37 protein-coding genes and 5 tRNA genes are annotated in these 42,948 nt (G+C 41.5%); 35 read left to right on the top strand and 7 right to left on the bottom strand.

Going from position 1 to position 42,948, the window contains the following annotated elements:
- Both JR005_RS06220 and phoU read left to right on the top strand, forming a co-directional pair.
- Nucleotides 1–1,154, top strand: a 1,154-nt coding sequence (locus JR005_RS06220; protein ID WP_228731764.1) for a TolC family outer membrane protein, incomplete at its 5' end; no start/stop codon positions are given.
- Between the two features lie 99 nt (nucleotides 1,155–1,253).
- Complete coding sequence (gene phoU / locus JR005_RS06225; RefSeq protein WP_005001828.1) at nucleotides 1,254–1,976, top strand: phosphate signaling complex protein PhoU; 723 nt, start codon at nucleotides 1,254–1,256, stop codon at nucleotides 1,974–1,976.
- Between the two features lie 689 nt (nucleotides 1,977–2,665).
- Here phoU and JR005_RS06230 read toward each other — a convergent pair.
- Together JR005_RS06230 and argH are read right to left on the bottom strand one after the other, a co-directional pair.
- Nucleotides 2,666–2,941 carry an oxidative damage protection protein gene (locus tag JR005_RS06230; protein WP_005001831.1) on the bottom strand — a complete coding sequence of 92 codons (276 nt, stop codon included), beginning with the start codon at nucleotides 2,939–2,941 and terminating at the stop codon, nucleotides 2,666–2,668.
- A 9-nt stretch (nucleotides 2,942–2,950) separates the two neighbouring features.
- A complete protein-coding gene (gene argH, locus JR005_RS06235) occupies nucleotides 2,951–4,384 on the bottom strand; it encodes an argininosuccinate lyase (RefSeq protein WP_010588797.1) in 1,434 nt (477 codons plus the stop codon).
- On the opposite strand from argH, the gene JR005_RS06240 reads away from it, so the two are divergent.
- The 29 genes from JR005_RS06240 to JR005_RS06380 all read left to right on the top strand — a co-directional run bounded on the left by JR005_RS06240 (nucleotide 4,375) and on the right by JR005_RS06380 (nucleotide 33,462).
- Complete coding sequence (locus tag JR005_RS06240; protein WP_218665731.1) at nucleotides 4,375–5,559, top strand: sensor histidine kinase; 1,185 nt, start codon at nucleotides 4,375–4,377, stop codon at nucleotides 5,557–5,559. The genes argH and JR005_RS06240 overlap by 10 nt on opposite strands.
- Nucleotides 5,560–5,596: 37 nt before the next feature.
- On the top strand, nucleotides 5,597–6,337 hold the full coding sequence (locus JR005_RS06245; RefSeq protein WP_004995320.1) for a LytR/AlgR family response regulator transcription factor: 741 nt from the start codon (nucleotides 5,597–5,599) through the stop codon (nucleotides 6,335–6,337).
- Nucleotides 6,338–6,444: 107 nt separating this feature from the next.
- Nucleotides 6,445–7,362 carry a hydroxymethylbilane synthase gene (hemC, locus tag JR005_RS06250; protein ID WP_218665732.1) on the top strand — a complete coding sequence of 306 codons (918 nt, stop codon included), beginning with the start codon at nucleotides 6,445–6,447 and terminating at the stop codon, nucleotides 7,360–7,362.
- A 25-nt stretch (nucleotides 7,363–7,387) separates the two neighbouring features.
- Complete coding sequence (locus tag JR005_RS06255; protein ID WP_004995318.1) at nucleotides 7,388–8,170, top strand: uroporphyrinogen-III synthase; 783 nt, start codon at nucleotides 7,388–7,390, stop codon at nucleotides 8,168–8,170.
- The gene (locus JR005_RS06260) at nucleotides 8,167–9,003 is read left to right on the top strand and encodes a hypothetical protein (RefSeq protein WP_004995307.1); all 837 of its coding nucleotides are present in this window, start codon (nucleotides 8,167–8,169) and stop codon (nucleotides 9,001–9,003) included. Before JR005_RS06255 ends, JR005_RS06260 begins: the two co-directional genes overlap by 4 nt.
- A gap of 9 nt (nucleotides 9,004–9,012) precedes the next feature.
- Nucleotides 9,013–10,200: a hypothetical protein gene (locus JR005_RS06265; protein ID WP_004995306.1), complete on the top strand. Its 1,188-nt coding sequence runs from the start codon at nucleotides 9,013–9,015 to the stop codon at nucleotides 10,198–10,200.
- A gap of 8 nt (nucleotides 10,201–10,208) precedes the next feature.
- On the top strand, nucleotides 10,209–10,643 hold the full coding sequence (locus JR005_RS06270) for an acyl-CoA thioesterase (protein ID WP_004995305.1): 435 nt from the start codon (nucleotides 10,209–10,211) through the stop codon (nucleotides 10,641–10,643).
- A gap of 571 nt (nucleotides 10,644–11,214) precedes the next feature.
- Nucleotides 11,215–11,541 carry an H-NS family nucleoid-associated regulatory protein gene (locus JR005_RS06275; RefSeq protein WP_004995304.1) on the top strand — a complete coding sequence of 109 codons (327 nt, stop codon included), beginning with the start codon at nucleotides 11,215–11,217 and terminating at the stop codon, nucleotides 11,539–11,541.
- 164 nt (nucleotides 11,542–11,705) lie between these two features.
- On the top strand, nucleotides 11,706–12,449 hold the full coding sequence (gene gspN, locus JR005_RS06280; RefSeq protein ID WP_004995302.1) for a type II secretion system protein N: 744 nt from the start codon (nucleotides 11,706–11,708) through the stop codon (nucleotides 12,447–12,449).
- Complete coding sequence (locus JR005_RS06285; RefSeq protein ID WP_004995300.1) at nucleotides 12,449–13,282, top strand: type II secretion system protein N; 834 nt, start codon at nucleotides 12,449–12,451, stop codon at nucleotides 13,280–13,282. The genes gspN and JR005_RS06285 overlap by 1 nt, the downstream gene beginning before the upstream one ends.
- A 42-nt stretch (nucleotides 13,283–13,324) precedes the next feature.
- On the top strand, nucleotides 13,325–15,601 hold the full coding sequence (gene gspD / locus JR005_RS06290; protein WP_218665733.1) for a type II secretion system secretin GspD: 2,277 nt from the start codon (nucleotides 13,325–13,327) through the stop codon (nucleotides 15,599–15,601).
- 69 nt (nucleotides 15,602–15,670) lie between these two features.
- Nucleotides 15,671–16,324: an FHA domain-containing protein gene (locus tag JR005_RS06295; protein ID WP_004995296.1), complete on the top strand. Its 654-nt coding sequence runs from the start codon at nucleotides 15,671–15,673 to the stop codon at nucleotides 16,322–16,324.
- A gap of 84 nt (nucleotides 16,325–16,408) precedes the next feature.
- Nucleotides 16,409–17,077: a phosphoglycolate phosphatase gene (locus tag JR005_RS06300; RefSeq protein ID WP_004995294.1), complete on the top strand. Its 669-nt coding sequence runs from the start codon at nucleotides 16,409–16,411 to the stop codon at nucleotides 17,075–17,077.
- A 125-nt stretch (nucleotides 17,078–17,202) separates the two neighbouring features.
- A complete protein-coding gene (gene trpE, locus JR005_RS06305) occupies nucleotides 17,203–18,696 on the top strand; it encodes an anthranilate synthase component I (protein WP_004995292.1) in 1,494 nt (497 codons plus the stop codon).
- A gap of 98 nt (nucleotides 18,697–18,794) precedes the next feature.
- Nucleotides 18,795–18,870 (top strand) — tRNA-Thr (locus JR005_RS06310).
- 58 nt (nucleotides 18,871–18,928) lie between these two features.
- Nucleotides 18,929–19,012, top strand: a tRNA-Tyr gene (locus JR005_RS06315).
- Between the two features lie 37 nt (nucleotides 19,013–19,049).
- Nucleotides 19,050–19,125, top strand: a tRNA-Gly gene (locus JR005_RS06320).
- A 13-nt stretch (nucleotides 19,126–19,138) separates the two neighbouring features.
- Nucleotides 19,139–19,213 (top strand) — tRNA-Thr (locus JR005_RS06325).
- Between the two features lie 170 nt (nucleotides 19,214–19,383).
- Nucleotides 19,384–20,574: an elongation factor Tu gene (tuf, locus tag JR005_RS06330; RefSeq protein WP_004991043.1), complete on the top strand. Its 1,191-nt coding sequence runs from the start codon at nucleotides 19,384–19,386 to the stop codon at nucleotides 20,572–20,574.
- 59 nt (nucleotides 20,575–20,633) lie between these two features.
- Nucleotides 20,634–20,709, top strand: a tRNA-Trp gene (locus tag JR005_RS06335).
- Nucleotides 20,710–20,778: 69 nt separating this feature from the next.
- Nucleotides 20,779–21,219 (top strand): preprotein translocase subunit SecE, encoded by a 441-nt coding sequence (secE, locus tag JR005_RS06340; protein WP_004995290.1) that lies wholly within the window; start codon nucleotides 20,779–20,781, stop codon nucleotides 21,217–21,219.
- A gap of 7 nt (nucleotides 21,220–21,226) precedes the next feature.
- Nucleotides 21,227–21,760, top strand: coding sequence for a transcription termination/antitermination protein NusG (nusG, locus tag JR005_RS06345; protein ID WP_004985062.1), 534 nt, complete (start codon nucleotides 21,227–21,229; stop codon nucleotides 21,758–21,760).
- Between the two features lie 116 nt (nucleotides 21,761–21,876).
- Nucleotides 21,877–22,305 (top strand): 50S ribosomal protein L11, encoded by a 429-nt coding sequence (gene rplK / locus JR005_RS06350; protein WP_004637639.1) that lies wholly within the window; start codon nucleotides 21,877–21,879, stop codon nucleotides 22,303–22,305.
- A gap of 3 nt (nucleotides 22,306–22,308) precedes the next feature.
- Nucleotides 22,309–23,004, top strand: a complete 696-nt coding sequence (gene rplA, locus JR005_RS06355; protein WP_004985063.1) for a 50S ribosomal protein L1 — start codon at nucleotides 22,309–22,311, stop codon at nucleotides 23,002–23,004.
- 274 nt (nucleotides 23,005–23,278) lie between these two features.
- Nucleotides 23,279–23,785 carry a 50S ribosomal protein L10 gene (gene rplJ, locus JR005_RS06360; protein ID WP_004985064.1) on the top strand — a complete coding sequence of 169 codons (507 nt, stop codon included), beginning with the start codon at nucleotides 23,279–23,281 and terminating at the stop codon, nucleotides 23,783–23,785.
- A 42-nt stretch (nucleotides 23,786–23,827) separates the two neighbouring features.
- Nucleotides 23,828–24,199 carry a 50S ribosomal protein L7/L12 gene (gene rplL, locus JR005_RS06365; protein ID WP_004985065.1) on the top strand — a complete coding sequence of 124 codons (372 nt, stop codon included), beginning with the start codon at nucleotides 23,828–23,830 and terminating at the stop codon, nucleotides 24,197–24,199.
- Between the two features lie 308 nt (nucleotides 24,200–24,507).
- A complete protein-coding gene (gene rpoB / locus JR005_RS06370) occupies nucleotides 24,508–28,596 on the top strand; it encodes a DNA-directed RNA polymerase subunit beta (RefSeq protein ID WP_004995287.1) in 4,089 nt (1,362 codons plus the stop codon).
- 136 nt (nucleotides 28,597–28,732) lie between these two features.
- On the top strand, nucleotides 28,733–32,926 hold the full coding sequence (rpoC, locus tag JR005_RS06375) for a DNA-directed RNA polymerase subunit beta' (RefSeq protein ID WP_004995284.1): 4,194 nt from the start codon (nucleotides 28,733–28,735) through the stop codon (nucleotides 32,924–32,926).
- A 179-nt stretch (nucleotides 32,927–33,105) separates the two neighbouring features.
- Nucleotides 33,106–33,462 (top strand): hypothetical protein, encoded by a 357-nt coding sequence (locus JR005_RS06380; protein WP_004995282.1) that lies wholly within the window; start codon nucleotides 33,106–33,108, stop codon nucleotides 33,460–33,462.
- A 114-nt stretch (nucleotides 33,463–33,576) separates the two neighbouring features.
- Here the strand turns inward: JR005_RS06380 and JR005_RS06385 are convergent, their stop codons facing one another.
- Nucleotides 33,577–34,068 (bottom strand): DUF4442 domain-containing protein, encoded by a 492-nt coding sequence (locus JR005_RS06385; protein ID WP_034698863.1) that lies wholly within the window; start codon nucleotides 34,066–34,068, stop codon nucleotides 33,577–33,579.
- Nucleotides 34,069–34,189: 121 nt separating this feature from the next.
- On the opposite strand from JR005_RS06385, the gene JR005_RS06390 reads away from it, so the two are divergent.
- Nucleotides 34,190–35,068, top strand: coding sequence for an alpha/beta fold hydrolase (locus JR005_RS06390; RefSeq protein WP_034698980.1), 879 nt, complete (start codon nucleotides 34,190–34,192; stop codon nucleotides 35,066–35,068).
- 71 nt (nucleotides 35,069–35,139) lie between these two features.
- On the opposite strand, the gene JR005_RS06395 is transcribed toward JR005_RS06390, so the two are convergent.
- Nucleotides 35,140–36,501, bottom strand: coding sequence for an amino acid permease (locus JR005_RS06395; protein WP_034698866.1), 1,362 nt, complete (start codon nucleotides 36,499–36,501; stop codon nucleotides 35,140–35,142).
- 502 nt (nucleotides 36,502–37,003) lie between these two features.
- On the opposite strand from JR005_RS06395, the gene JR005_RS06400 reads away from it, so the two are divergent.
- The 3 genes from JR005_RS06400 (at nucleotide 37,004) to htpG (ending at nucleotide 40,213) form a co-directional block, all read left to right on the top strand.
- Nucleotides 37,004–37,588 carry an OmpW/AlkL family protein gene (locus JR005_RS06400; RefSeq protein ID WP_004985082.1) on the top strand — a complete coding sequence of 195 codons (585 nt, stop codon included), beginning with the start codon at nucleotides 37,004–37,006 and terminating at the stop codon, nucleotides 37,586–37,588.
- Nucleotides 37,589–37,828: 240 nt separating this feature from the next.
- A complete protein-coding gene (locus JR005_RS06405; protein WP_004985083.1) occupies nucleotides 37,829–38,182 on the top strand; it encodes a lysozyme inhibitor LprI family protein in 354 nt (117 codons plus the stop codon).
- 105 nt (nucleotides 38,183–38,287) lie between these two features.
- Nucleotides 38,288–40,213 (top strand): molecular chaperone HtpG, encoded by a 1,926-nt coding sequence (gene htpG / locus JR005_RS06410; RefSeq protein ID WP_004985088.1) that lies wholly within the window; start codon nucleotides 38,288–38,290, stop codon nucleotides 40,211–40,213.
- Nucleotides 40,214–40,318: 105 nt separating this feature from the next.
- Here the strand turns inward: htpG and JR005_RS06415 are convergent, their stop codons facing one another.
- The 3 genes from JR005_RS06415 to JR005_RS06425 all read right to left on the bottom strand — a co-directional run.
- The gene (locus JR005_RS06415; protein WP_004985089.1) at nucleotides 40,319–41,212 is read right to left on the bottom strand and encodes a hypothetical protein; all 894 of its coding nucleotides are present in this window, start codon (nucleotides 41,210–41,212) and stop codon (nucleotides 40,319–40,321) included.
- Between the two features lie 133 nt (nucleotides 41,213–41,345).
- A complete protein-coding gene (locus tag JR005_RS06420; protein ID WP_004985091.1) occupies nucleotides 41,346–42,548 on the bottom strand; it encodes a hypothetical protein in 1,203 nt (400 codons plus the stop codon).
- Nucleotides 42,549–42,696: 148 nt separating this feature from the next.
- Nucleotides 42,697–42,948: DMT family transporter (locus JR005_RS06425; RefSeq protein WP_267460117.1), on the bottom strand; the 252-nt coding region annotated here is incomplete at its 5' end.

Here is a 42,948-nt window from a genome sequence, read left to right on the forward strand (position 1 = left end):
ATCAAACCACTAAACGCGGCGATTTTGGAGACTTAGGCGGCATAGAAGGCTCGGAAGAATTTTCTAACGCTTTAATCAGTAATACCTCAACCCAAAAACAAATTGCTTTAAATGCACGTCAACCTTTATTCCGTGTTGATGCTTGGGAAGGCTATAAACAGGTCAAGACTTCGGTTTTACTGAGTGAGGTCACTTTAAAATTACAAAAACAGGAACATGTCTTAAACGTTGCACAGGCTTATTTTGATGTTTTGCGGCAACAATCTTTAACGGCTGCATATTTGCAGGAAGAAAAAGCTTTGCTTGAACAACTCAATATGATGAGTGCCAAACTGAAAGAAGGTTTGGTGGCACGTAGTGACGTGAGTGAAGCAGATGCACAATATCAAAATGCACGAGCCAATCGGATTGGTGGGCAAGTCCAGCTAATGATGGCCCAAGAGAAACTCAGTCAGTTTATTGGCTCATATCAAAATGAAAAACTGGCAGTATTGTCCGATGATTTTCAGTTTCAAAAACCTTATCCAGAACAAATGAATGCTTGGCTAACCTTGGCCCAGACGCATAATTTATCCATTCAACAGGCAAGATTACAACAACAATATGCCGATGATGCTCGCCGTGTGGAAAAAGCTGCGATTTATCCACAGATCGATGCCGTTGCGAGTTATGGTTATACTAAACAAACACCTGAAACCCTGATTTCCAATGATGGTAAGTTTGACCAAATTGGAGTAGAAATGAACTGGAATATCTTTAATGGGGGGCGTACTCGCACCTCAATTAAAAAAGCACAAATGGAGCTAAATAAAGCACAATTTCAGCTCGATTCAGCTAAACGTAATGCGTCAGTTGACGTTAAACAAGCGTTTATGCAAGTGCAGACTGATCAAGCCAAATTACAAGCACGAAAAGCAGCGATGGATTCTGCCGAGCTAGTCTCTCGTTCATCAAAAGCCAGTTATAACGAAGGTTTGAAAACCATGGTAGATGTACTTTTGGCACAGCGTAATGCCTTTAATGCCAGACAGGATTATTTGAATGCACAATACGACTATATCCTAAATGTACTCAAATTAAAGGCATCCGTGGGGCAATTAAATGAAAATGATTTGGTCGAGTTGAATCGTTGGTTGGTCTACAAAACGCAATAAAACGGCTAAAAAATAGTTTTTGTCATAAAACTTTCATGATGGATATGTTTTAATCACAGTCTATATTGTTCGTTGACCCAATTTGTGTGGGAGGCTCCCTTGAGTCCAAGTAATCCTGTGTTAAGTCATCATATTTCTTCGCAATTCAATGAAGACTTGCAAGACGTCAACACTAAATTTATGACCATGGGTGGCTTGGTCGAACAACAGGTAGCCAATGCAATCCATGCTCTCTTGGATACCGATGTCAATATGGCACTTGATGTGCAGTTTAAAGACAATACGGTGAATCAATATGAACGTGATATCGATGAGGGTCTTACCTTGATCTTGGCACGTCGTCATCCTGCTGCGATTGACTTGCGTATGGTGATTGCCATGAGTAAAGCCAATACCGATTTGGAGCGTATTGGTGATGAAGCTGCTAAAATTGCCCGAATTGCCCAAAATCTATGTGAAGAGGGTGGATCACCGCGCGGTTATATGGAAACACGACATATTGGTAATCAGGTTCGCGTCATGATACATGATGCGCTGGATGCTTTTGCACGTTTGGATGCAGAGCAGGCATTGCAAGTATTACTCGCAGATGCCGATATCGATCGTGAATATCAGTCTGCAACACGAACCTTGATGACGTATATGATCGAAGATCCACGTCATATTTCCCGTGTGATTAATGTGATGTGGGTATTACGCTCACTAGAACGTATTGGTGATCATGCCCGTAATATTGCGGAACAAGTGATTTATATTGCGAAAGGTCTGGATGTTCGTCATACCCGAATTGAAGAAATTGAAGAAAAAGTTCATCGTGGATAAAATACTCTAAAGATTTTACCTAAAAAAGACCTTGAAATCATTCAAGGTCTTTTTTTATTGAACTGTATGCCGAGATGCTATCCGACATTCTTTCGGTGATGCTTTACATCAAATATTTTTAAGATTCATCTGCTTTATACTGATGATTGTTTTAATTCACTGGCAAGAACAAATTGCGCTAGAAATAAAATGGATAAATTACCTAAGCAAAACGCATAAAAAAATCCCAGATTTCTTGGGGGGAGAAATCTGGGAAGAAAACATCGTAAGGCTGCATTGGGGGATGCTTATTGCCTTGCTATGGGATAAGTATATTAAGAAAAATTGAAAGAATCATGCAGAGTCTTGTGAGGCTATGTAATGTTATATGTCGCTGTGTAAGAAACGTAAAAGTAGTCACGGGACTACTTTTACAAGTATGCGGACTTCATTATTCTTATCTTAAGGGAAACTAAAGCGATGCTTTAATTTTTTCCATATCCCTACGAGCATAGCTCTTCGTCTTGCGCAAGGGTTCAATTCCCATATGCTTGCCTACGCGGACTTCGTCCTTGTCTTACAGAAAATTAAAGCGATGCTTTAATATTTCTCCTTACGAGCATAGCTCTTCGTCTTGCGCAAGGGTTCAATTCCCATATGCTTGCCTACGCGGACTTCGTCCTTGTCTTRCAGAAAATTAAAGCGATGCTTTAATTTTCTTCAGGCTTCCAACCTTCGGCTTTTTCTACGCTTTCATCATTGTTGAAAAACTTTTCACGTTGCTCTTCCAGGAACTTTTTAGCTTCTGGCTCAAACACATTTAAGCGTTTTTCATTAATCAAGGTAGTTTGGTGTTGTAACCATTCTTGCCAAGCTTGCTTGGAAACATGCTCAAATAGCTCCTGACCTTTAGCTCCCGGAAAAGGTGCGAAGTCCAAACCTTCCATTTCTTTTTGATATTTAATACAAAATACTTGGCGGCTCATGAGATTTCCTTAAGCGTAAAGTTGTTCAAGACGTTTTTCGGCACGTGCAATTGCAGCAGTCACCTGTTTTGGAGAAGTTCCCCCAATATGGTCACGTGCATTCACAGAGGCTTCTAGCGTTAATGCTTTATCAAATACATCGGCACTAATTAAATCTGAGAATTGCTGAAGTTGTTCAAGGCTCAGTTCAGATAAATCTTTATCTTCCTGTACGCCTAGAGCCACAGCTTTACCCACAATTTCATGGGCATCACGGAACGCCACGCCTTTTTTCACCAGATAATCTGCAAGATCAGTGGCAGTTGAAAAACCACGTAATGCAGCTTCACGCATAATTTCGATATTGGGAACCAGTGCAGGAATCATGTCTGCAAATGCCATGAGTGAACCACGGACGGTATCAATTGCATCAAAAAGCGGTTCTTTGTCTTCCTGATTGTCTTTGTTATAGGCCAATGGTTGACCTTTCATCAGCGTTAATAGGCTGATCAAATCGCCAAATACACGACCTGATTTGCCACGAATTAACTCTGGTACATCTGGATTTTTCTTCTGCGGCATAATTGATGAACCTGTACAGAAGCGATCTGGAATATTCACAAATTTAAATTGAGCAGACGTCCATAAAATCAATTCTTCAGACATACGCGACAAATGCATCATGATTAAGGCTGCCGCAGCATTAAATTCAATGGCAAAATCACGATCAGAAACGGCATCCAGTGAATTTTCAGACACAGCTTCAAAACCTAAAAGTTCAGCAGTATAAGCACGATCAATCGGGTAGGTGGTTCCTGCCAGTGCAGCAGACCCTAATGGCATGCGATTAACCCGTTTACGGCAATCCTGTAAACGCTCTGTATCGCGAATCAACATTTCAAACCAAGCCAATAAATGATGACCAAAAGTCACAGGCTGCGCGGTTTGCAAATGAGTGAAACCGGGCATGATGGTATGAGTATTTTTTGCTGCGAGTCCAAGTAAGCCTTTTTGTAAGCGCTGTAAAATCGATAAAATATCGTCAATTTCATCGCGCAGATATAAACGAATATCTGTTGCGACCTGATCGTTACGGCTACGACCCGTATGGAGTTTTTTACCTGTAATTCCAATGCGTTGAGTCAGACGAGACTCAATGTTCATGTGCACATCTTCTAAGTCGATACGCCACTCAAATTGACCTGCTTCAATTTCAGATTGAATCGCAGTTAAACCCTGAATAATGTCGTCACGTTCAGCCTCGGTGAGTACTCCGACTTTGGCCAACATCGTGGCATGTGCAATTGAACCTGCAATATCCTGCTTATAAAAACGTTGGTCAAATTGTACAGATGCGGTAAATTCAGCAACAAACGCATCTGTCGCTTCACTAAAGCGACCGCCCCACATACCAGAGGTCTGGTTCTGGGCAGATGAATGAGGGGAATTTGAAGATGTGGTCATGTCGGCTCGATAAAAAAAAGCGAAAAATAAAAAAGAGTATAACAAATTCCTCAAGGCTTGCCGATGCCCAGAATTCAATGGATTTAGCTCGACACAATCACCTATCGGGCAGCTCCTTTTTTTTTAGCAAAATCGGTCAATGGCAACATTTATTGGAGTTAATGGTCGCCAGTAATGTACTGGCCATGGTGCTGGCGCTAGCTGAGGCGGGTTCATGGCAGGCTTTACAAGGCTTGCGATTATTACAATACGTTTTTTTTATCAATTGGGTGGTGTTGTCTTTTTCAGCGATTCTGGATCGGTTTCAAGGTTTTTTTAATCGTATTAATCAAGTGACTGCGTTACTGATTGGCTTTATTTTATTGCAAGTCATTGTGGTCTTAACCACGTGCATTGCCAATCTGCTGCAACACTGGGGGAGTTATTTTAACTTACATCAGTTTAATCGCGACTTGTTATTGGCAGGTGTGGACATGCATTTAAGTTATGGCATTTTGCTCGGTGCATTTTGCCTGCGTTATATGTATGTGCGTGATCAATGGTTAAATCAACAATACAGTGAACTGAATGCCCGCATACAAGCTATGCAAGCGCGTATTCATCCACATTTTCTGTTCAATAGTTTAAATAGTGTGGTCAGCTTAATCAGTCTGGATCCAGATAAAGCAGAAAACATGCTGATCAGTTTGTCTAAACTGTTTCGTGCCAGTTTGCAGCAACTTAAATTGGTTAGTTTGAATGATGAAATTGAACTTTGTCGACAATATTTATTTATCGAACAAATTCGATTAGGTGATCGATTTCATGTAGAGTGGAAAATTCCGTATAGTGTTCAACAACTTAAAACCATACAAATTCCATTGTTGACCTTGCAGCCTTTGCTTGAAAATAGTATTTTTCATGGAGTTGAGAAAATCGGTGGAGCATGTCAAATTGGTGTATTGGTTGAAATATTGCAAAATCAAGTCAGTATAGTCATTACCAATCCATACAGTCACGATACAATAAAAAGCAGAGAAGGACACGGTATTGCTATAGACAATGTGAAACAGCGTCTTCGGGCGTATTATGGAAATACGGTCAAGTTTCAAACCTATAGCGCACGTGGGTTATATACCACGGTGGTGAGTTACCGATATCAGACAAACAATAATAAGTCAGGGTTAACCGATTAAAAATGAATTAAACCAGTTAACGCGACAAGGAGAAAGAATGAGGATCTTAATCTGTGATGATGAACCTCTTGCTGTTGAACGATTGTCACGCTTGGTTACGCAATTGGGGCATCAAGTGGTTGCGACGGCTACTCATGGGCAAGATGCTTTAGATCTGGTCGAACAATATGAACCAGATGTGGTCTTGCTCGATATTCAAATGCCAGAAATGGATGGCTTGTTTTGTGCAGAGCAAATCAGTCATTTTGACCCTATGCCTGCAATTGTCTTTTGTACGGCTTATGATGATCATGCACTGGAGGCCTTTAAATCTCAGGCTAAAGGTTATTTGCTCAAACCCATTTCTCAGCAAGATTTGCAACAGGTTTTAGATCACTTAACCAAGTTAACTCAAGCTCAATTGAGCACAATAAAACAAAAAGAAGATATGGACGACGTGAAAATACAACGACATCAAATTACAGCCAAAACTTATCGTGGTGTAGAACTGATTCCGATTGAAAATATTTATTATTTTCTGGCAGATCAAAAATATGTCACGGTACGCCACAAAAATGGCAGTGTCCTCATCGATGAAACCTTAAAAGAACTTGAACAGGAATTTTCCGAGCGTTTTATTCGTATTCATCGTAATGCATTGGTTTCGGTTGATTATCTGGAAGGCCTTGAACTGGTCACTTCGGGTCAATATCAAGTCCGTTGTCGTGAGGTGAGCGAGCGTCTTTCTGTCAGCCGTCGCCACTTGCCCCAATTACGCGAACGTATGCAAAAACTCTAAAAAGACCGCAACTTTAAGCGCTTGTAGATTTGTTTAACTTAGATTTTACTTGCAATTTTAAAAGATCGGGTTAAGTTTAGAGTTTGTTTTTAACTGATCCAAGATTTATGCAGACCTTGAAAATTGCGACTCGACAAAGCCCGCTTGCTTTATGGCAAGCAGAACATATTCGTGCTCGATTACAGGAACTTTATCCTGACCTAGAGGTGGAGCTGGTCAAATTTGTGACGCAAGGCGATAAAATCTTGGATACTCCGTTAGCAAAGATTGGCGGTAAAGGTTTATTTGTCAAAGAATTAGAAGCGGCATTACTCGATGGCCGTGCTGATCTGGCGGTTCACTCCATGAAAGATGTACCAATGCATTTGCCTGAAGGTTTGTGCTTGCCTGTGATTTGTGAGCGTGAAGATCCTTTTGATGCTTTTGTATCCAATCACTTTGTTCATTTTGAGGATTTACCTCAAGGTGCGCGAGTTGGTACATCAAGTTTGCGTCGTAAATGTCAAATTTTAAAACAACGTCCAGACTTAACCATTATTGATTTACGTGGCAATGTCGGCACACGCTTGTCCAAACTGGATGAGGGTCAATATGATGCGATTATTCTGGCTAGTGCTGGACTGAAACGTTTAGGGTTAGAAAGTCGTATTCGCCATGCTCTTGCGGCTGAAATTAGCCTGCCAGCGGTGGGGCAAGGCGCATTGGGGCTGGAGTGCCGTACAAATGATCAGACTGTTCTGGACTTAATTCAACCTTTATTACATGAGCAAACTTGGCATTGTGTTCGGGCAGAACGTGCTTTTAATGCGTATTTAGAAGGGGGCTGCCAAGTCCCAATCGCAGGGTATGCGACTTTAGATGGGAATCAAATTTCGATTGAAGGTCGTGTAGGCAGTGTGGATGGACAAACTTTACTTTGCGCACAGCAATCGGATCATACTGAACACGCCGAGCAGTTAGGTATCCGTTTGGCGCAACAACTTTTGCAACAGGGTGCAGGAGAGTTGTTGAGTGCATTGCATTAATTGAGAGTACTTGGATTATATTGCCATGTTATTTATCAATACTCGTCCTAAAATTCGCGCTGAAAAACTCAATCAGTCTTTAACAACTGAAGGATATGAGGTCATTGATTATCCTTTGTTGGAGTTGATTGAATCTCCTTATTCGGATGAGTTATCTGGACTTTATCAACAGCTTACCAAGACGCAAGTGATTGTGGTGGTGAGTCCGACTGCGGCTGAAATTGGCTTGCGTTATTTACATCTTTCAGGCGTTGAAATTGAGCAGCTTAAGCATATTCAATGGGTTGCAGTTGGACAACGTACCGCAGATTATCTTGCGCAATCTCAAATTTATGCTGAAGTGCCTGCCATTGAAACATCAGAGGGCATGTTACAGCTTGAGATGTTTAGATCCAATACCGAGCTAAAACGAATCGCATTCTGGCGAGGTGAGGGCGGTCGTCAATTTATGATGCAACATTTGCAGGCACAAGGGGTTGAAGTCTTAAATTTTGTGTTATACAGCAGACGTTGCCCTGTGGAAGCGACGGAGCATCTTGCTCAGCTAACATCCAGAATATCCGCAGAGCAGCAAAAAGTATGGGTTTTAATCAGTAGTGAAGCAAGTTGGCTCAATTGGTTAGAATTACTCAAAGCCTTGCCATCACACTGTCATCAGTGTTGTTATATGGTATTGGGCGAACGTTTATTTCACATATTAAAGACATATCAACATCAGCGAAATGCGTATTATTCGGTTTGCCGTGTGGATGACTTAAAACCTGAAACCGTGTTAGCGCAATTAAAGCAAAATGAAGGACGTTTATGAGGAAATTTATTGGGTTGATCTTGATTTTGGCTTTGCTGTGGCTAGCGAAGTTAAGTTATGACTCGTATCTGCTTTCTCAGCGTTTTGATCTTCTTCAGCAAAATATCACTCAGATGGAACAAAATAATGCCAACCTGAATGATCATTTGGTTGCGTTACAACGTCAATTTACGAATCCTGCTGATCAGTCTTCTACTGCAAGTGAACCAGCGGCATCTGCCGCTATTCATACCGCCTTAAATCCAGTGATATTGGTTAAACAACAATTAGAACTCGTGCAGTTTGCTTTACAACAGCATCAATATATTTATGCAGTTGATAAACTCAACCAGCTTAATCAGTCCTTGGCCAGCTATACCCTTGCTCCTGCCTTAGAACGCAGCTTGCATGAAAGTATTACTAAAGATAAACAAGCCATTCAGCAATTTGTGATTTCCAAAAATCAGCAGCAACAAAGCTTTGATGATCTGATTCAGTTGATCGATCAAGATTTGCAAATGGCACAAGAAAATACCCATGTAGAACTGAAAAGACAGCAGCAACAGCATTTTTGGCAAGGTTGGTTTCAGTTGCAGCGTGTCGATCGCGCTCCCGCAGAATTGATTAATCGACGGATTATTTTAAAAGAAGTACAACTACGTTTGTTATTGGCTCGTCAGGCGATTAACGATGGACATTTAACTGAATATCAGCATGTGTTAAGCATGGCGATACAGCAATTGGCACAGCTTCCAGATCAATCTAGCCAAGATTTAAAACTTCGACTGGAAAAACTGAAACAACTTCCTGCGCTTCCTGTACCGAAACTCATTACACTCGAATTATTGGGCTAAGGAGCAACTATGCGCGTATTACTCCAGACTTATGCCGTAATCGCTTTGTGTGTATTGGCCTTACTCAGTGTGTTGAGTTATGGCTATGGGGCGGGTTATGTCTATATTTATTGGCGTGACTGGCAACTACAAACCAATGTCTGGATATTATTGTTGTTGATGGGCGCATTGAGTCTATTCGCGCAATTCATCTGGATGGCTGTCCGACGATATTTACATCGTGAACAGCGTAAACTGGAAACGGTTTTTAATTTTTCGCATTTGCACCCATATGAACAATTAGGGGTCATTTTGTTGTTGGAAGCAGCAAAAGATCAGCAAAGTTTTGTCAATCAGGTATTTGAAAAATCGGGTTTACTCAAGGGAATTGTTGAGGCCAAGCTGTTATTTCAAAATGGACAATATGATCAAGCTTTGCATGCGCTCAATGATACCTCGCCGATGGCATTTGAATTGGCTGAATTGCAACGAATAGAACTCCTTCTGGCGCAAGATGAAACTGAACAGGCTCTTACCCATTTGGAGTTTTTACAACAGCATCAATTATCTCCGTGGTTGAAACAGGTTGAACAAGCCTATCAACATCGTATTACTGCATTGTGGGGACAGTTGGCATTACAGCAGCCTTGGGTGTATTTGCGCTCGCACAAGTACGGACATTTAGATCCACAAAGTCGTGATCTGTGGTTACAACAACTTTTAACTCAGTTTGAACAGGCTTCTCTGGACGATTTGCAAGCACTTCAACAACGTTATCTGGACTTAGAGCAGGAAATTAAGACGCGGCCTTATAGCAGTAAGCTGTTATGGCTTAAATTACTTGCGCGTTTACCCGATATGAGCTTGCCACATGAAATGTTGGCCCTACATTTGTTAAATGAACAATTTGATCGCGATGTATTTTATTTATGGTTTCAGCAACAGTTGTTAAAGCAAAATCCAGATTATCAGGATATTGAAGCCAAAATAGATCAATTTGAACAGCGTTATTTGAGTATGCCTATACTGACCTTTGCAAAATGGCATGTCTATATGGCAACACAGCGGTCAACGGAAGCCGAAAGATTATTAGCGTTGTATCCAAATGATGTTCTGATGAGTTATTTGCGGGTCAAGTCGCAATTGAATGAAAGTCAGATTCAACAATTAAATTTAGTCTTTGAAAATGATGCTAATTTTCTACAGTTTAAAATATGAGTTAGATGATGAATGAACTTGCACAATACCCTGTAATTCACGAACAAGCGGTGGCATGGGGCGATATGGATGCCTTTGGTCATGTCAATAATGTTTTATATTATCGATATATTGAAAGTGCACGAATTCGTTATTTAGATGCTTTAAATATTTTTGATGAAAAGATATATACCGTGGTTGCATCAAATCAGTGCAAATATTTAAGTCCAGTATTTTATCCTGATACCTTGAAAATAGGTGCGCGAGTTGAGGAGATTCGTAATAGTGCATTTAGAATGAGTTATCTATTATGGAGTACAACGCTGGAAAAAGTAGTCGCAACGGGAGAGGCAGTCATGGTGGTGGTTGATCCTATCCAGCTTGCTAAACAAGCCATTCCAGAGCATGTAAAACAGAAAATCATCATGCTAGAGCAACAAGTAGGTCATCAACTGAATACTTAATCTGTTTTTAAGTTTTAAATGAGATAAAAATCAAGATGTAATGAGACTTCGATTATTAATGTCGAGCCAAGCGGATTTGATTCTTCGGAAAAAATTATATTGCTTGTTTAGGTTTTGTTGAAAAATCTAGAAATATGAAGGATATCCATAAGAGGCAATATCCTTTTTTTATGGACATAGTACCTCAATTGTTTTAATAGATTTGAGCGAATGTGGTTGCCTACATAATCACCTACTGGATATCAGGGATTAAACAGAACAATATGTCTGCTCTTTCATCACAGGAAAAACTAATTAAACTGAGGCAATAGAGTTTTAATTATGTTATTTATTAAACTACGCCTACTTTTTTAATCTTTACGTGTTTTAATTAAGCTTATACTTATAATGAAATTGCTAAGGTATCAAAAGAATATAATGGTATTTGTAGTGTGTTGTTTAAAATTTCGCGTTAATACTTGATTAAGGCACTTAAACTAAAATATGATTGGTTTGAATTTAATTTAAATAATTAATTTTAAGTTTTTTGTCTGAATCACATTTTGTATTTGTATATTGGAGTAGGTTTTTAATGAAACCAGATATTAGTGAACTTTCGGTTGATGAGTTAAAACGGTTGCAAGAAGAAGCTGAGGCATTAATTGCATCAAAAAAAGATCAGGCAATTGAAGATGCTTATAATCAAATTTTAGCAGTTGCTGAGGCAGTGGGCTTTACGGTTGAAGAATTACTTGAGTATGGTGAGCAAAAGCGTAAAAAAACTACGCGTAAAGCCGTTGAGCCGCGCTACCGTAATAAAAATAATCCAGAAGAAACTTGGACAGGTCGTGGTAAACAACCTCGCTGGCTTGTTGCTGAACTTGAAAAAGGTGCAAAACTTGAAGACTTCTTGATCTAGTTTTCATCTTTTTGTCACTCAATCAGTTTAAAGTGAGAAAAACCAAGCAAGAATGCTTGGTTTTTTTATAGAGTTGAATTGGCGATGTTGAAAAAGTATGCATAATGTCTAAAAGAGAAAAATCTCAACAGGGAAAGGCAGTTTGCATAAGTGGTAATGGCTGAATGAAAAAAAAATCGAAGCAAGTGACATGGTGGATATTTGCCGTTATTGCATTTTTAGTCTTTGTGGTTTTACAAATTCCTGCGAATTGGTTAATTTCAAAATTTTCTAAAAATAATCAAACCCTCAGCAATGTCAGTGGCAACATTTGGCAAGGGCAGGCTGATTGGCATCGTGGTAATTTACGTGGCTCTTTACACTGGAACACGCGCCCACTCGATTTAATGTTATTACGGGTCGCTGCCGATGTTGAAGTCCATAGCGGTAATACCCAGTTGAATGGTGTTTTGGGTTATGGTTTTGGTAAAAAAATTATTGTTCGTCAACTCAGTGGTCAGATTGCGCCAGAAACTTTAAAGTCGGTTGTAAACTGGCAATGGCCAGCCAATAGCATTCAACTTAGCGATGTAAAATTTAATTATCAAAAAGATCATGGATTTACTCAAAGCGAAGGACAATTACATTGGGGGGGCGGTGCGTTAACTTATACGTATGGGCAGCGTCAAGAGCGTATGGATATGCCATCATTACAAGGACAATTACAAGATGCAGATGGACGTTTACAAATTGATATTCGTGATCAACGCAATCAAAAAATGGCAAACCTCGCTTTTGATCAAAATCTCATGCTCGATGCTCAACTCACGCAACGATTACTGTTAAATGTGCCTTCGTATGAAGGTAAAGCTGGTTTGGATACTTTTGTTATTAGTACCCGTCAACCATTGTTCTCAGGTGGATTGTAATGAAAGCAATGTTTGAACGTATGCAACAGATGCCGTGGCACAAATTCGATAAATTATCGGCCTTAGTGCTCGTTCTTTTGATTTTATGGCTCTGCTGGAAATTGGCTTCGTTATTTTGGTGGGTGGTTGCGCCGCCACAAGCCATGCAGTTTGATCGTGTCGAACTCGGTTCTATGCAGGCACAGATTCCAAATATCACCAGTTTTTCATTATTCAGTGAGCCGACTGCAACGGCAACTAACAATAATCAGAGCTTTGAATTGCAAGGCGTGATGATTGGTTATCCAAATCGGTTTTCTTCTGCTGTGATTAAAGTGAATGATAAAGCCGAGCGTTATCGTGTGGGCGATATAATTGATAATAGTGCTTATCAGCTGTCGGAAGTGTATTGGGATCATGTGATTTTGCGTCAAAGCAATGGGGCTGTTCAGGAAGTTCGCTTCAAAGGACTCGAAAATGGGCTGTATCAACCCATTGTACCACCCACACAAACTACGCCCACGACAACGACAGCTCCCGCAGCTACGCAAGGGCCTAATGCCATGATTGGGCAAGCGATTCAACAAATGCAGCAAAATCGGGATCAATATTTGCAAAATATGGGGGTTAGTGCTGCCAATGGATCAGGCTATGAGGTGACCGATCATACCCCTTCAGCACTACGAAATACGTTAGGGTTAAGACCTGGGGATCGCATTCTTTCAGTCAATGGACAGGCAGTGGGTCAAGGACAAAATGACGTACAACTGCTAGAACAAGTGAAGCGCGAAGGACAGGTCAAAATAGAAATAAAGCGTGGTGATCAAGTGATGACCATACAACAAAGTTTTTAAGTGATGTTGATCATCATAACGAGTTAGGAAAAAGAGCAGGCTATGGCTTTATTGAATCATCATCGTCCACTTTGGACTTTACTGGCAGCCGCTCCAGTGATGGCAGCTATTAGTACAAGTGCCTTTGCACAAACATGGAAGATTAACTTACGCGATGCTGATTTAACTGCATTTATTAATGAAGTGGCGGATATTACAGGGAAAAACTTTGCGGTCGATCCGCGTGTTCGCGGTAACGTGACGGTTATTTCCAATAAGCCTTTAAATAAAAATGAAGTTTATGACCTATTTTTAGGGGTTTTAAACGTCAATGGCGTGGTCGCTGTTCCTTCTGGTAATACCGTGAAACTGGTTCCAGATAGCAATGTCAAAAACTCAGGTGTGCCTTATGATGCGCGCAATAATGCACGAGGCGATCAAGTGGTCACTCGCGTGATCTGGGTGGAAAATACCAACCCAAATGATCTGATCCCTGCATTACGCCCATTGATGCCGCAATTTGCCAATCTGGCTGCCGTGCCAGGAACCAATGCACTTATTGTTTCAGATCGCGCAGCCAATATTGCTCAGCTTGAAACCATTATTCGTAATCTGGATGGTACTGGGCAAAATGATGTCGAAGCGGTTGCCCTACAAAATAGTCAGGCAGAAGAAATCATAGGTCTGCTGGAATCGATGAGTTCAACGGGTGCATCAAAAGATCTCAATGGTTCTCGTGTGCGGATTATTGCGGATACTCGAACCAATCGAATTTTGGTCAAGGGAGATACAGGCAGTCGTAAACGTATTCGTAATTTGATTGAAACACTGGATGTCCCTTCGGCTGACCGTTTGGGTGGTCTAAAGGTTTTTCGTCTCAAATATGCCAGTGCCAAGAATCTCGCAGAAATTCTACAAGGCTTGGTGACAGGGCAATCGGTTTCAGGCTCGAACAGTACTGGTCGTAATAGTGCTGCTAGCTCAAGCTCGAATAACAATAATAATGCTATTAATGGCCTAATTAACAATCAGAATAATGGTTCGAGCTCAGGTAGTAGCTCGATTTCAACGCCATCGATTAACTTAAACAGTGGCTCAAGTTCCAACCAAAATCAAAACTCAATTACCAGTTTTAGCAATAACGGTGTCAGCATTATTGCAGACAGCTCGCAAAATGCATTGGTGGTCAAAGCAGAGCCACAGTTGATGCGCGAAATTGAATCCTCTATTCAACAACTGGATATTCGTCGTGAACAAGTATTGATTGAAGCTGCCATTATTGAAGTATCGGGTGATGATTCAGATCAATTGGGTATTCAATGGGCACTGGGTGATTTAAGTAGTGGGGTCGGGCTAATTAGCTTTGGCAATGTAGGCGCGAGTCTGGCTTCCATTGCGGCAGGTTATGCCAGTGGTGGTACAGCGGGCGCTGCTGCGGCCATTGCGGGTGGCACCAATAAAGGCAATGGAGCTACGATTGGGCTAGGGAATTTTGATTCGCGTAAAGCCTATGGTGCGCTCATTCAGGCACTTAAAACCAATACCAAGTCTAATCTGTTATCTACTCCGTCCATTGTTACCATGGACAATGAAGAAGCTTATATTGTGGTGGGGCAAAACGTTCCTTTTGTTACAGGTTCGGTAACAACGAACAGTACTGGTATTAATCCTTATACTACTGTTGAACGTAAGGATGTGGGGATCACGCTTAAAGTTGTACCGCATATTGGTGATAATGGCACGGTGCGTCTGGAAGTGGAACAGGAAGTGTCTGCGGTTCAGGATAAAGGTGAAGCGACTGATTTAATAACTAGTAAACGTGCGATCAAAACGTCGGTGTTGGCTGAACATGGGCAAACCGTGGTATTGGGTGGTTTGATATCAGATAACACCTTGCTTTCGCGTCAAGGCATTCCGGGTTTAAGCAGTATTCCTTATGTAGGTCGCTTATTCCGTTCGGATGCACGCAGTAATGAAAAGCGTAATTTGCTGGTATTTATTCATCCAACCATTGTGGGAGATGCGGATGATGTACGTCGTATTTCGCAGCAACGCTACAATCGACTTTATAGCCTTCAGTTAGCGATGGATAAGGAGGGTAATTTCGCCAAGCTTCCTGAGAATGTTGAAAATATTTATCAACCTTCAACTCCGCAAGTGCTTGCACAAGCGCAGAATCCAAATTATCAGCAAGTTCCATCTTCGGGGCAAAATCAGGTTATTGCCACGCCAGTTGCCGTTGAGCCTGCTGTGCAGCGACAATCTATTACTTTACCTGCAAAAGAGGTTGAACGAACTAAAAATACCGTGACCACCACTACAGTACGACCGGCATCTTAACAGGATCGGCACGAAATCGTATTTTGAGCATGTTATGATGTGATCAAATCAAAATTAGAGAGTTTAGTTATGACTTGGAAGTTACAGGCGATTACGGGTGAGTTTACGGGGCAGGAAATAAGTGTCGATCACGATTTACTGGTTGGACGTGGTCAGGATGCAGATCTGGTTTTACAAGCCGCTGAGGTTTCACGTAAACATGCAGCACTTCTGTTAAAAGATGATCAGCTTTGGGTGCAAGATTTAAACTCTTCAAATGGTACCTTTGTCAATGACTTGCGCATTGAGCAGGAAGTACAACTGCACGAAGGTGATATTGTTCAATTTGCAGGACTCAAATTTTCGGTTTTAGCACCAGCACAGCAAAATCAGGATTTGCCAGAAATTGAAGTAGAGCCTGTGGCAGAGACATCAGAACAACAAGTACTCAAAACCCCAGCGCAACAAATGAATGATGCAGGGATGCCTAGCCTGACTGAACGTGCCGCAGAAACATCCGTTAGTCGTGAAGGTATGCCGCAGTCGGTTGGTGTGCCGAAACCTGCACCGATTCCAGAAGGTGCAGAGGTTAAGACCCAAGTCGAACCTGCACCAAAGCCAATTGAGCAGCCTGTATCTCGAGTTGAGCAGGAAAAAGAGCAGCAAAAAAATGCATCTGTTGGGCTCATGACGGTGGTTGTGATTATTATTCTTGCAGTACTGGCTTGGCTATTTTTCAAATAAGCAGGCCTTGCCTTTGAGATTGAGGGCATGCATCGGCATGCCTTTATTTATTGAATATTTAAAAAATTGAAAGCAGGATATGTGATGTCATTGTTACAACTTGAACAGCGTAAACTCATTTTATTTGATCTGGATGGAACCCTAGTCGATACCGCCTCGGATATGTATCACTCTATGAATTTAAGTTTAGAGCAGCTCGGTTGGGCGGCGGTGACGGAAGTACAGGTTCGACAATGGGTGGGACAGGGTACAGGCAAACTCTGCGATGCCGTTTTACAGTTTTTATTTGGTCAAATTGAACCTGAGAAACATCAACAACTCTTAAAAAAATATTTGGAAGTTTATGAGCAGGAGTTGTGTGTTTATAGCCGTCTATTTGATGGTGTACAGACTTTTTTAGAAACGTGTAAAAATCGTCATATAGAGATGGCATGTGTCACCAATAAACCCGAGCATTTAGCCAAAGAGCTATTACAGAAATTACAGATCGATCATTATTTTCCTCTGGTCGTGGGCGGAGACAGCTTGGCATTACGTAAACCAGATCCGTTGCCGTTATTGCATAGTATGCAAGTCTTTAATACTACGCAGCCACAAACCTTAATGGTGGGGGATTCGAAAAATGATATCGAAGCGGCTCGACGTGCAGGTATCGATTGTATTGTAGTCAGCTATGGCTATAATCATGGAGAGAGTATTTACGATAGTGATCCGCAACAAGTGGTCGATCGTTTGGATCAATTATTGGTTTAAATCAAGTCTTTTATCAAAGAGTGAATAAGGAGTGTGGAATGAGTTTGGTTCAGGTTTTTCGATGGCGATAATCGCGTCTTTTATCAACATTATCGTGCTTAACTAGAAACCATTGAGAGAAATTCATGACAACACTTGCACAGTTTGAACAGTTAAAAGCGGCGGGCTATAACACTATTCCCGTTTATCGCCAGCGTTTGGCAGATACTGAAACCCCACTTTCTGTTTTTGCACGACTCAAAGATCATACCCAAGCGTATTTATTTGAATCGGTTGAGGGGGGCGAAAACTGGGCGCGTTACTCCATTATTGGTTTAGGTGAATCAACCGTTTTTTCCTGCAATGCAGGACAGCTCACTATTAAAAATGCACAAGGTCAAATCGAAACGCAGCAATGCGCTGACCCTTTTCAATATATTCGTGACTATCAAAGCCAGTTTAAAGTTCCTCCACATGCTTTGATTCCAGCATTACCGCAATTTACAGGTGGTCTGGTAGGATATTTTGGTTACGATGCGGTACGTTATATCGAACCACGGTTAAATAATGTGCCTGAAGCAGATCCAGTCGGTTTGCCTGATATTTGGATGATGTTATCTAAAACAGTCATTATTTTTGATAATTTAAAAGATACACTTTTCTTAATCGTTCATGCCGACACACAGGATGAAGAAGCTTACCAATCCGCGCAAAATCAACTGGATTCTTTAGAAAGATTATTGGCAACTCCTGTCAGTTTGCAAGCCAAAGCGCACACCGCACCCCATTTTGAATCTTTAACAGGTAAAGACAACTTTTTGGCCTCTGTTGAAACCGTCAAAGAATATATCCGAGCTGGGGATGTGATGCAGGTAGTACCGGGGCATCGCATGGTCTCAGATTTTGATGGTGATGCTTTACAGGTGTATCGTGCCTTACGTCATTTAAATCCATCGCCTTACTTGTTTTTGGTTCAGGGCAGAACATTGACCGATGATCAACCTTTTCATATTGTCGGGTCTTCACCTGAAATCTTGTCCAGACTTGAAGAGGGTATTGCGACTGTGCGCCCACTGGCAGGCACACGGCCTCGCGGTAAAACCAAAGAAGAAGATTTGGCTTTAGAGCAAGAACTATTGAACGATGAAAAAGAAATTGCTGAACATTTGATGCTGATTGACTTGGGTCGTAATGATGTTGGGCGTGTCTCTAAAATAGGCAAAGTTCAAGTGACTGACCGTATGGTGATCGAACGTTATTCACATGTGATGCATATTGTCTCGAATGTACAGGGTGAAGTACGTGATGACATAGATGCTTTGGATGTCTTCAAAGCCACTTTCCCTGCGGGAACCTTATCTGGCGCGCCAAAAATTCGTGCGATGGAAATTATTGACGAAGTAGAGCCAGTAAAGCGCGGAATTTTTGGTGGGGCAGTGGGTTATTTGGGTTGGCATGGTGAAATGGACATGTCGATTGCGATCCGTACCTGCGTTATTCGTCATAATAAAGTCTATGTACAGGCAGGAGCGGGGTTGGTTGCGGACTCAAATCCTGAGTCAGAATGGAATGAAACCCAAATAAAAGCTCGCGCAGTGATCAAAGCGGTTGAATTATCGTCAAACGGATTGATTTTATGAGTTTTTAGCGGTTTTTTTGAAAAAACCGCTTGCATCGTTTCTGAGTTTTGCTAAACTGCACACCGTTCCGATACGAAACGTACGAAACACTAAGAAACGCCGGCATAGCTCAGTTGGTAGAGCAACTGACTTGTAATCAGTAGGTCCACAGTTCGAATCCGTGTGCCGGCACCATTTTAAAGTGTAGCGTAAGTGAAGTAAAGAACTAACACTGAAAGTTAAGTGTGATATTGGTGAGATTCCCGAGCGGTCAAAGGGAACAGACTGTAACTCTGTCGCGTAAGCTTCGAAGGTTCGAATCCTTCTCTCACCACCATTAACTTCGATTGAAGTGGTAAATGTACCAACGCTGTGCGGGAGTAACTCAGTTGGTAGAGTGGCAGCCTTCCAAGCTGCATGTCGCGAGTTCGATCCTCGTCTCCCGCTCCATCGAAGGATTATCGCTCTTATAGCTCAGTGGTAGAGCACTCCCTTGGTAAGGGAGAGGTCTCGAGTTCAAATCTCGATAAGAGCTCCAGATACAGTTTGGTGAATGAAAATTCACAAAAATTTCAAAAGCAGGCTTATTAGTCTGCTTTTAAAGTATTGGGCGTCTGTTTTTTTAGACTAATGTCGATGTGCTGTGTAGCTTCGGTGCCTTTTGTAGCCTCTTGTAGCTTGCTTTCGACTTAAATGAGGATGATCATCATGGCTAAAGCCAAGTTTGAACGTAATAAACCACACGTAAACGTGGGCACAATTGGTCACGTTGACCATGGTAAAACAACTCTTACTGCTGCAATCGCAACAATCTGTGCGAAAACTTACGGCGGTGAAGCGAAAGATTACTCACAAATCGACTCAGCTCCTGAAGAAAAAGCACGTGGTATTACCATTAATACTTCACACGTAGAATACGATTCTCCAATTCGTCACTACGCGCACGTAGACTGCCCAGGTCACGCCGATTATGTTAAAAACATGATCACTGGTGCTGCTCAGATGGATGGTGCGATCCTTGTATGTGCTGCGACTGATGGTCCAATGCCACAAACTCGTGAACACATTCTTCTTTCTCGTCAGGTGGGTGTACCTTACATCATCGTATTCTTAAACAAATGCGACCTAGTAGACGACGAAGAGCTTCTTGAGCTAGTAGAAATGGAAGTTCGTGAACTTCTTTCTACTTATGACTTCCCAGGTGATGACACTCCAGTAATCCGTGGTTCTGCGCTTAAAGCGTTGGAAGGCGACGCTGGCGAATACGGCGAGAAATCAGTTCTTGACCTCGTTGCTGCACTTGACTCTTATATCCCAGAGCCAGAGCGTGCAATCGACAAAGCATTCTTGATGCCAATCGAAGACGTATTCTCAATTTCTGGTCGTGGTACAGTAGTAACTGGCCGTGTAGAATCAGGTATTGTTAAAGTTGGTGAGTCAGTTGAAATCGTGGGTATCCGTGATACTCAAACTACGACAGTGACTGGCGTTGAAATGTTCCGTAAACTGCTTGACGAAGGTCGTGCAGGCGAGAACTGTGGTGTGTTGTTACGTGGTACTAAGCGTGAAGACGTACAACGTGGTCAAGTATTGACTAAGCCAGGTGCGATCAAGCCACACACTAAATTTGACGCAGAAGTATACGTACTTTCTAAAGAAGAAGGTGGTCGTCATACTCCATTCCTAAATGGTTACCGTCCACAGTTCTATTTCCGTACCACTGACGTAACTGGTGCAATCCAGTTGAAAGAAGGCGTGGAAATGGTTATGCCAGGTGACAACGTAGAAATGTCAGTAGAATTGATCCACCCGATCGCAATGGACCCAGGTCTACGTTTTGCGATTCGTGAAGGTGGTCGTACTGTAGGTGCTGGTGTTGTTGCGAAAGTAACTGCATAATCACTTTATACGGTTGCAATTTTTTAGCCGAGAGTCTAGACTCTCGGCTTGTGTGTCCTAGGTCAGTAGTTCAATTGGTAGAGCGTCGGTCTCCAAAACCGAATGTTGGGGGTTCGAGTCCCTCCTGGCCTGCCACGTTATGACAAGCTTGATGCTGACTTAAGTGTCATATAATAAGTCGCGAGTTCAACGACGAGTAAAAAAATGTCGAATGATAAATCGCGTGACGCATTAAGCGACGCGCCAATCCCTCAAAGAAATAATTCTGCCGAAGTTGTCACTTCTGGTTCGCCGTTGGATATTGTACTGTGGGTGATTGCACTGGTACTTTTAGTTGGTGCAGCCATGGTGAATCAATATCTACCTGCGTATTGGCCACCTGCAAATAGTGTTTGGGTGCGTGTTGGTGTAATTATCGCTTGTATCGTTGTTGCTTTAGGTTTATTATACGCCACCCATCAGGGTAAAGGCTTTGTTCGTTTACTTAAAGATGCGCGACTTGAGCTGCGTCGAGTAACTTGGCCAACAAAACAAGAAACCGTGACCACATCTTGGCAGGTTTTGTTAGTGGTTATTATTACTGCAATTGTATTGTGGTGTTTTGACTATGGACTGGGTTGGTTAATTAAGTTAATTATCGGATAAAAGAGCTATGAAACGTTGGTACATTATTCATGCCTATTCTGGTTATGAAAAACAGGTAATGCGTTCTTTGAATGATCGTATTGCACGTAGCGCTGTTGCCGATAGCTTTGGTGAAGTCCTTGTTCCTACCGAAGAAGTGGTGGAAATGAAGGATGGTAAGAAGCGTAAATCAGAACGTAAGTTCTTTCCAGGCTATGTGTTGGTCGAAATGGAAATGAACGATGAAACTTGGCACATTGTTAAAGAGTGTCCAAAAGTTCTAGGCTTTATAGGTGGAACAGCAGAAAAGCCTGCTCCGATTTCACAAAAAGAAGCTGATGCGATTCTTGCACGTGTGCGCAATACTGGTGAAGCACCTCGTCCTAAGACAATGTTTGAGCCAGGCGAAGAATTATTGGTGACTGATGGTCCGTTCACAGACTTTAAAGGAGTCGTGGAGGAAGTTCAGTACGAGAAGTCTCGTTTAACGTTGACGATTAATGTATTTAACCGTCCAACTCAGGTTGAACTCGAATTTCGTCAAGTCGAAAAAGCGAATTAATCTGAATTGGTTGGAAAGCGCCCGATCTGATCGGGCATTTGTTATTACAGCATCCTGTATGTTGTGAAGTAAATGTTGGGGAGCCTAGCGGCGTTTGTACCCAGAGGTAATCTATAATGGCTAAGAAGATTGACGGCTATATCAAGCTGCAAGTTCCAGCTGGTAAAGCAAATCCATCTCCACCAATTGGTCCTGCTTTGGGTCAACGTGGTGTTAACATCATGGCGTTCTGTAAAGAATTCAATGCTGCGACACAAAAACTTGAAGTAGGTTTGCCTATTCCTGTCGTGATCACTGTGTACAACGATAAGTCGTTCACTTTCATCATGAAAACTCCACCTGCATCTATTCTTCTTAAGAAAGCTGCTGGTATTCAAAAGGGTTCTTCTGTACCAAACAAAACTAAAGTTGGTAAGTTGACTCGTGCTCAATTAGAAGAAATTGCGACTACGAAAGAACCAGATTTAACTGGTGCTGATTTAGACGCACGTGTTCGTACCATCGCTGGTTCTGCACGTTCTATGGGCTTGGAAGTGGAGCTATAAGACATGGCAAAGTTAACTAAACGTCAAAAAGCCATTGCTGCTGCTGTCGATACTAACAAAGTTTATACTTTGGAAGAAGCGGTACAAGTTCTTAACGACCTACCTGCTGCTAAATTCAAAGAGTCTTTGGATGTTGCAGTTAATCTGGGTGTAGATCCACGTAAATCTGATCAGGTTGTTCGTGGCGCGACTACACTTCCAGCGGGTACTGGTAAGACTGTACGTGTTGCAGTATTTGCTCAGGGTGCTGCTGCTGAAGCTGCTAAGGCTGAAGGTGCTGATATCGTAGGTTTTGATGATCTTGCTGAAAGCATTCAACAAGGTAATCTTGATTTTGATGTTGTGATCGCGGCTCCAGATGCAATGCGCGTTGTAGGTAAGTTGGGTACGATTCTTGGTCCACGTGGCTTAATGCCAAACCCGAAAGTGGGTACGGTTACTCCAGATGTTGCTGGTGCAGTTAAAAATGCGAAAGCAGGTCAGGCGCGTTACCGTGTAGACAAAGCAGGTATTATCCATGCTGCGATCGGTCAAGTGGGTTTTACCGCTGAAGCGATCCGTCAAAACGTTGAAACTTTAGTTGCTGACTTGAAAAAGTTAAAACCTGCAACTTCTAAAGGTGTTTATATCAAAAAGATCACTTTGAGCTCAACAATGGGCCCTGGTTTGACTGTTGATGTAAATAACGTTTCTAACTAATTTTAGTTAAAAGATTTTTAAAGGTCTTGGTGAATATACGTATTTGATGAATCTTTGAGGATTCAAATATGTCATCAAGCGGACTTTGAATTGGTAAATATTAATTTGCCAGCGTCAAAGACCTCAGGTGGTTGGAGTTTCGACTTTGGCCTTAATTGATTGCCTGAGTAGACGCGGTGGTGTGATTTGTTCCTCCTCCGCGTGTAAGCCGAAAGGTTTACGAATTGGGAGTGCATCTAGCTCAGATGCATAAGTCACCTTAGGAGGTTTTACAATGGCTCTTCTTATCGAAGGCAAAAAACAGATCGTCGCAGAAGTCAACGAAGTTGCTTCTAAAGCGTTCTCTGCTGTTGTTGCTGATTATCAAGGTTTAACTGTCGAAAAACTTACTCAACTTCGTGTTGAAGCACGTAAGTTAGGTGTTACTACACGTATCGTGCGTAATACTTTGGCTAAACGTTCATTTGAAGGTACTCAATTTGATATCTTGAATGACAACCTTGTAGGCCCAACAATTCTTGGTTTTTCAACTTCTGAAGACGACATGGGTGCAGCTGCACGCTTGTTTGAAGAATTTGCAAAAACGAACAAAGCATTTGAATTAAAAGCTGCTGCATTTGACGGCAAAGTTTATCAAGGTGCTGAAGTTAGCGTTATTGCAAACCTTCCAAACCAAGAGAAAGCACTTACTATGCTTGCCTCTGTTCTTCAAGCTCCTGTTTCGAAATTGGGTCGCTTACTTACAGCACTCAAAGAGAAAAACGAGTCAGAAGCAGCTTAATCACACTTTTACCTTATTCAATATCCATTTGGAGTTATTCTCATGGCTTTAACTAACGAAGAAATCTTAAACGCAGTTGCTGAAAAAACTGTTCTTGAACTTGTTGAATTAATCTCTGCTTTTGAAGAGAAATTCAATGTATCTGCTGCTGCTGTAGCTGTTGCTGCTGCTCCAGGTGCTGGCGCTGCTGCTGCTGAAGAACAAACTGAATTCAATGTTGAATTGACTTCTTTCGGCGCGAACAAAGTTGCTGTAATTAAAGCAGTTCGTGAAGCGACTGGTCTTGGTCTTAAAGAAGCGAAAGATCTTGTTGAAGGTGCTCCACAAGTTCTTAAAGAAGGCGTTTCTAAAGAAGAAGGCGAAGAGCTTAAGAAGAAACTTGAAGAAGCTGGTGCTACAGTTACACTTAAGTAATGCATCAAGGGGTCGATTTTTTGATAATCGGCCCCATAAAATGGCTGATGGCTCTTGGGTCATCAGCCTTTTTGCGTTACAATAATCGGCTCGATTTTTGTTTGTTTGATATAAAAACGCTCGATTTAAAGAACAAATGAAATAAATTCAAACGCTTACCAATATTTTTCTGGTTTAAAAATATTGTTAAGCGTTTTAATACCACTTAAAAATTGCAGCATTTGTAAAAGTGGTGGCCATATCGGCCTGCGTCATTCCATCCAAGCTCGTTCTGCAGGCGAGCCTGGTTTACTTTCCGAGGACTCCAGATGGCATACTCATATACCGAAAAGAAACGGATCCGTAAGAATTTTGGTAAATTGCCTAGCGTCATGGACGCTCCGTACTTGCTTTCGATTCAGGTCGATTCGTACAGAACGTTTTTACAAGATGGCAAATCACCGAAAAACCGCGAAGATATCGGTCTCCAAGCCGCATTTCGTTCAGTTTTTCCTATAGAAAGTTATTCTGGCAATGCTGCTTTAGAATTTGTTGAGTATAGTCTTGGTAAACCAGAGTTTGATGTACGCGAGTGTATTCTTCGCGGATCAACTTATGCGGCACCAATGCGCGTAAAAATTCGTTTGATCATTAAAGATCGTGAAACGAAATCAATTAAAGATGTTCGCGAACAAGAAGTGTATATGGGTGAAATGCCACTTATGACTGAGAACGGAACATTTGTGATTAACGGTACTGAGCGTGTCATCGTATCTCAGTTACACCGTTCACCAGGTGTGTTCTTTGATCATGATAAAGGTAAAACTCATTCAAGCGGTAAAGTGCTGTATTCAGCACGTATTATTCCTTACCGTGGTTCATGGTTAGACTTTGAATTTGATGCCAAAGATTTGGTTTACGTGCGTATTGACCGTCGTCGTAAGCTATTGGCTACGGTTATTCTACGTGCACTGGGTTATAACAATGAGCAAATCCTTGATTTGTTCTATGAAAAAGTACCTGTGTATCTGGACATGGGCAGCTACCAAATTGATCTTGTGCCTGAACGTTTACGCGGTGAAATGGCGCAGTTTGATATTACTGATAATGACGGTAAAGTCATTGTAGAACAAGGCAAACGTATTAATGCGCGTCATGTTCGTCAAATGGAAGCGTCTGGTCTAAGCAAGCTTTCAGTGCCTGATGAGTATCTGTATGAGCGTATCACTGCTGAAGATATTACACTAAAAGATGGTGATATCATTCCTGCCAACACTTTGCTCAGCCATGAAGTCATGGTCAAGCTAGCTGAAGGCGGCGTGAAGCAGTTTAATATCCTGTATACCAACGATATCGATCATGGTCCGTTTATTGCGGATACTTTACGTGCTGATACTACATCAGGTCGTGAAGAAGCACTGGTTGAAATCTACAAAGTAATGCGTCCAGGCGAGCCACCAACGAAAGAAGCGGCTGAAAACTTGTTTAATAACTTGTTCTTCTCTTCTGAACGTTATGATTTGTCACCTGTCGGTCGTATGAAGTTTAACCGTCGTTTGGGTCGTCCTTACGAAGTCGGTACAGATCAAAAGTCACGTGAAGTTGAAGGTATTCTCTCTAATGAGGATATCACTGATGTACTCCGTACATTGGTTGAGATTCGTAACGGTAAAGGTGAAGTCGACGATATCGATCACTTGGGTAACCGTCGTGTCCGTTCAGTTGGTGAAATGACTGAGAACCAGTTCCGCGTGGGTCTGGTGCGTGTTGAACGTGCGGTTAAAGAGCGTTTAAGCCAAGCTGAAACCGATAACTTGTCTCCACAAGACTTGATCAATGCGAAACCTGTTGCTGCTGCAATCAAAGAGTTCTTTGGTTCAAGCCAATTGTCTCAGTTTATGGATCAAAACAATCCATTGTCTGAAATTACACACAAACGTCGTGTATCAGCGCTTGGGCCAGGTGGTTTGACACGTGAACGTGCAGGCTTTGAGGTACGTGACGTACATCAAACTCACTATGGTCGTGTGTGTCCGATTGAAACGCCTGAAGGTCCAAACATTGGTTTGATCAACTCGCTATCTGTCTATGCAAAAGCCAACGATTTCGGTTTCTTGGAAACGCCTTATCGTAAAGTAGTCGATGGTCGTGTAACTGACGATGTTGAATATCTTTCTGCGATTGAAGAAGTAGGTACTGTGATTGCACAGGCCGACTCTGGTGTTGATGCAGAGGGTAACCTCGTTGAAGAAATGGTTTCAGTCCGTCATCAGGGCGAATTTGTACGTATGCCTCCTGAAAAAGTGACGCATATGGATGTTTCTGCGCAGCAAGTTGTTTCTGTAGCAGCATCATTGATTCCATTCCTAGAACACGATGATGCGAACCGTGCCTTAATGGGTTCGAACATGCAACGTCAGGCAGTGCCAACCTTACTTGCGGATAAACCGCTTGTGGGTACGGGTATGGAAGCGACCGTTGCACGTGACTCAGGCGTATGTGTAATTGCAAAACGTGGTGGTGTGATTGAGTTTGTTGATGCATCACGTGTGGTCATTCGTGTTCATGAAAATGAAATGATCGCGGGTGAAGCAGGTGTTGATATTTATAACCTGATCAAATACACCCGTTCTAACCAAAATACTTGTATTAACCAGAAAGTTCTTGTGAATCTGGGCGATAAAGTTGGTCGTGGTGATGTATTGGCTGATGGTCCTTCTACCGATGGCGGTGAGTTGGCATTGGGTCAAAACATGCGCGTCGCGTTCATGACGTGGAATGGTTATAACTACGAAGACTCGATCTTGTTATCTGAGCGAGTTTTGCAGGAAGATCGTTTAACTTCAATTCACATTCAGGAATTATCATGTGTTGCGCGTGATACCAAGTTAGGTGCAGAAGAAATTACTGCCGATATTCCGAATGTAGGTGAAGCTGCTCTATCCAAGCTAGATGAATCTGGTATTGTGTATATCGGTGCGGAAGTGACCGCGGGTGATATTCTGGTAGGTAAAGTAACGCCTAAAGGTGAAACTCAACTTACGCCAGAAGAAAAATTGCTTCGCGCGATCTTCGGTGAAAAAGCGGCTGACGTGAAAGATTCATCTTTACGTGTTCCGTCTGGTACGAAAGGTACTGTGATCGATGTACAAGTCTTCACACGTGATGGTCTTGAGAAAGATGATCGTGCACTTGCGATTGAAAAAGCGCAATTGGATTCGTACCGTAAAGATTTGAAAGAAGAATACAAAATCTTTGAAGAAGCAGCACGTGAACGTATTGTGCGCTTATTAAAAGGTCAGGATTCTAATGGTGGTGGCACGACTAAACGTGGTGACAAACTGACTGAAGATTTATTGTCTGGTCTTGAGCTGGTCGATTTACTTGAAATTCAACCAAGTGATGAAGGCATCGCTGAGCGTTTAAGTCAAATTCAAGTATTCTTGAAAGAGAAGAGTGCTGAAATTGATGAGAAATTTGCTGAGAAAAAACGCAAATTAGCGACGGGTGATGAGTTAACGACGGGTGTCTTGAAAGTCGTTAAAGTCTACCTTGCAGTTAAACGTCGTATCCAGCCAGGTGATAAAATGGCGGGTCGTCACGGGAACAAAGGTGTTGTTTCTAACATCTTGCCTGTAGAAGACATGCCACATGATGCCAATGGTGTACCTGTTGATATCGTGTTGAACCCGTTAGGTGTACCGTCACGTATGAACGTGGGTCAGATTCTGGAGACACATCTGGGATTGGCAGCCAAAGGTCTGGGTGAGCAAATCGATAAGATGTTGCAACAACAGCGTACCATTGCCGAACTTCGTATCTTCCTTGATAAGATTTATAACAAGGTCGGTGGTGAGCAAGAAGATCTAAACAGTCTGACTGATGATGAAGTCTTGGTATTGGCTGGCAACTTGCGTAAAGGTGTACCACTAGCAACTCCTGTATTTGATGGTGCTGAAGAAAGTCAAATTAAAGAGTTACTTGAGTTGGCTGAATTGCCACGTACTGGTCAACAGATTTTGTTTGATGGACGTACAGGTGAACAGTTTGACCGTCCTGTAACCGTAGGTTATATGTACATGTTGAAACTGAACCACTTGGTGGATGACAAGATGCATGCGCGTTCAACAGGTTCATATTCTCTGGTAACGCAACAACCATTGGGTGGTAAAGCTCAATTTGGTGGTCAGCGTTTCGGTGAGATGGAAGTCTGGGCACTTGAAGCTTATGGCGCAGCATATACCCTTCAGGAAATGCTCACTGTGAAGTCGGATGACGTTGAAGGTCGTACACGCATCTATAAGAACATTGTAGATGGTAACCATTATATGGATCCGGGTATGCCTGAATCATTCAACGTATTGACCAAAGAGATCCGTTCTTTAGGTATCAACATTGAACTGAAAAATGGTGACTAAATCCCCCTCGATTCCCCTTTGTTAAAGGGGGCCCCTCTTTTCAAAGAGGGGTTAGGGGAGATTTTCAAATTTCAGTAAAAACAATATTTGTGACCCAGTCGGATGAGCCTAGCTCTCTGACACACGGAGAAAAAAATTGAAAGACTTGCTCGATATCATGCGTAAGAAAACGGATTCTGACGGTCATGCACCCGTTGAATTCGACCGTATCCGTATTGGTCTTGCGTCACCAGAAATGATTAAGTCATGGTCTCACGGTGAAGTGAAAAAGCCTGAGACAATCAACTACCGTACGTTTAAACCAGAACGTGATGGTTTGTTCTGTGCCAAAATCTTTGGTCCAGTCAAAGATTACGAATGCTTGTGTGGTAAATACAAGCGTATGAAATACAAAGGCGTCATTTGTGAAAAATGTGGCGTTGAAGTCACAACTGCAAAAGTTCGTCGTGAACGTATGGGTCACATCGAGCTTGCTTCGCCAGTGGCGCATATCTGGTTCTTGAAATCATTACCAAGCCGTATTGGTTTATTACTAGATATGACACTTCGTGATATCGAACGTGTGTTGTATTTCGAATCTTATGTTGTAACTGATCCTGGTATGACTCCATTCGAAAAATACCAGTTGCTTAGTGATGAAGAGTATTACAACGCACTTGAAGAACACGGTGATGAATTTACCGCGAAAATGGGTGCGGAAGCGGTTCAAGATTTGTTGAAAGACATCGATCTTGAAGCTGAAATCGCACGTCTTCGTGAAGAAATTCCACAAACAACCTCAGAGACGAAACTGAAAAAAGCGTCTAAGCGTCTGAAGTTGATGGAAGCGTTTAAAGAGTCAAACAACAAGCCAGAATGGATGGTGATGAATGTACTGCCAGTACTTCCACCAGACTTGCGTCCACTTGTACCACTTGAAGGTGGTCGTTTTGCGACGTCTGACTTGAACGATCTTTACCGTCGTGTAATTAACCGTAACAACCGTTTGAAGCGTCTTCTTGACCTTGCAGCGCCAGATATCATCGTACGTAACGAAAAACGTATGTTACAAGAATCTGTTGATGCACTACTTGATAATGGTCGTCGTGGTCGTGCGATTACAGGTTCAAACAAACGTCCATTGAAATCTTTGGCAGATATGATCAAAGGTAAACAAGGTCGTTTCCGTCAGAACTTGTTGGGTAAACGTGTTGACTATTCTGGTCGTTCGGTCATTACCGTTGGTCCTACTTTACGCTTGCATCAATGTGGTCTTCCGAAGAAGATGGCACTTGAACTATTCAAGCCATTTATTTTCGCGAAATTGCAGGCATCTGGTCAGGCAACTACCATTAAAGCTGCCAAGAAAATGGTTGAGCGCGAGACTCCTGAAGTTTGGGACGTTCTAGCGAATGTGATTCGTCAACATCCAGTGATGTTGAACCGTGCACCGACACTTCACCGTTTAGGTCTACAAGCCTTTGAACCGATTTTGATCGAAGGTAAAGCGATTCGTTTGCATCCATTGGTCTGTACTGCATTTAACGCCGACTTTGACGGTGACCAAATGGCAGTACACGTTCCATTGACCTTGGAAGCACAGCTTGAAGCACGTGCTTTGATGATGTCAACCAACAACATCTTGTCACCAGCCAATGGTGAGCCAATTATCGTTCCTTCTCAGGACGTGGTCTTGGGCCTTTACTATATCACGCGTGATGCAGTCAATGCCAAAGGCGAAGGTATGGTTTTTGCCGATACGCACGAAGTAAACCGTGCTTTGGCCACCAATAAAGTTGCGATCCATGCGCGTGTTAAAGTGCGTGTGCATCAGACTGTGATTGATGAAAATGGTCAGCGCGAAAAGCAAACCATTATTGTGGATACCACACCAGGTCGTTGCTTACTTTGGGAAATCGTTCCAGAAGGCTTAAGCTTTGACATGATCAACCTTGAGATGACCAAGAAAAACATCTCAAAACTGATCAACTCTTGCTACCGTAAATTAGGTCTAAAAGACACCGTCATCTTTGCTGACCAATTGATGTATTTGGGCTTCCGTCAAGCGACTCGCTCAGGTGTATCGGTGGGTATGGAAGACATGGTCATTCCGCCACAAAAGCAAGTCATTATTGACAAAGCAGAAACTGAAGTTCGTGAAATTGAACAACAGTTTGAACAAGGCTTTGTGACCGCGGGTGAGCGTTATAACAAAGTGGTCGATATTTGGGCGCGTACTAACGATCAAGTCGCTAAAGCGATGATGGATAACTTGTCATTTACCAATGTGAAGAACAAACAGGGTGAAGACGAGAAACAAAAATCGTTCAACAGCATCTACATGATGTCTGACTCTGGTGCGCGTGGTAGTGCGGCTCAGATTCGCCAGTTGGCGGGTATGCGTGGTTTGATGGCAAAACCAGATGGTTCGATCATTGAAACGCCAATTAAAGCGAACTTCCGTGAAGGTCTAACGGTTCTTCAGTACTTTATTTCAACGCACGGTGCGCGTAAAGGTTTGGCCGATACAGCATTGAAAACTGCGAACTCAGGTTACTTGACTCGTCGTTTGGTTGACGTGGCACAAGACTTGGTAATTACTGAGCCAGACTGCGGTACTGCGGGCGGTTTAGTCATGACTCCATTCATTCAGGGTGGGGATGTGATTGAGCCATTACGTGATCGCGTATTGGGTCGTGTAACAGCAGAAGATGTACGTCGTGCATCGGACAATGAAGTGGTATTGCCACGTGGCACTTTGATTGACGAGAAAATTGCAGCTCAGCTTGAAGAAGCGGGTGTCGATGAAGTGAAAGTTCGTTCAGTCATCGCATGTGAATCGTCATTTGGTGTTTGTGCAAAATGTTATGGTCGTGATTTGGCTCGTGGTCATCAGGTTAACCCAGGTGAGTCTGTTGGTGTTATGGCAGCTCAATCGATTGGTGAACCAGGTACACAGTTAACCATGCGTACCTTCCACGTGGGTGGTGCGGCAAGCCGAACTTCTGCTGCAAACAGTGTACAAGTGCGTAACAAAGGTACTGTACGTTTCCATAATGTGAAAACGGTACAACATGCCAAAGGTCACTTGGTTTCTGTTTCGCGTTCAGGCGAAATTGGTATTGCCGATGAGTTAGGTCGTGAGCGCGAGCGTTATAAACTGCCTTATGGTGCAAGCATTCTGTTGAAAGACGGTGAGTTTGTTGAAGCAGGCGGTATTGTCGCAACTTGGGATCCGCATACACATCCACTTGTAACAGAAGTGGCAGGTAAAGCGCGATTCAGTCAAATTGCGGATGGTGTCACTGCAACGTCTAAAACTGATGATGCGACGGGTATGACTACGGTTGAAATCTTGCCTGTGACAGCACGTCCTGCGTCTGGTAAAGATTTACGTCCTGCAATCGTCTTGGATACAACTGATGGCGGCGAGCAGTTCTACTTCTTGCCACAAAATACCATCGTAACCGTACGTGATGGTGAAACCATTGGTGTGGGTGATGTTATTGGTCGTGTACCGCAAGAAACTTCACGTACTCGTGATATTACCGGTGGTCTACCGCGTGTTGCTGACTTGTTCGAAGCACGTAAGCCAAAAGAGCATGCGATCTTGGCAGAAATATCAGGTATCGTGAGCTTTGGTAAAGAGACCAAAGGTAAAAACCGTTTAGTGATCACGCCTGATGATGGTTCTGAAATCTACGAAGAATTGATTCCGAAATGGCGTCAAATCAACGTGTTCGAAGGCGAGCATGTGAACCGTGGTGAAACCATTTCTGATGGTCCACAAAATCCACATGACATCTTGCGTTTGAAAGGTGAAGTGGCATTGACCAACTACATCGTGAACGAAGTTCAGGACGTTTATCGTCTACAAGGTGTAAAAATCAACGATAAGCACATTGAAGTCATCGTACGTCAAATGTTGCGTAAAGTTGATATCACTGATGGTGGTGATACCAGCTTCATCAAAGGTGAGCAAGTGGACTACATCCGTGTCGTTCAAGAAAACCAAGCAGTCTTGGCTCAGAACAAGTTCCCTGCGAAGTTTGAACGTCAATTGATGGGGATTACCAAAGCATCGCTTTCGACTGACTCATTCATCTCTGCTGCATCGTTCCAGGAAACCACTCGTGTGTTAACTGAAGCGGCTGTAACAGGTAAAGAAGATGATTTACGTGGCTTGAAAGAAAACGTAGTTGTGGGTCGTTTGATCCCAGCAGGTACGGGTCTAGCGTATCATCTCGAACGTCGTCGTCAGGAAGCTGAAGCGGCTGAGTATGAATTGCACAACGACTTTAGTGATGTTGATCAAGCTTTCAGTCAGGCATTAAACTCTGATCAATTTTAAAGATTGATTGAAAAAGAAAGGCACCTACGGGTGTCTTTTTTTATGCAAAAAAATAGATGAATTTGTCCAATTTTTTTGATTACAAAATCACTGCATGGATGGGGCATTTTGTTACATGATCTTATTAAGAAATTCTCCAAAAATGCTTATTCTGATAGGTATTAAACGAGGAGCTAAGCATGAAAAAAACAATGAGTTTAATGGCGATCGCTGTCATGTCGACCGCAATTCTCGCTGGTTGTCAGGATATGAGTCCATCGAATCAACGTATTGGCGCTGCTGCTTTAGGTGGTGCTGTTGGTGGTGGCGTGGGTAACCATGTGGGTGGTGGCGTTGGTGCTGCTGCTGGCGGTGCTTTAGGTGGTGGCGTAGGTGCTAATGCCAAAGGTGGTAATAGTAGCTCAACAACCAGTAGTGCCGTTGGAGCGGGTATTGGATCTGTCGTCGGCAAGGCGATATTTGGTGGCGATGGTGGTGCTGCGATTGGTGGAGCCATTGGTGGCGGTGCGGGTGCGGCCATTCAAGAGAAAAAATAATGTTTTATCGATGACAAAAAAGACAGCACGAAGCTGTCTTTTTTGATAGGAATTTAGACAAATATAGAATCTTTGATTTTATCAAAACTCTTTAAATTTCAAATAAAAATAAGATCAATGATACTTTTCAAATGGTTTTGGCTTTTTACGACGAATATAAAGTGTTTTTTGAATCTCTGCGATTCTGACACCAGATTCATCAAAAAGATTAACGGTATAGTTTCTTAGCACTGGTGCATAATTTTCTGCTAGTTCACGGATATGCTCAAGTTCCATCGCATCTAGGCGAATATCTGCATACACGGTACTTCGTCCAGGTGATAAAAAGTTGATATTGGCAGACTTATCCCAAACGATATATTTTGAGCCCAGATGATGCATGAGGATCAACATATAAAAAGGATCCACCATCGAGTATAAGCTCCCCCCAAAATGAGTCCCGACAATATTTTGGTTTTTTCGGGTGAGGGGCATTTTGACTCGGATGTAATAATTTTTCAGATCAATTTTGTCAATGCTAATCCCCGCACCACGATAAGGTGAATAGCGATTAATAATAAACTTTGAGACAGCGGGTATGGTTTGAAGTTGCTTTAAAATATTCATGAGGGTCAATTGATTTTCTATAGGCTATCTTCATACTAAATAACTAACATCATTCTGGCATTGATAGCAATGCCTAATCCGATTAAAGAAATGGTCAATCAAAAACAAAAAAGGAAATGGCATGCATCCTCAGATTCACACTGTCCAAACTTCCGATCAGCAGACCTTATGTGCTAAAACATGGGGCGATCAGCAAAAACCAGCCTTGGTACTGGTTCATGGTTATCCTGATAATCAGGAAGTCTGGGAGCCGATTATTCATGAGCTGATCGATGATTTTTATATAATCACCTATGATGTTCGTGGCGCTGGTCAATCCAGCATTCCTAAGCATATTCGGGATTATCGGCTTGAACGCCTTTCTCTGGATCTGGAAGCAGTTGTCAATCAATTGTTGTTAGATCGACCATTTCATTTGGCTGCGCATGATTGGGGGTCGATCCAAAGCTGGGAATCGGTGACTGAACCTAAGTTTAAAGATCGTATTTTGTCTTATACCACGATTTCAGGCCCTTGTTTGGACCATGCTGCTTGGTTGCTACGTGATGAAGTTAAAACTCATCCAGCCAATTTTTTGAAGAAATTATCAAAATCATGGTATATCGGCGCATTTCATCTGCCCTTCATTGCACCTACCGTCTGGCATTATTTCACTCCCGAAAAATGGGGAAAAATCTTAAATGGTTTGGAAAGGAAGCAAGATTTACCATTGAATTTTCATATTGCGAGTGATGGAAAATATGGGGTTAATCTTTATCGAGCGAATTTTATTCCAAGTTTGACTCGACCACGTCAGCGCTATGCACAATGCCCAGTTCAGGCTGTGGTACTCATGCGTGATGCTTTTGTCAGCCCTGATTATATTTTAAAAGGAATGCCAAAATGGGTGGAGCAATTTGAATATGTTGAACTGGATGCCAATCATTGGGCAATGTTGAGTGAACCACAAAAAATGGCAGACTATATTCGTCAGTTTGCTTGGTCTCAACAGTCAGTTTAATTCAATGGTCGCAATAAAAAACCACCTTTAGATTGCCATGAAAGGTGGTTTTTTATACCAGTTAACATTGATTAGATTTTTGGTTTGACCCAAATCTTGTAAGCAACAGCTAATAAAAGTAACCAGAAAATGCCGACATACAGGGCAGGGCGCGTATCAGGGAAATAGCCAATCACCGCAATCACAAAGATCATAAATGCGGTAGCAAGTGCAGGTGCTACAGGCCAACCAATCATCGGGAAATCAAGCTTTTTAATTTCATCACTCGATAATTTTCTGCGCATGCCAAAATGCGATAATAAAATCATCAGCCAAACATAGACCGTCGCAAAAGTCGCGATCGAAGCAATAATTTCAAATACATTTTTAGGAATTAGGTAATTTAGAACCACGCCAATTAACAATACGCCAGCCATGACCACCACGGTCATCCACGGCACACCGAATTTAGACGTTTTACGGAACACTTCAGGTGCTTGTCCTTTGAGTGCCATACCGTACATCATACGACCTGCGCCAAATACATCACTATTAATCGCTGAAATAGCTGCTGTAATTACCACGACATTCAATACGGCAGCGGCAGATTTAATGCCTAAACTCTCAAAAATTTGTACAAATGGACTGCCTTGAGTCCCGATCTGATTCCATGGAAAAATCGACATTAAGACAAAAATAGTCAAAACATAGAACAGGATAATTCGGATCGGAACAGCATTAATGGCACGTGGAATGGCCGTTTTCGGATTTTCTGTTTCACCTGCGGTAATGCCGATGATTTCAATTCCACCAAAAGCGAACACGACCACTGAGAAACAGGCGATGACACCCATTACTCCATTTGGCATAAAGCCGCCATGTTCCCATAGATTAGAAATACCAGGATTAAAGCTAGTATTGGGAACATGCAAACCATAAAACATAATGCCAAAGCCACCACAGATCATGGCAACAATGGCGCTCACTTTAATAATCGATAGCCAGAATTCAAGCTCACCGTAAAATTTGACATGAATCAGATTAATTGCACCCAAAAAGAAGATGAGCGATAAAATCCATGTCCAGCGTGGCACATCAGGAAACCAAAATCCCATATAGATGCCAAAAGCGGTGACATCTGCTATGGCAACAATCACCATCTCAAAAACATAGGTCCAACCTGTGGTGAAACCAGCCAAAGGGCTCACATAATCGGAGGCATAACGACTAAATGAGTCTGAAACTGGGTTGTGTACGGCCATTTCGCCAAGCGCGCGCATCACGATATAAATGGCAATACCCGCGATGACATAGGCCATCAAGACTGCGGGACCTGCGAGTTTAATAGCAGAAGCTGATCCATAGAATAGACCTGTCCCAATGGCAGAGCCTAAAGCTAAAAAACGGATGTGGCGTGTATTGAGTCCACGCTTTAAAGAAGAATTCTGTGACATCGATTACTCCAATTCTTGCGCGTATTGTATCGGAGCTACATTCAATGTTCACTTTATTTATATAAAAAATGAAAAATTTGGGCTGGACAAGACATTGATCGAAATAAACTTACAAATTTATTTAAATTAATTAAATTAACAAAAGGGAAGATTAAAAATAAATATAAGCTTGTGATTAAATATTTTAAAACAATAGACTTCTTTGGTTATTGGTTGAATTTTTTTATTTTTATCCCGTAGGTGGAAATAAAAAGCTCTTATGGAAATATTCTAATAATCACAAAACCTTATTATTTTGATCGGTTTTAAAGTGTATTAATTTAATCGGGTTTATTTGTGTTTAATTTGGCATTTTAAAAACATACTAAAACACTCTGATTAAAATAAATAAATAAGAATATCATTGCTTTATAAATAATGTTTAAAATGTGTTTATAATCTGTATTGCGTTTAATATATATATAATATTATGATGTTATCAAGATATTAAGAGGTAATAAAAATGTTGAAACAAGCTGCTGTTATTGCATTATTAGGTTTGTCTTCTTCTGTTTTTGCAGGTGATTGGCAGGTTAAAGTCGGGGCAAGTTATATTGCGCCAACCAGTGATACTCAAACTGCATTAGGCAAAGTTGAAGCGGATGATGAGTTTGCTTTTACACCATCTGTTGAATATTTCTTTGGTGACTCACCATTCTCTGCTGAATTACTTCTTGCAACACCGATTAACCATGACGTGTTATTGGATGGTAATAAGGTTGCAAGAGTAAAGCATTTACCACCAACCATCACAGCAAAATATAACTTTAAAAACGCGACACGCTTTACACCATATATTGGTGTGGGTGCAACTGCTTTCATTCCATGGGATGAATCAGGTGTAGCAGATAAAGTCAAAAATGATTACGGTTTTGCGGGACAAGTTGGCTTCACTTTCCAACCTGCTGATGCAAAAAATTGGGGTGTTTACTTCGATGTACGTTATGCAGATTTGAGCCCAGAAGTTCGTTTAGTCGACAACTTAGGTACGTTTGATTTAGATATCGACCCAGTGATTTATACACTAGGTTATAGCTATAGATTCTAAGGAAGATATAGCCTTTAAAAACTCCCTCGTGGGGAAGGGAGTTTTTAACTGATAATGCACTTAATAATAATGATATAGAGAACAACAATAATATGATCATCGGCATGATAAGCCTGACAGGAAACTGTGAGGCTTTTTTTATGGTTGTGACTGATGTTGTACAGAAAATGGCAAAAATTTACTTATTCAAATGAACATAATTGTTAAAGTTAAAATAATAAATCCAACACGAGCGTTTCAATGAAAAAATTACGAATAGTTCTGCTCAGTAGTTTATTTTGTATAAATGGTTTAAGTCTCGCCCATGCTGCAAGTTTCTCCTGCGATAAAGCCAAAACCAGTACAGAAAAAACCATTTGTCAAAACCGCAGTTTAAATGATGCCGATGTAAAAATGGCAACAACTTATAATATTGTTGTTCACGCCTTGCCAATGGGCGGACGTGATGCCGAGAAAGGTGCGCAATATCAATGGTTAAAACAGCGGGATAGCTGTCGTGCAAATGTAAGTTGTATCACACAGCGTTATACCGAGCGTCAAAAGCATCTGGATGACATCGTGCAAAATCGTATTTTAACGCAAGGTCCTTTTTAAACCAGATAAAAATCTTCACTTTTGCTATTGAAAAAGTCGTGACTCACTCCAATACATACAACATCAAAGAATTCGCTAACATGAATGGTATTTTAGGAGTGAGTGATGAGCGAACAAAAAACGTCACAGAATTATAGCTTTCAGGCAGAAGTCGCCCAACTTTTACATTTAGTGACCCATTCACTATATTCTAATCCAGAAATTTTTCTACGCGAGCTGATTTCAAATGCATCAGATGCTTGCGACAAATTGCGTTTTGAAGGGATTAATCATCCAGAATATTATGAAAATGATCCAGATTTACATGTACGCGTAACTCTGGATAAAGAGCATAAAACCATTACTATTTCAGACAATGGTATTGGTCTCAATCAGCAGGAAGCGATTGATAATCTGGGTACCATTGCCAAATCAGGCACTAAAGATTTTATGTCTAAATTAACTGGTGATCAAAAGTCAGATGCACAGTTAATCGGTCAGTTTGGTGTCGGCTTTTACTCTGGATTTATTGTTGCAGATAAAATCACCGTTGAATCGCGTCGTGCGGGGTTGTCTGCGGATGAAGGCGTACGCTGGGTGAGTGGCGGTACTGGTGAATTTGAAGTTGAGCAAATCCACAAGGATTCACGTGGCACAGATATTATTTTACATTTGCGTGATGATGCACTTGAATATTTAGAAAGTTATAAAGTTAAGCAAATTATCAATAAATATTCAGATCACATCAGTTTGCCAATTCAAATGCAAAAAGAAGTCTGGCAAGAGGATGAGGTGGCGGAAAGTGAAGAACAAGCAGCCAATGGCAAAATGGTCAAAACTGAAGAATGGGAAACCATTAACTCAGCCAGTGCGCTTTGGACACGAAATAAAAATGAAATTTCAGAAGAACAATATATCGAGTTCTATAAAAACTTGAGTCATGATTTTGATGCACCGTTGGCTTGGGCACACAATCGGGTTGAAGGTAGCACAGAATATACCCAGCTTCTTTATATTCCAGCTAAAGCACCGCATGATATTTTTACCCGTGAAGCTAAGGCAGGCATTAAGCTGTATGTGAAACGTGTCTTCATTATGGATGATGCGGATCATCTGATTCCAAATTATTTACGTTTTGTACAAGGTGTGGTCGACAGTGCCGATTTACCGCTGAATGTAAGTCGTGAGCTGTTACAGGAAAGTCGCGATGTTAAAACCATTCGTGAAGGTAATGCCCGTCGCGTATTAACCCTGCTTGATGGTCTGGCAAAATCAGAAGATGAAAAAGATCAGGAAAAATTCAAAACTTTTTACACCGAATTTGGTGCAGTTCTTAAAGAAGGTTTAGGCGAAGACTTTGGCAATCGCGAACGTATTTTAAAACTTCTACGTTATGCAACTTCAAATAACGATGATGTCAACACCTCACTGACTGATTATAAAGCACGTATGAAAGAAGGGCAAAAAGCGATTTATTACGTGACCGCAGATAGTCTCAATGCCGCTAAAAACTCTCCACAACTGGAATTATTTAAGAAAAAAGGCATTGAAGTTTTACTGATGTCTGAACGTGTCGATGAATGGGCGATGAATTTTGTACAGGAGTTTGATGGTACGCCTTTGCAGAATGTTTCAAAAGGGGCTGTCGATCTGGGTGATTTACAAGATGCAGAAGAGAAAAAAGCACTCGAACAAGCAGCGGAACAATTCAAACCCGTAGTGGAAAAACTGGGTGAATCACTCAAGGATAAAACCAAAGAAGTGCGTGTAACTACACGTCTGGTCGACTCTCCTGCGTGTTTGGTCACTTCGGAAGGTGAATTATCGCCGCAATTGATTCGTATGTTGAAACAAGCGGGTCAGGAAGTGCCTGAGATGAAGCCGATTCTTGAAATTAACCCTGAACATCCATTGGTGAAAAAACTGGAAGGTTCAGCGCAGTTTGATGATCTGGCCAATGTGATTTTTGATCAGGCGGTCATTGCTGAAGGTGGTTTACCAGAAGATCCTGCTGCTTATGTAAAACGGATCAATAGCTTATTGTTAAAATAAATCATCTGTAAAATAGCCCTGACTACGGTCAGGGTTTTTTATACCTTGTTGGTGCATGTGGGTAAAGTCAGACTTATCCACAATTTTGCTGATTTGTTCGACAAGTTAAAAATTTGCTTCTAATTGAATCGTCGTACTAAAGATATGCTGAAGTTCTTTATCGGTTGTGGTCATGTCATGATAGTAAGAAATCTGGTTATCAATAAAAATCCAGTCACGCCATAAGGGTCTCCGCCATGATAAATAAGGCCCCCATAGCTGTAATTCCCAGTCTTTTTTAGTTTGATCATACACACCGCTACTATAAATTCCATAAATTAAACGGTGATTTTTTAAAAATTGATATTGTTGGAAAGTTCGATTTGCCCAATAGTATTCTTCATCCTGACTTTTATTGAGGCTGAATTGATTGGAAAAAAGAGTATTGTCTTGTAATTTTTGATTCAGATTCAAAGTTGTCTCAGAATAATTTTTACTGGTAGAACCATAGCGAAACAACTGTTGAGTATCAATGCTGATGTCATGTCTTAACACCCATTGTTTCTTTGCTAAAAACTGGACATACACATCACTGTCTGAATTTGAACCCAGATTAATATCGTTAGAAAAAGGCAGCAAGCTGGTGATGGTACTGATACTGGCACTAATGGGATCAGGATTAGCTACTTTATTTTTTTTACTTTTAGTTTTATGCGGTTTTCCAAATTTTTTAACAGGTTGGGGTTGTTGCTGCAAAGTCCTTGCCCATAAAGAATCGTTATCAAAAACAGCCAATAATTCCTGACTCAGTTGTTCGTTGGAAAGAATGCTTTCTTGTTCTGAATTTATCTGTGCTTCTGTACATGTTAATTTTGATAAGTGCTGCCGATTTAGATGCACTGTATAAGACTGAAAAGAATAGGGTTTAAAAGTGGAATGGCTTAATACCCATACCGCATAAATACTACATAGGCTTAAAATAATCGCAAGCTGAAAATGAACGATAAGGTATCGCTTCATGAAAAAAATAATAAGAATAATGAATGTGGAATAGAATATAAAATTAATCTTAATTTTTTATTTAAGTTTCGATGAGCTTGATCAAACGCTTGCCAAAATACTACATGGCAAGCGCAAAAGGATGGCTACTTATTTAAAATAAAGCCTCTAAACGGACAAAAGTACTCACATAGTGACTGCGATCTTCACGATGATCATTAAAATAATTGAGATCGCCTTGTACATAAAACCATTCACGCCAGAGTTGTTGACGCCAAGACATAAAAGGTCCCCAGCTATTTAAGCGTAAGTCGCTATTATTGTAATAACCACCTGTATACAAGCCGTAATTAAAACGATTATTGGCAAAGAATTGATGCTGTCTAAATAAACGGTTATCCCACCACAGATCATCATCCTGATCATCAGCATAAGTTAGGCTGAATTGGTTAGAGAGAAAAGCCTCATTAGGACGCGCATGCGTTAATTCTAGATTGGTTCTTAAATAGTTTTTACTATCGATGCCATAACGATAAATTTGTTCCGCGTAAAACGAAAAATCGTTGCGTAGCGGCCACGCGCGTTTGGCTTTTAAGCGGACATAAATGTCGTCCCCAGAACGAATCCCCAGATCGGCATCAGTTTCAAACGGTAATTTTTTGGAGAAATCAGACCATCGTAGTGCCAATGAACCATTATTGTCACGGGTTTGACGAGAATCTAAGCGTTTTTTATCCCCGTTTGGATCGATATTGGTATTGGCGACATTATTATCAAACTCATCATCGAGTGAGTCATCACCAAACACGACGCTAAAACGCCGTTCGAGTGTTGGAAGTTTAATTTTTCCTCGAATACGTGGCTTAATCTCATAGCCATTATATTTATCCCAATAATTATCTAGCATGATCCTCAAGGTGGCATCGGCTGGTTTTTTGGGATCTACATCACCAAACCAATGATCGATTTTGCCAGAGGTACGGTCTGCCCAACGGCTAATATCATGCTGCTTACGATCAAACCACGTTAGATCTTGAGTTTCAGATACAGGAGGAACATTGGGCGTATCTGACTCAGGAGGTAAAATGGTCGGTGTTGAATCAATCCATGCAGGAATTAAATCTAATAGATTTTTATCTTGTGATTGATTTAATTGGTGTAATTTGACTGCATAGGCGACAGAGGTTCGTGGCGTATTGGGATCATTTGGTAAAACCAAGGGCTGATCTTGCTCGGAAGATTGATCGAAACTCACATCTTTTGTTTCTGTATTGGCGGAAAGCGAAGTTATTCCCCCCAAACACACTAAGAAATATAAAACGCGAGAACCCAAGTTAAAATAATTAGCTTTCATCATAATGGCTGTACATTGTTTATTATCTCATTTATGTGATAACTCTTGTTGATTTACGTCATAAAATCAAGTCCTAGCAACAAAACTAAGTAATTTTAAGAAGATACGTTATTTTTTTGTATATAAATAATTTGAATTTTATACAAATATCTTAATGATTAATGGATTTTGAAAATAAATTGATGATGATTACCCCTGCAATAATCAACAACATACCCAATAACGCTGGGAAGTCCAATTTTTGTTTGAGTACAATAAAATTGATGGCCGCTACCATTACAATTCCTGTACCTGCCCAAATAGCATAGCTGATGCCTACAGCTAAGGTCTTAACGACAATACTTAATAAATAACCCAAATCCTGTTTAAGCCAATGATTCCATAATTTGAATTTTTGGCTTAT

Source organism: Acinetobacter sp. Colony158, from assembly GCF_019264745.1.
Taxonomy (GTDB): Bacteria; Pseudomonadota; Gammaproteobacteria; order Pseudomonadales; family Moraxellaceae; genus Acinetobacter; species Acinetobacter ursingii.

Excerpts from the sequence above, each read along its gene's own strand:
- JR005_RS06230 (WP_005001831.1), bottom strand. The coding sequence starts at position 2,941 with ATGAGCCGCCAAGTATTTTGTATTAAATATCAAAAAGAAATGGAAGGT.
- JR005_RS06240 (WP_218665731.1), top strand. The coding sequence starts at position 4,375 with ATGTGGTCATGTCGGCTCGATAAAAAAAAGCGAAAAATAAAAAAGAGT.
- argH (WP_010588797.1), bottom strand. The coding sequence starts at position 4,384 with ATGACCACATCTTCAAATTCCCCTCATTCATCTGCCCAGAACCAGACC.
- JR005_RS06245 (WP_004995320.1), top strand. The coding sequence starts at position 5,597 with ATGAGGATCTTAATCTGTGATGATGAACCTCTTGCTGTTGAACGATTG.
- hemC (WP_218665732.1), top strand. The coding sequence starts at position 6,445 with ATGCAGACCTTGAAAATTGCGACTCGACAAAGCCCGCTTGCTTTATGG.
- JR005_RS06255 (WP_004995318.1), top strand. The coding sequence starts at position 7,388 with ATGTTATTTATCAATACTCGTCCTAAAATTCGCGCTGAAAAACTCAAT.
- JR005_RS06260 (WP_004995307.1), top strand. The coding sequence starts at position 8,167 with ATGAGGAAATTTATTGGGTTGATCTTGATTTTGGCTTTGCTGTGGCTA.
- JR005_RS06265 (WP_004995306.1), top strand. The coding sequence starts at position 9,013 with ATGCGCGTATTACTCCAGACTTATGCCGTAATCGCTTTGTGTGTATTG.
- JR005_RS06270 (WP_004995305.1), top strand. The coding sequence starts at position 10,209 with ATGAATGAACTTGCACAATACCCTGTAATTCACGAACAAGCGGTGGCA.
- JR005_RS06275 (WP_004995304.1), top strand. The coding sequence starts at position 11,215 with ATGAAACCAGATATTAGTGAACTTTCGGTTGATGAGTTAAAACGGTTG.
- gspN (WP_004995302.1), top strand. The coding sequence starts at position 11,706 with ATGAAAAAAAAATCGAAGCAAGTGACATGGTGGATATTTGCCGTTATT.
- JR005_RS06285 (WP_004995300.1), top strand. The coding sequence starts at position 12,449 with ATGAAAGCAATGTTTGAACGTATGCAACAGATGCCGTGGCACAAATTC.
- gspD (WP_218665733.1), top strand. The coding sequence starts at position 13,325 with ATGGCTTTATTGAATCATCATCGTCCACTTTGGACTTTACTGGCAGCC.
- JR005_RS06295 (WP_004995296.1), top strand. The coding sequence starts at position 15,671 with ATGACTTGGAAGTTACAGGCGATTACGGGTGAGTTTACGGGGCAGGAA.
- JR005_RS06300 (WP_004995294.1), top strand. The coding sequence starts at position 16,409 with ATGTCATTGTTACAACTTGAACAGCGTAAACTCATTTTATTTGATCTG.
- trpE (WP_004995292.1), top strand. The coding sequence starts at position 17,203 with ATGACAACACTTGCACAGTTTGAACAGTTAAAAGCGGCGGGCTATAAC.
- tuf (WP_004991043.1), top strand. The coding sequence starts at position 19,384 with ATGGCTAAAGCCAAGTTTGAACGTAATAAACCACACGTAAACGTGGGC.
- secE (WP_004995290.1), top strand. The coding sequence starts at position 20,779 with ATGTCGAATGATAAATCGCGTGACGCATTAAGCGACGCGCCAATCCCT.
- nusG (WP_004985062.1), top strand. The coding sequence starts at position 21,227 with ATGAAACGTTGGTACATTATTCATGCCTATTCTGGTTATGAAAAACAG.
- rplK (WP_004637639.1), top strand. The coding sequence starts at position 21,877 with ATGGCTAAGAAGATTGACGGCTATATCAAGCTGCAAGTTCCAGCTGGT.
- rplA (WP_004985063.1), top strand. The coding sequence starts at position 22,309 with ATGGCAAAGTTAACTAAACGTCAAAAAGCCATTGCTGCTGCTGTCGAT.
- rplJ (WP_004985064.1), top strand. The coding sequence starts at position 23,279 with ATGGCTCTTCTTATCGAAGGCAAAAAACAGATCGTCGCAGAAGTCAAC.
- rplL (WP_004985065.1), top strand. The coding sequence starts at position 23,828 with ATGGCTTTAACTAACGAAGAAATCTTAAACGCAGTTGCTGAAAAAACT.
- rpoB (WP_004995287.1), top strand. The coding sequence starts at position 24,508 with ATGGCATACTCATATACCGAAAAGAAACGGATCCGTAAGAATTTTGGT.
- JR005_RS06380 (WP_004995282.1), top strand. The coding sequence starts at position 33,106 with ATGAAAAAAACAATGAGTTTAATGGCGATCGCTGTCATGTCGACCGCA.
- JR005_RS06385 (WP_034698863.1), bottom strand. The coding sequence starts at position 34,068 with ATGAATATTTTAAAGCAACTTCAAACCATACCCGCTGTCTCAAAGTTT.
- JR005_RS06390 (WP_034698980.1), top strand. The coding sequence starts at position 34,190 with ATGCATCCTCAGATTCACACTGTCCAAACTTCCGATCAGCAGACCTTA.
- JR005_RS06395 (WP_034698866.1), bottom strand. The coding sequence starts at position 36,501 with ATGTCACAGAATTCTTCTTTAAAGCGTGGACTCAATACACGCCACATC.
- JR005_RS06400 (WP_004985082.1), top strand. The coding sequence starts at position 37,004 with ATGTTGAAACAAGCTGCTGTTATTGCATTATTAGGTTTGTCTTCTTCT.
- JR005_RS06405 (WP_004985083.1), top strand. The coding sequence starts at position 37,829 with ATGAAAAAATTACGAATAGTTCTGCTCAGTAGTTTATTTTGTATAAAT.
- htpG (WP_004985088.1), top strand. The coding sequence starts at position 38,288 with ATGAGCGAACAAAAAACGTCACAGAATTATAGCTTTCAGGCAGAAGTC.
- JR005_RS06415 (WP_004985089.1), bottom strand. The coding sequence starts at position 41,212 with ATGAAGCGATACCTTATCGTTCATTTTCAGCTTGCGATTATTTTAAGC.
- JR005_RS06420 (WP_004985091.1), bottom strand. The coding sequence starts at position 42,548 with ATGATGAAAGCTAATTATTTTAACTTGGGTTCTCGCGTTTTATATTTC.